The following is a 45862-nucleotide window of genomic DNA, read 5'->3' on the forward strand; positions in this document are numbered from 1 at the left end:
CCAACTGCTGAAAAGCATGTCCCAGGAATGGAACAAAATCAGCACCAAGGAATACAATCTCACGTTTCCGCAGTTTCAAGTCTTGTATACGCTCAACATGCGCGGCTCCTTGAAAGTATCGGAGCTGGCGGAGGCGCTGGGGTTAACGTCCCCGGCCATCACAAGCTTGACCGACAAGCTCATCGCAGCGGGTTACGTCAAGCGGGAGCGGGCGGAAGACGACCGCCGGGTGGTATACACGATGATCACGCAAGAAGGCTATGAGATCATAGACAAAATCAAAGATGACCAGAAGGAGGTCATTCAGGTATTTTTCGGCATGTTGTCCGAGGAAGATATTCAGCATTTGAGAAGAATCTTCTCTTCGATGCTTTTGAATATAGAACATAACAACGGTTAGAGGTGAAGGAGAGGGAATGGAGCATTTAACGCTTAAACGTAAAATAACGATCATGATCGCGATCATGGCCGCCATGTTTTTTGCCGCCATCAACCAGACGATCACAAGCACGGCGATGCCGCGCATTATCGCGATTCTGGATGGCATGGACTATTACACGTGGACCATCAACATTTATTTGCTGACGTCCACCATTGCCACCATACTGGTCGGTAAGCTGTCCGACATGTTTGGACGGAAGCCGTTCATACTGATCGGTATATTGTTTTTTATGGTCGGGGCCTTTTTGACGGGGACCTCCACCGATGTCTATCAGTTTATTATTTACCGCGGGATTCAGGGGATCGGCGCGGGGATCATCCAGTCTACTGCCTTTACGGCCGTCGGCGACTTGTTCCCGCCGCGCGAACGCGGCAAGTGGATGGGCTTGATGACCGCCGTATTCGGCTTCTCCAGCGTGTTGGGACCGACGCTCGGCGGCTATTTGGTCGACCATATCGATTGGCACTGGCTGTTCTGGATTTTCCTGCCGCTGGGCATCGTGGCATTTATCATGATTATGATGTTGTTCCCGAAAGTCGACAAAAAGAAAGGCCAGCATATCGACTACTGGGGTTCGTTGTTCCTGACGACGACGATCGTTCCGCTGCTGCTCGCGTTCTCTTGGGCAGGTACGGAATATCCGTGGGGATCTTGGCAAATTCTCAGTTTGATCGGAGGCGCGGTCGTTTCCGCCCTGATTTTCATTTTCGTCGAAACGCAAGTGAAGGAACCGATTCTTCCGCTGCATTTATTTAAAAACGGCGTCGTAACCATTTCGAACATTATCGGTTTTATTATGAACTTCGGATTGATGGGCGCGATGATCTACATTTCGTTCTACGTGCAGGGCGTTTTGGCCATTTCGCCGACGTATGCAGGTTATGTCACGCTGCCGATGTCCTTGTGCATGGTTATAACAAGCGCCATTACCGGTCAGCTGATCGCAAAATCCGGCAAATACAAACGGTTTGCGCTGATCGGCATGCCGATCATGATCATCGGGATGGGCATCATGATTTTCATGAACAGCTTGTGGATGACGATCGTCAGCTTGATCATTTTCGGCATAGGTTTGGGCCTTGGCATGCCGGTTTTCTCGCTGGCCACCCAAAACGCCGTTTCGCATAAAGAGCTTGGCGTCGTGACGGCTTCCACGCAGCTGTTCCGTAACCTCGGGGGTACGATCGGCATCGCGGTCATGGGTACCGTCATGTCCAATAGCTTGACCAAAAACCTGAAGGAAGCCCTGCAATCGGCCAGCGCTCCGGATTTCAGCAAATTGGATCCGAAGCTGGCACAGAACATGCTGTCTTTTGCCAACCCGCAAACGCTGATGAACAAGCCGCTGGTCGAAAAAACCGAAGCCGGCTTGCCGGATCAAGCCAAGCAGTTGTTTGCCCAGATGATCGACAGCATCCGCGATGCGCTGGGCAACACGCTTTCGACGGTTTTCCTGACAGGGACGCTGGTCCTCGTCGTCGCGCTCCTGCTCGTATTTTTCTTGAAGGAGCTGCCGCTTCGTTCGACCAACCAGGCGCAAGGGGAAGCCGGCGCCGCAAGCGAACCGGCAACGGGCAGACCCGGCAAAACGGTAACGGCAGAGTAACGACATATTTTCGCGGATATGCGATATGTGAGATAACGGTGCTTCAGGCAGCCATGTGCTGCTTGGGGCACTTTTTTTATTTTTGGATGCAAACGGGATTTTGGCCTATCCGATTGGCACATAATGGTTGACAAGGACATAAACTGAAGCTATAATAAAATTAACAAATCGTTAAATGTTAAATAATCATACAGAAGTGAGGCTGTCTTCATGTCCAACGAACAAGCGCTCAAGCAATACGACGTTAAAAAATACCGTACGCCGGACGGCTACACCTCGGACATTGCCGTATTCACCATCTTGAGCGACAAAACCGAAGCGTTCAAGCCGCCCGCCATGAAGCTGAACCTTATGCTGATCAAGCGAAGCATGACCGACAGCGAAGGGCGAACGAACATCGAAGCGGGCAAATGGGCTTTGCCCGGAGGATTCGTCGGCGAAACCGAAACCGCGTTTCAATCGGCGCAGCGGGAGTTAAAAGAAGAAACCGGGGTGGACCGGATTCATCTCGAGCATTTCGGGGTGTACGACAAGCCGGGGCGCGACCCCCGCGGCTGGATCATTTCCAACGCCCATTACGCCATCGTGCCCGAACACCGGCTTGCGGATCGCGTGGCGCAAGATGATGCGAGCGAGGTTGCGCTGTTTCCGGTGGAAGAAGTGTTTAAGCTCGATTTGGCTTTCGACCATGAGACGATCATTCGGGATGCGGTGGCCGTCATCCGCAAAAAGCTGCTTGAGACGACGGCGGCAAAAGCCTTCTTGCCCGAAGAGTTTACGTACTCCGAGCTGCAGGCGGTGCTGTTGACCGTCACCGACGATACGGCCATCGCGCTCGATGCCGCATTCGCCCGCAAAATCAAGACGCTGCCTTTCATCGAGGAAATCGCCGGAAAAAAGACGACCCGCACGTCCAAGAAACCGACGCAATTGTACCGTTTTAACGACGCACCGGTGAACAGTTCCATTTATTACGCCAAAAAGTAATATGAAGCTAACGGATCAGGAGGAATCGCGATGACGAAAACGAATCAAAAGGCACTGATTAACATCGATTACACCAACGACTTCGTGGCAGCCGACGGGGCGCTGACCTGCGGCGAGCCGGGACAAAACATCGAGCAGCGCATCGTGCAATTGACGAAGGAATTCGTGGACAATCAGGACTTCGTCGTATTCGCCGTCGATTTGCACAAGGCCGGGGATACGCTCCATCCCGAAACGAAGCTGTTCCCGCCGCATAACATCGACGGCACCGCAGGCCGCCATCTCTACGGAGCTCTGCAGGGCGTATTTGATGACCATAAACATTCGGAACACGTCTATTGGATGGATAAAACCAGATACAGCGCCTTCGCGGGCACCGACCTGGAGCTTCGGCTGCGGGCGAGAGGCATTACCGAACTTCATCTCGTGGGCGTCTGCACGGACATTTGCGTTTTGCATACGGCCGTGGATGCATACAACAAGGGATTCGATCTTGTGATCCATAAGGATGCGGTGGCGAGCTTCGATCCGGAAGGCCATGCTTGGGCTTTGCGGCATTTTGAAGGTTCGCTGGGCGCGAAGGTCGTCTGACTATTTTTCGAACTCTCACAAGGGAGGATGTTGGCCATGACAGATCAAACGGTTGGAACGCCCGAAGCGCTTTACCCGGATGACAGCCTGGCGCTGCATACGGACAAATACCAAATCAACATGACCCAGGTGTATTGGCAGGACGGAATTCACGACCGCAAGGCGGTATTCGAGGTGTATTTCCGGAAAATTCCGTTTCAAAACGGCTATGCGGTGTTTGCCGGGTTGGAGCGCCTTGTCCGTTATCTCCAGGATTTCCGCTTTTCGGACAGCGACTTGGCATTTTTGAAGGAAGACGGTTATCCGGACGAATACCTCGATTATTTGCGAACGCTCCGCTTCACGGGAACGGTCCGCTCGATGAGGGAAGGGGAGCTCGTGTTTGCCAACGAACCGATGCTGCGAATCGAAGCTCCGCTGGCGGAAGCCCAGCTGATCGAAACCGCGGTGCTGAACATCGTCAATTTTCAAACGTTGATTGCCACCAAAGCCTCCCGGATCAAGCAGGTCGTGGGGGACGAAACGACGATGGAATTCGGCACCCGCCGGGCGCAGGAGCTGGATGCGGCGATTTGGGGCACAAGGGCTGCCTTTCTTGCCGGCTTCGACGCGACGTCGAATGTCCGGGCAGGAAAGCTGTTCGACATCCCGACGGCGGGCACGCATGCCCATGCGATGGTCCAGGCCTACCGCGACGAGTACACCGCCTTCCGCAAATATGCCGAGTGCCATACCGACTGCGTGTTTCTGGTGGACACGTACGATACGCTGCGCTCCGGGGTCCCGACGGCGATCGAGGTTGCGAAGGAATTCGGCGATCGGATAAAATTTAAAGGAATCCGTTTGGACAGCGGCGACCTGGCGTATTTGTCGAAGGAAGCGCGCCGAATGCTGGACGAGGCGGGATTTACGGACACGAAAATATACGCGTCGAACGATCTTGACGAGCACACCATTTTGAACTTGAAGGCTCAAGGGGCCAAAATCGATGTATGGGGAATCGGCACGAAGCTGATCACGGCATACGATCAACCGGCATTGGGTGCCGTGTATAAGCTGATCGCCATCGAGGACGATAACGGGGACATGGTCGACACGATCAAAATCAGTTCGAATCCGGAAAAAATATCGACGCCCGGCCGCAAGCGGGTATTCCGCATCATCAATAAAGCAAGCGGCAAATCGGAAGGGGATTACATCGCGCTGGAGCACGAAGAACCGCAGCAGCAGGATCGCCTGAAAATGTTCCATCCGGTCCATACGTACATTGCGAAGTTCGTGACGAATTTCGAAGCGAAGGAGCTTCACCATACGATCGTCGAAAACGGCAAATTGGTTTATCGGCTGCCCGACCTGCGCGAGATCCAAGCCTTTGTGAAGGAAAACTTGAACGTGCTGTGGGATGAATACAAACGCCTGCTCAACCCGGCGGAATATCCGGTCAACTTGAGCCAGGAATGCTGGGACAACAAAATGAAACGGATCGAGGAAGTTCAGCAAAAAGTGAACCGGAGGGTTCAAGCTTAAGGAGGACCTATGGCTAAAATCGGAATTTACGGCTCGTCCTTTGATCCCATCACGAACGTGCACTTGTGGACGGCAAGCACGGTGGCGCAGCGCTGCAAGCTGGATCGCGTGATTTTTCTTCCCTGTTCGAGCAAAAGAACCGACAAGCAGCTTCATATCAGCGATGAACACCGCTGGAACATGGTCCTGATGGCGATCGAAGGCAATGACAAATTCATTGCGGACGATTACGAAATGAAGCAGGCCGGCTGGGAAATCGCGACGTATTTGACCTTGAAGCATTTTAAGGCCAAGTTTCCGGAGGACGAAATTTATTTTATTATGGGCGCGGACCTGCTGCTGGATATCGGGGAAGGCAAATGGAAGAAGTCCGAAGAGCTGATACAGGAAAACAAATTTATCGTCATGGCGAGAGACGGCATCAACATGCTAACGGCCATCAGCAAATCGCCGATTCTGCGCAATAGCGACGACGGGCAAACGTTTCATCTCATCGATAAAGGGCTGGCCATGGAGATCAGCTCGAGTTATATCCGGGACGAATTGAAAATGGGGGGAGAACCCCGGTATTTGGTGCCCGAAAAATGCTACAGCTACATCAAAGCCCATAAATTGTACACGTAAGCCTCTGAAAATCCATAATCCATAAAAGGGAGAATGCAAAAACGATGAACACACAAGAGCAGATCATGAAAGAGCTGAACGTAAAACCGACGATCGATGCGAAGGAGGAGGTCCGCAGACGGGTGGATTTTCTCAAAGCATATTGCAAAAAAGCCGGAGCGAAAGGTTTCGTTCTGGGCATCAGCGGCGGACAGGATTCCACGCTGGCCGGGCGTCTTTGCCAGTTGGCCGCCGAAGAGCTGCGCGCGGAGGGGTACGAAGCTTCGTTTTGCGCGGTCCGGCTTCCTTTCGGCACCCAGAAGGATGAGGACGACGCGCAGGCGGCGCTGGCGTTTATCAATCCGGATGAGTCTATCGTCTTTAACATCGAAAGTTCGGTGAATGCCCTGGCCCTGACCTACGCGGATGCGACGGGAAGCGGTTTGTCGGACTATCATAAAGGCAACGTGAAGGCCAGAATGCGCATGATCGCCCAATACGCGATTGCCGGAGAACGCCAGTGCCTCGTGGTGGGAACCGATCATGCGGCAGAGGCGTTGACCGGATTTTTCACCAAATTCGGGGACGGAGGAGCGGACGTGACGCCGCTGACGGGGCTGACCAAGGAACAAGGGCGCGAGCTGCTGAAAGAGCTCCGCGCCGACGAGCGGCTGTATTTGAAGGTGCCGACGGCCGATTTGCTCGACAATAAACCGCAGCAGGCGGATGAAACGGAGCTGGGCATGAAATATACGGTCATCGACGAATATCTCACCGGGCAGCAGGTCGATCCCGAAAATCGCGAAAAAATCGAAAAACGCTACAAAAATACGGAACATAAACGGCAGCTCCCGGTGACGCCGTTCGATGAATGGTGGAAATAGGAAAGCGGCATTTCGAACACGAAGCTCAGCGGATGCTGAGCTTTTTTTCATGCGTATTTTATCTTTCGCCAGCATAGGACTGTGAGGAGCAAATAATGATAGGCAGGAACTGATTTTGACCTAGTACCTTGCAAAGCAAAGTACTAGGTGATATTATAATACCGAAAGGAGCGAACGGAAGTATGGAAATGTCGGAATGGACATCGCAGGTTCGCAGGGGCATATTGGAATACTGCATTTTGCAGCTGATCGGCCATAAGCCCAGATACGGTTATGAACTGGTCACGCTGTTAGACCAATGGGAGCCGCTTGCCGTAACGGAAGGGACCTTATATCCCCTGCTGCGCAGGCTGCTGAAGGATCATTACATCGAATCGTTTTGGAAAGAATCCGAGTCCGGTCCGCCGCGGAAATACTATAACCTAACCGATTCCGGGCGCCAACTGATGCATATGATGGCTGCGGAATGGAATAAAATCAGCGGCGCGGTCGAACAAATACAACGATTTGGAGGAGAGAACATTGATTAGCCGGTATGGGAAGGAATATTTGGAGAAGTTGAACCGTTACTTGGAGAAGCTGCCGGATGACGAAAGGATGGACGCCGTCATGGAGATCGAAAGCCATATTGCGGAAGGCATTGCTAACGGCGTTCCGGAGGCGGTCATCTTATCGCGCCTTGGCGACCCGCGCAAACTGGCAAAGGCATATCGCAGCGAGCGCTTGAACGGGTTGAAGGGCATGAAGTCGCTTAAAGACGTGTTCGCGGTCATCGGATTTTACTGCACGGCAGGTTTGCTCAGCGTCATGATCGTTCCGGTGTTGGCCACCGTTGCTTACGGCTTCGGATTTTGCGCGGTTCTCATCGTGATCGCAGGCATCCTTCGTACCTTCGGAGCGGCTTGGATCAATATGAGCATCGGCCCCGGAATGGAAATCGCGACCGAATACAGCATGATTTACGCGCTTGTGGTTGGGGGAATCGTTGGAGGCATCGCCTTTGCGAGCTGGTTGGGGTTGAAAAAATACCTTGCGTTTTTATCCGAGCGTTACAGACGCGTGCTGCCCGGCAAACATACAGTTCATGGGTAATGCCTGGCAAGCATACAAGAAACCTCCTTCGTTGGAAGGAGGTTTCTTCATCCGCCTCAGGGGCAAGTTATTTCGCCAATCGGTAGCCGCCGTGGAATACCGGGCCAACATATTGGTTGAACTGGTAACCGCTGCGGATGGCCGCGGAGACGAAATCCTTCGCTTTGGCCACGGCCTCGCTTACAGGCAAGCCATTGGCCAATCCACCGGTGATGGCCGCGGCGAACGTGCAGCCCGCACCGTGGTTGAATGCAGGTTCGATCTTGTCCGATTCGAGCACGGCAAATTCCGCTCCGTCATAGAAAACGTCGATCGCTTTTTCGCCATCGAGCGCTTTGCCGCCTTTGACGACGACGTTTTTGGCGCCAAGCTCGTGAATCCGGCGGGCCGCTTCTTTCATCTCTTCGATCGACGTGAGCTTTCCAAGGCCGGAGAGCACGCCCGCTTCGAACAGGTTAGGGGTGACAACGGTTGCCAGCGGAAGGAGCAAATCGCGAATGGCCTCGGCGCTTTCCGGGTTCAGCACTTCGTCTTCGCCTTTGCAAACCATGACCGGATCGATGACGACGTTGGTTTGGCGGTGTTCCTTGATCGCTTGTTCGGCGACGCGGACGATTTCCACGCTGCCGAGCATTCCTGTTTTCATGGCGTCGACCGGGCCGCCGGCAAACACCGTTTTCAGCTGCTCCGCGACAAGCGCGGCGTCAACCGGATATACATTATGGTGCCAGCCATTGTCCGGATCCATCGTCACGATGGTGGTTAATGCGCTAAAGCCGTATGTTCCGTACTCCTCAAACGTTTTGAGGTCGGCTTGAATGCCTGCGCCCCCGCTGGAATCGCTGCCGGCAATCGTTAATGTCTTGATGATTTTGGACACGGTGAAAACCTCTTTTCCTGCATTAAAATATAAACCGCTTAAGTCGACATTGATTATATCAAAAAACGACAAGCAGGTGAATCATTAAGCTTCGTTATTCCGAATGAATGCGCTCCAGGACGGCATCCTCGATCCTCTCCCAGATCGACTTGCCGTTTTGGATCGCGGTTCCCGCCGACAGGCCTGCCTGCCCGCCGGCATCGTTACCAGGCACGTTCCCGGCGTTTTGCTGAAGAAATAAGGTTTCCGCCGCACCATCCGGTTTCTCCTCCAATTGCTGAAAAAAGTATACGTAAAGAGCAAGCACGCTCGCAGCCAAAAATGACATCACGCCGTACATGATCGTTTGAGTTCGTTTCACGTCGTTAAACCTCGCTTTGAAAAATGATGACAGGACTGATAGTATTAAATCATGTGATGTTGTTCGTGATCGATAGGTGTTGTTCTTACTATAAAATGAGCCCGTGTGGCAAACAATGGAGCAAATCTGATGAATTTATCATTTTTGGTTAGGGCCGCCCTTCGGTGCGCCTAACCGCGGTTAGAAAGTGGGAGATTGAACATGCCGGATATCGTAAAAATCATTCTGGATACAGCCGGGCAAAAAGGACATGGTTCGTTCCTGTATCTCGAGCAAGGGAGAAGCGTCACGATCGGCAGACACACGCATATGAACCGGGATGTGCTGGCGATCTATAATCAATTGGTATCGAAACGCCATTGCTGCTTGCACCGCGTTCACCAGGAAGTGTTCATCGAAGATCTGGGCAGCAAAAACGGCACCGAGCTGAACGGACAGCGTTTGATTCCGCACAGGAGATATCCTGTTTCCCCCGGAGACCGGCTGACGCTTGTGAACGGGCTTGTAAGGCTGCAGGTGGAATTCGACGGGGATCTGGAAGAAACGCGGGAGTATTCGGTTTCCGAATTGCTGGAGCGCGAAGTGCAGCTGTATGACCATTTGCAGAGCATTCAGATCGGCACCGAGCAGGTGACCTTATCGAAAAAAGAGTATCTGTTGTTTAAGCTGCTGCACAGCCACTTGAACCATTTCGTCACCAAAGAGGAAATCATGAAGCAGGTGTGGCCGGAACGCTGCGTCGAAAACGCCGAGCTGGTCGGCATCGATGAAGTGAATTCGCTTATTTACCGGACGAACAAAAAACTCGGTTCGAATTTCGTCATTAAATCGGTGTATAAAAAAGGCGTATACATGAAGCGCGAAGGCAGCTTCGCCGAGCTGGACGCGTCAAACGCATGAATTTAGAAAAAGGCCGCAATCGCTGCGGCTTTTTTTGTGCGCCCGAAATGGGCTGCAGAAGGGAATATTTTGCTCATGAATGGAGAAATTACCAAGTAACTCATCATAATCGGAAAGCCAGGCGATCATTCATGAACGAGTCATCCCAACATGCCTTTTTCAGTTTGGAGCAAAATACGAAGTATATTCAAAAGGCGCTGTTTGATACCCATGACCTCAAAATAAAACATCATCCGTACAAAGATACGCAGGGAGCGCTGATTTACCTTGAATCCCTCGTCGATCCGGCATTGATCGAACGCAATATTCTTGCGCCCATGAGTTTTGCGGAAGGAAAAAGCCTCTCGGAACTGTTTACGACCCTAAGGATGGAACGGAGCAACGACCTTGAAAAAGGCATTCAGGGCTTGATGCAGGGCAGCTGCCTGTATGTTTTGGACGGGGACGATGAATTTTATGCGCTTACGACGCCGGCCAAATACGAGCGGAGCATTACCGAACCGGAAAACGAAGCGATCGTTCGCGGCCCGCATAACGGCTTTATCGAAAATTTAACCGTCAATCTGCATCTGGTCCGTCAGCATATCGGCACTCCCGACCTCACGGTACGGTACCACACCGTCGGCAACACCGTGCCGAGAAAGGTTGCCATGCTGTACGTTCAAAACCTATGCGATAACGAGCTGGTCCAAAAAGTGGAACGACGATTATCGGAGATTTCGCTCGACACGGTGATGTCTACGGGGTTCATTCAGGAATTGATGGAGGACAATCCGTTTTCGATCTTCCCGCAGCATGTGAATACGGAGCGGCCCGATCATACGAGCGCGTATCTTGTCGACGGACATATCGCCTTGATTTTGGAGGGCGATCCGACGGCTTTGATCGTGCCCGCTTGCTTTTTTACTTTCTATCAAACGCCCGACGACTACAACAACCGGTGGATGATCGCGTCTTTTATCCGGTTCATCCGCCTCATCAGCTTTATTACCGCGTTCCAGCTGCCGGCGATCTACATTGCGACGGTATCTTTCCATTCCAACGTTTTGCCGATCCAATTGTTTTTTACGGTGCAAGGTTCGCTGACGCGCGTTCCTTATCCGCCGATCGTTGAAGCGATGATTCTCGAGCTTATATTCGAGCTTTTAAGGGAGGCCGGACTGCGGCTTCCAAGCCGCGTCGGCCAAACGATCGGTATCGTTGGAGGTTTGGTGATCGGAGACGCGATCGTCAAGGCCGGATTGGTTTCGTATACGATGACGATCGTCGTCGCATTGACGGCCATCTCTTCCTTCCTTATCCCGTCCAACGAAATGAGCTCGTCGCTAAGGATTCTAAGATTCCCGCTCATGATCGCGGCCGCCTTGTTCGGATATATCGGCATCGCTTTTGGATTGACGTTGTTGTTTGTTCACCTGTGCAAGCTCGAATCATTCGGCAAGCCGTATTTTTATCCGATCGCTCCTCTCAAATTTCAGGGGTTGAAGGATACATTCTCGAGGTTTCCGGTCTGGAACATCCGCAAAAAGGCGCAAGGGAACGACAATTGAATTTTAGGAAAAGAAGCAGGAAAGGGGGGACGATATGGCTCAGACCGAAAAAAAGATATCGGCCAGGCAGCTGTTCCTGTTTATCATACAGGCCCAAATCGGAGTCGGGGTTCTTTCCATTCCCTATAAACTCAACGAGACCGCCAGAGGCGGGGCGGGCATTACCGTTCTCATTACGGGAGCCATCACGCAGCTTATCATCCTGATGTTCTGGTTGCTGCTGCGCAAATTTCCGGGCCTTAATTTGTTCCAAATCTGCCTGCGCCTCGGGGGCCGCGTATTCGGCAAACTGCTCATTGCAGGATACATCGGATATTTCGTGCTGCTCGGCGCCAATATTATGCTCAGCGCGGTCGGCGTGCTGCAGAGATGGATGATGAATGCAACGCCGACATGGATATTGCTTGGGTTGTTTTCGATCATGACGTATTACTTGGCGAAGGAGAAGCTGACGGTGATGGCCCGTTTTTATACCTTGTCGTCCGCCTTGTTTATCCCGCTGATCATCTTCGTAAGTTATGGATTGACCCAAGCCCGCCTGGAATATATGTTTCCGCTGATGGAAGCGGGCATTTGGAACATTTTGAAGGCGACGAAGGACACGACGATCTCCATGTACGGATTCGAGGTGATTCTGGTCATATTTCCGTTTATCGATGCTTCGGACAAAAAGAAGCTGATGATCATAAGCATGTCGAATTTGTTCGTCACGTTGTTTTATGTTTTCGTGGTCTGCACCTGTCTCATGGTGTTCAGCTCCGAGCAGCTTCGCTTGATTCCCGAGCCCGTTCTTTATCTGGTCAAATCGCTGAATTTTTACATCGTCGACCGGGCGGACGTCTTGTTCCTTCCCATCTGGTCGATTACCCTCGTCTGCTCGATCACGAGTTATGCGTATGCCGCTTCCGTGGGGCTTGCGCAATTGTTCGAGCGAAAAAGCCATGGAGTGTTTACGCCCTACGTTAACGCCGTGATATTTTTCATTACGCTGCTTCCAGCAACGCCGTTAGCCACACGCCGGTTGGACGTTTCCGCGGAATATGCGGCGTATCTGTTTATATTCATTCTTCCGTTTGCCATGGTCTTCGGATCGAAATTGTTCAAAAAGAAGGTGGAACGATCTGCATGAAACGTTCAGTCGCCGTGCTTGGAGCGGTCCTGTCGACGGCAATGTTGGCGGGATGCTGGGACCGGGAGTATTTGAAAGATTTGAATCTTGCATACAGCGTCGGCTTTGATCTGACGAAAGACAAGAAGATAAAAGAAACGGTTGAGCTCATTATTCCGCCCGAATCGGAGCAATCCGGCACGAAAAACGAAATCCACAGCGCAGTAGGACCAACGACCCGCGGCTCGAGCAACGAGCTTCGGGCCCGGGTAAGAGGGAACATGCGGGTGCTCAAAAACGGCGTTCAAGTCATCGGCAAAGACTTGGCGCTAAACGGCTTGAAACCTCCGATGGATGTGAACTTCCGGGATCCCGACAATCCGAGCTCGAACGTAAGACTGATCATCACAGACGGGGAAGCGTCGGAAATCATCGGCCAAAAAGAGGTCGGGGAACTGAAAATCGGGGAATTCCTGATCCAAAAGATCGAAAGCCTGGAGAAAATGAGCCTTTTTTATCCGCCCGAAACGATGGATACGGTCTTCAAGGCTTTGAAGGATCCGGGCCAGGACTTTGCGCTGCCGTACATCGGGTTGGAAGGGAAAGAGATCGTTGCCAAAGGCGTCGCATTGTTTCATGATCAATATTTCACCGGGGAGCTGAATATCGAGGATTCGATTATGCTGGTCCTTCTCAAGGGACGTTCCGGAGATAATGCGCGTTTGACCAAAAAGATCGATGACGGACCGCTTCGCGGAAACATCAGTTTCAACGTCGGCAAAAAAAAGGTCAAACGAACATTCAAGGTGATGGTTGGAAAAAACGGGGAGGTTCACGTTCAGCTGAACATCAAGCTCAAGGGGCTGATCGAAGAATATACGGGAAGTCATCCCTTGACCGAGGAATCGCTCGTTCGGGTCAATCAAGAGTTGTCCGATATTTTGACGAGGCAAGCGCGGGACGTCGTGCGCAGCTTGCAAAAGGCTAATTGCGATATATTCGGCGTCGGCAGGGAGCTTATCGCATACCATAATAGCCTTTGGAAACAAAAGGACTGGAGCAAGGAATATCAAGAGGTGCAATTTCATACGGACGTCCAGGTTTCCATCATAAACACGGGGATCATCCAATAGCCGGATGATCCCCGTGTTTGCAGCTAAATACGTATAAGGACGTTTCTTGGATTTGACGAATCGATTACGCGCCTGTGATGGTCAGCTCGGAGCGCTTTGAGTCCCAAGTGACGGTGAATCCCATCTGCTTCAATAAGGAGGCGGGAATCATCGTCGCTCCGTTCTCTGCGGTGATCGGGCTGGGCAACAGCACTTTTTTGCCATTGATGTCCACTTCGTTATAACCAGGGCGGAAGTCAACCGAGGTATCCTTATATTTGAGCGTATACATGCCTCCGTCCGCCGTCGTCGGGGTCTTCAATTCGGCCCCCAGGGCCTTTGCCGTATCCTTTAAGGGCACGTTAATCAAGTTGCCGGACATCGTAGCGGGGAAGGAGGAAGAGAGCAGGCTTCCGTTGACCTTAACGGTGATCGGGATTTGCAGCCGCTTCGGCGCATATTCCATGCCGTCCTGCGAATTTCTGCGGCCCCCGACCTCGTTCCATTGATTGGCTCCCCAGCCCCAGACCTGGCCCTGAGCATCGATAGCCAAAGCATGCCTCGATCCGGGGGAGAGGGCAACGATCCCTTTCAAGCCATTCACTTTGCCTTCCTTGCCGTCAGGTCCTTTGCCGTAAGTCCAAACCTCGCCTTGTTCGGTGAGGAGCATCGTTAAGCCGCTGCTGGCCGCCTGTTTAAACTTGAGGCCGGGATAGAGCTTTATTGGTTTCCCGGAAAGTTTATACGACGCGGCAGAAGGCGTTAACGACCATTTCCAGGCTGTGCCTGATCGATCGATCCCGTACATACCGGAGGAGAAATCCCCTGTGACCTGCTTTAGGGCAGGGAGGCCTGAAACGCGAACCGGCGGGAGTACGTTCAATCGATGATCTTGCCGTTCCGCCCGAATCACCCATAACGACCCGGCATCGTCGAGTGTATATGCGGTATCTCCCGCAACGCTCAAACTGACGTATTTGCCGGTGTGCTTAATCTCGAAGGGCTGACCTATTTTCCCGGTATCAACATCCTTCGTCCAAGCCCAAAGCGATCCGTCCTGCTTAAGGGCAAAGTTGACGGCATGCTGCGTCGCGACCTGGGCAACGCGCGTTAGCAAGGGGAACTGCCGCGGCGGCAGCGTCTCGGTCGAATTTCTTAGATGGGATCCCCATTCCCAGACGGTTCCGTCATCTTTGACGGCAAGCTGATACCCGGAACCGCTCGTCGCGATCGAGCGGATTCCGGTGAGACCGACCAGCCGGACCGGCGAATTGACGCTTCCGACCGCGCTTGTGCCGGGCAGCCCCAATTCGCCGTATAAATTGCGGCCCCATGTCCACACCGATCCGTCCGCACGCAATCCGACGGAATAATAGGTACCTGCCAATACCTGCGTAAAGGCGGTTTCTGCTGCCGTTTTGGCGGGAGAAGAAGCTACCGGACCTGAAGAAACATGTGCAGCGGCATGAGCAGGCACGCTAACGCCGCGATGATTTTCGTCTGCCGCCAGGCTTGTACCGGCACCCGATGCCATTATTATTGCAGCGATGGCCAGAACGGCCGGCCGGCGAAGCGACGTTACGGGCTTTGCGCGGTTCATATACGACCCTCCTTGTTTTTTTACCGAACCGAACTAGTTCATACGGATGGCGATCCGTTCCTCGTTCGGCAGCCAGTTGACGGTGGCGCCCAGCTTTTCGCTGATCAGACGAAGCGGAAGGTATACCGTTCCGTCCACGGTAAACGGTTTGTTATCGAACCGGATCGGGTTGTTGTTCAGCGTGATGCTGCCCGTTTTGACGTTTACCGCGATTGAAATGGCAGGTTTTCCGGCTTCATTGCGCGTAACCTTAGCCGTCTTGCTTTTTTCGTCGTAGGAGACTTCGGCGCCCATTTTTTCGAACACGGAACGAAGCGGCACGAAATTTTGCTCATTGCGCGTGATGACGCCGCTGCCCAATGGCACGTTTTCCCCGTTCAAGGAAACGGAGATCGGTTTTTGCACGGGTACGGGCGTGTTATGCATGAACTCATAATCGCCATGGCCGAGTTCCGCCGCTTTATTGACGCCCCATCCCCAAAGGGTGCCGTCTTTTTTCTGCATGATGATGTGGCGGTCGCCGTTTTTGACCGAAACCACGTTCGAGGCGAGCAGCTTAAAGGAGACGTTGGACGGTACTTGATTCCGCTGGATCGAAGTCTCGTACACTTTGCCGTCGCCCGTGAAGGCCACAATCGAATTTTCTACGATATACGCCTCTTTCACGTTTTTTACGCCGGTTAACAGGACCGGTTTGGCATGGTCGGTATATACCGGGCCGTCCGAATATCCGGTTACGGTTGCACCCCAGAACCAAAGCCGGGATTGGTTGTCGATGGCCAGCGAGGATTTCTGGTTCTGCCAGATGCTTTTGATATGGCTTAAAGACTGGATTTTCGTCGCGCTCAGCGTGCCGGGAAGAGGGCCGGTGCCTTTTAAGGTTTTCGGCCAGGTCCATACGGTGCCGTCTTTTTTCAGCGCGATCGTGTCTTCGAGTTGAACGACGTTATCGAGATTTTTGACGGGGGTGAAGGTTTGGGCGGAATCCGAGTTCGTCCAGACCGTCCCGTCAGATTTCAAGAAAACGCGGCGTCCTTCGCCGGTTTTGTCGTTGCTGCGGTAAAAGCTTTCGACGTCCGTCACATGGTCGATGCCTTTAACGGGTTCGAAATGCGTCAGATCCCAGCCCTCATCCGTTTTTACCGAGCTGAAAACGTTCCCGTCCGCATCGATGGCGAGCATGGGCCCATAACCCTCGATTTTCGCAACGTTGCTGATCCCGCTGACAGGTTTGACGGTCACCGCTTTGCTCAGCACTTTGGTCTCCCAGAGCCATACCGTGTGGTCTTGTTTCTCGACCATTTTGTTGCCGAGCATGGACGTTACGCCGCTGAGTTCCGGGACTTGGGTCGGCACGGGCTGCTGAGGGCCCCAGATCCAGAACGTCCCGTCCGTTTTGACAAGGGAATCCGTTCCGTACGATGCGATGGTCGAAGCGGTATTCGTATTTGCTGCCGCTGCGGACGCCTGGGCCGAAACCGTTAGGCCGATTGCCAGCGACAAAAGTGTAATCGTTTTTTTCATGTTTGAAATTCTCCTTTCAAGATGTAACCAAAAAATGATGCAGATTGCCGCGAAAAAATGAGATCGGTAGGGAGCTTGGATCGGAAGATTCCAAATATTAGACGTGCATCATGATAAAATGTTACATTTTTGACCGCAAAAAAACACCCCTGGATGCATTCCGCAAATTTTGTCGCAAGTACTCGAAGTTTTTTTTATTTGAGAACATTCACCCTGGATTCGCGGCGCACATCGCGCATAATGTTGTCACATTTTCCAAGCCAAAGTTTCGATGAGAAAACAGGCCGGTCTGTGATACAATGAGTTGGTCCAATTTTAATAGAGAAGTTTCACATGCATGGGAGAAGGAGTCGGCTACATGGAAAAAAACACGCCTTTTATTGCCGTTGAGGGACCGATCGGGGCGGGCAAAACGACGTTGGCTGCGATGCTTGGAGAGCATTTCGCGCTTCCGGTCGTGAAGGAAATCGTCGAAGAAAACCCGTTTATCGATAAATTTTATCAAAATATGGACGATTGGAGCTTTCAGCTCGAAATGTTCTTTCTGTGCAACCGGTACAAGCAGTTGAAAGAAACGGTCCAAGAGTACGTCATGTCGGGAAAACCTGTGGTTTCGGACTACCATATTTTTAAGAACCTGATCTTCAGCCAGCGAACGTTAACCGGCGCGGAACGGGACAAATACGAGCAAATCTATCATATTCTGACGGATGATTTGCCTAAACCCAACATCATGATCTACATCAAAGCAAGTTTGGAAACCCTGCTGCACCGGATCGCCAAGAGGGGGCGGCCGTTCGAGCAGGACATGGATCCGGGATATCTCCAGCAGTTGATCGAGGATTACGAAGCGGCGATGTCGTCGCTTGCGGACCGCGAACCTTCAACGATCATCATGACCATCGACGCCAACCGGGTCGACTTCGTCCAAAACAAAAACCAATTCGAGGAAATTGCCTCTCAATTAAAGGAGAACTTGTCATGAATCCATACCAAATCCCGGAAAACGCGATCATCACGGTCGCGGGTACGGTCGGCGTGGGCAAATCCACGCTTACGAAAGCGTTGGCGGCGCAGCTCGGCTTTAAAACCTCCATGGAAAAGGTCGATCATAACCCTTATTTGGAAAAGTTCTATCACGATTTCGAACGATGGAGCTTCCATTTGCAGATCTATTTTTTGGCCGAGCGTTTTAAGGAACAAAAAAGAATGTTCGAAATAGGAGGAGGGTTCGTCCAGGACCGCTCCATTTATGAAGATACCGGCATTTTTGCCAAAATGCACGCCGACCAAGGAACGATGTCGAAAATCGACTACGAAACATACACCAGTCTATTTGAGGCGATGGTAATGACGCCGTATTTCCCGCATCCCGATGTCCTCATTTACCTTGAAGGCAGCTTGCCGTCCATCCTGGCCCGGATTAAGGAGCGGGGACGCGAGATGGAGATTCAGACCGACGTATCCTATTGGGAACACATGCACCAAAGATATTCGGATTGGATCCGTGAATTTCAGGCTTGCCCGGTGCTTCGCTTGAACATCGACGAATACGACGTGCATGATCCCGAATCGATGTCGGACATATTGAAGCAGGTGGGAGCCATCATTCGTTCTTCCTAATGAACAATCGCAAAATGAAAGCAGGCGGCATCAACAAATAACCATACCGATAACGAAAATGCCGGGAACGGACGACGGATCCGTTTTCGGTATTTTTTGTATGCAGGTTAATCGATGTTTACAACCTCTTTTAAGGGCTGTGTCATTTTTGATGAAAAAGTCCCGGATCCCCGCCAGGCAGGGTTCGATCCGGATACAAGAAACACATATTCCCTCATTTCCCGTTATGGATTATAATCATGCCTTGTGGAAAAAGAAGGATATGGAGGGAGGATTGGATAAATAGAAAACGCTTCCACGGAAAGCAATGACTTAAATCGTCAGAGAGGGATGGCATGATGAAAAAGGATGTATTTTTCCGGCTGTTAAAATATATGAAGAAGTATAAGCTTCTCTATGCCGGGTTAATCGCGACCATGCTGGCTGGAATCACCTTGGATCTGTCCGTGGCATGGTTTTTGTCCCAAATAACAAACGCGGCGGTGAAGTTCGACGTTGACCGTTGGCCGTTACTTGTCGCCATTGGGATCGCCATCATGCTTGGCTGCAGCTTGATTTCATTTTTCGATACATATTTGAAACAAAAAGCTTCAGTAAAAGTCAGGAACGACATCCGTCTGGACACGATGGACCATGCCTTGCGGCTGCATCAGGACTACAACGACCGGATCCATACCGGCGATTTGCTCGCGAGGTTCACGAGCGACAACCAAGCGGTGGGCGAGGCGGCCGGGAACGTGATCATGGGGTTGATCCGAAATCCGCTGCTTGCCACATGCGCCTTTATCTACCTGCTCAATATTCATTGGCCGCTTGCGTTGATCACGATTTGCGTCGGACCGGCGATGATCTTGACGGGTAAAATGTTCGGGGAATCGATGCGCAGGAAAGGGGTCCGCCTGCAGGAGACGATGGGACGAGGAACGTCGTATTTGCAGGATGTGCTGGGATCTGGCGTTTTGTACAAAATTTTCGGCCTGGAAAAAAAGATATCCAAGCAGTACCGGCAATTCAGCACGGAAATCGCGGAAATCGAGCAAAGCCAGGGCAAAACCCAAGGGGCTGCCGCGGCCATGTCGCAGGGGATTGCGCTTGTAACCTTCATGACGGCCATCCTGCTAGCCGGGTATTTCGTCGCCAAAGGCAGCCTGGAAGTCGGCGCGATGCTTGCTTTTATCCAGCTCATGAACTATCTGGTGAATCCGTTTGCTCTTTTGCCGGCTTTATGGTCCAGCATGCAGCAAGCATTGGCAGGGGCGGAGAGGATTTTTCAGGTGATCGACGCCCCCAAAGAGTACGCCGAGCTGCCGGCGGCGAGCCGGGCAAAAACGGCATTCAGCGAGCTTGTTGTGTCCTCTGTCGGATTTTCGTACAAGGAGGGGGCGGAAGAGGTACCGGCGCTGCGCCATATCGGATTTCGGGTGTTCGCGGGACAGACGGTGGCCGTCGTCGGCGGCAGCGGCGGAGGCAAGTCTACCTTGTTCAAACTGCTGCTTGGGTTATATCCTCCCGGATCGGGCAGCATTAGAATCGACGGGAAAGCGCTCGGGGACATCGGCCCCCGGGAATACAGGGATTATTTTTCGCTTGTGCCGCAGGAATCCATTCTGTTCACGGGGACGATCCGGGACAATATTCTGGATGGAAACCCGAATGCGAGCGAGGAGCAAATCATCGCAGCCGCCAAACAGGCCAACGCCTACGATTTCATCATGAAGCTGCCGGAAGGATTCGCTACGGAGATCGGGGAACGGGGCTCGCGGCTCTCCGGCGGACAAAAGCAGCGGATTGCGATCGCCAGGGCGATCTTGCGGGATGCGCCGATCCTGCTTCTCGATGAAGCGACGGCCGCACTGGACAACGAATCCGAAAGATTGGTCCAAGATGCGCTTTCGAAGCTGATGGTCGGCAAAACGACGCTGGTCATTGCCCACCGCTTGTCCACCGTGCAGCATGCGGACCTGATTCTGGTCATGGAAAACGGCGAAATCGTGGAAAACGGGACACATCGCTCCCTGCTGGCGGCAGGCGGAAGATACCAGGAGCTTTATCAAGCGCAGATGAAGAATGAGGCTATTGCAGCCTCTACGTGAACGGGGTCATGCAAACGGCCGATACTTCAACCGTAACGACGACAGCGATTACCATTCCCGGAGGGGATGCCCTGGGTCCCGGAACTCTGATAATCGTCCAGTTCGTCATATCCTGATCCTTTTGACCGCACTACAACATCAATGTATTTCATCGGCTTCTGCCCAACATGTTTTTCATCCTTGAGACCTGCTCCTGCTTTTGGGGCGGGTCTCTTTTTCGCGAAAGGGCACCCCGGGTGGAACAAAAAATTTTAATCGTTCCAGACCCCTATGACATATGGTACAATTTTCAAAAGGCAAGGGTATTTGGACCAAGCGGAATCTTTTGCCGATCGTGGTCATCGTTTGCGGAATGGAACCTATTCGGAACTGCAACGTAGGTATATGGAAAGATGAGGTAAGACGCAATGCAGGATCGGCGTCAAGGGTACATAAACAAAATGGAAGAGAATGGTTCGCAATCACGAAAACCTTCCGCCAAACGGAACAAGCAACTTAAAAATATATTGCCTTTAACAACGCAAAATCACATGGGATAGCCTGAATGTGTTTTCCCGCGTTTGGCGAGGTAGCAAAAGGAGGTAGACGTTGGATCGAATGAAGTACATAAAATTTTTTGGGCTTGTCGCAGGGCTCGTGGTCCTGAACATTCTCGTGCTCTCTCCCGGATTTTTGGGCATTTCGATCGGGGGAAGCGCTCTTTCGACGGCATGCGGGATTACGTTGCTGGTTGCAAGCGCCATCATCCTATTTTATGGATGTTATATGCTGCTGTTCAAGCCTCCGGCCGTCATTCCCGTCAAAAAGATCCGCACGCATGAAGACTATGTGGAGGCGCTCAATCGCTACCGTAACGTCAAATCGCTTCAGGAATTCGTTACGCTGGCCCTCGAGCAATTGGACCGCATCTTGAAAAAAAGAGCCACGCTGATGAATATCATCAACCAGCGGTTTGACGAAGGGGAATTGAGCCACAAAAAGTTTTCGTCCGTCGCCTACGAGGTCGAAAAGCTGTTCTACCTGAACGTCAAAAGCATTTTAAACAGGCTCAGCGTGTTTGACGAGTCGGAATACCTGAGCGTCATGAACCAGCGGCAGTCCAAGTTCTCGCGCGAAATTCTCGAGGAAAAAACGAAGGTGTACAACGAGTACCTGTCTTTCATGAAAAGCTCTTTGAGCACGAACGAGGAAATTTTGCTGAAGCTCGATAAGCTCATCATCGAAATCTCCCGCCTGGACAGTTTTGAACCCGGCGACATCGACAACATGCCGTGCATGCAGGAAATCGACTCGTTAATCAAGCAGACCAAATTATATAAACAGTGAGAGGTGCAATGAATGGCAAGAAGAGGCAAGTTTTTTCTTATTTCCGGTATCATCCTGGTCATCGTTTTTGTGCTGGTTTACGTCGGGGTCAACATGACTTCCAATCTCGGCAAAACCAAACTGCAGGTTTCGGCCGAAGATGCGGCCAAGCGGTTAAACAAGCTTTACTCCAATGTCGCGGTAAAAACCGATACGCCGGTCAAAGGGCAAATCGACCTGAACCCGATCGATATCGGGGATTCGCTTCCGGACATCTCCAAGTTTCCAATCACCGTTAAAAACACGACGGGGGACAACTTCGTCGAAATTTTCTCTTCGATCGAAAAATCGGGCACGGGCGTAGACGGCTGGTTGACCGAAGCGGCTACCGAATTCAACAAAGCCAAAGTCATGGTGAACGGGAAACCGGCCTCCGTCAAAATTCGCAACATCGCGTCGGGCACGGCCGTCGATTACATCAGGTCCAAAAAATACGTTCCGGACGCGTTCACCCCTTCCAACGAGCTATGGGGAGAAATGGTCAAGGCCAGCGGCATCAAGACGCAGCTCGTCTCCAAACGGCTTGTCGGCAACGTCCCGGGCATCGTTTTATCGAGAGCCAAACATGACGCCCTGGTCGAAAAATACGGAGCCGTCAACGTCAAGACCGTCACCGAAGCGATCGCAAACAACGAGTTTTCGATGGGATATACCGATCCGTTCGCCAGTTCGACGGGGTTGAACTTCCTGCTTACCGCGCTTTATACGTTCGACAACAAAAATCTTTTGGGAGAAAAGGCGGTCCAAGGCTTCGAGAGCTTCCAGGCCAACGTGCCGTTTACCGCCTCGACGACGATCCAAATGCGCGACGCGGCCAAATCGGGCATGCTGGACGGCTTCGTTTTGGAAAACCAGACGTTTGTGAATGCCTCCGACCTGAAAGGCGGATACGTATTCACCCCGTTCGGCGTAAGACATGACAGCCCGTTGTACGCCATTGGCGACGTGCCTCAAAACAAACTGAATATCATTAAGAAGTTCGCCGAATTCGTCACGCAGGAAAAATATCAAAAAGAAGCGGAGAAAAAAGGCTTCAACGGCCTCGAAGATTACAAATCCGAGCTTCCCGTGGTCAGCGGCGACGTCCTGATCGCAGCCCAAAAGCTGTGGAAGGAAAAGAAAAACGGCAACAAGCCGATTGCGGCCGTGTTCGTCACCGACGTTTCCGGCAGCATGGCGGGCGAACCTTTGAACCGTTTGAAAGAATCGCTTTTGAAGGGTCAGAAATATTTGGGGAAAGACAACAGCATCGGCCTCGTGTCCTATTCCAGCGACGTCACCATCAATTTGCCGATCGGCAAATACAATACGAATCAGCAGTCGATGTTCGTCGGCGCGGTCCAAGGCCTGCAGGCGAACGGCGGCACGGCAACCTTTGACGGAATCGTCGTCGCGATCAAAATGCTGCAGGATTATTTGGCGGAAAATCCGTCGAGCAAACCGCTCATTTTTGTCCTGAGCGACGGGGAAACGAATGAAGGCCATACGCTGAAAGACGTTAAGGGATTGATCGAAGCCTATAAAATCCCGATCTACACGATCGGATACAACGCCAACATCAAAGCGCTCCAAAGCATCTCGAGCATCAACGAGGCGGCAAGCATCAATGCGGACACCGACGATGTCGTCTACAAAATCGGAAACCTGTTCAACGTTCAAATGTAACGTCATTTAAAGGAGGATTACGATGTCATTTTCGATGGAAGTCGCAAGCCCGGAAGAAATCAAAGCCCTCATTGAGGAAGAGGTCAAACCCGTTCCGGAAGAAGTCGCCAAGCTGAAGGAATTGGCCGATTCCAACGTCGCGGCGATTATGGACCTGGATCTGGATTCGCTCGAGAAGCGGAAGGAGATTTTGCAATCGATCGATACGTTCGGTTTGAATACGATGAGAATGTCTTCGGACAAAAATACGATGCTGCAAGTTTCGGTGGGGAAACTTTCCCAGACGGGAGACGAAGGAGGGCAAGTCGCCAAAGGCTTGGCCGAACTCCACACCCAGCTGAAGGATTTGGACCCGAGCGCGATCGATTTTGCAAAAACGGGTTTTCTCGGCAAGCTGTTCAACCCGCTCCGCGCCTATTTCTTGAAATTCGAAAAAGCGGACAGCGTCATCGGCGATATCGTGGTTTCGCTCGATAAAGGAAAGCAGACCCTCAAAAACGACAATACGACGCTCGAAATCGAGCAGCAGAGCCTGCGGGATTTAACGAAAAAGCTGCAAAAGGAAATCCAGCTCGGCGAAATGATGGATGCTTCCATCGAAGCCCAGATTGAAGCGGCCAAAGCGCGCAATGAAGACCCGGATAAAATCCGTTTCATTACCGAAGAGGTGCTGTTCCCGCTCCGCCAGCGGATCATGGACCTGCAGCAGATGCTGGTCGTGAACCAGCAGGGGATTATGGCGATCGAAGTCGTCATCCGAAACAACAAAGAATTGATCCGCGGGGTAGATCGGGCGAAAACGGTCACGATTTCGGCGCTCAAAATCTCCGTCACCGTTGCCGCAGCGTTATATAACCAGAAAATCGTGCTGAAAAAGATCGAGCTTTTGAACCAAACGACCAACGAGCTGATCGCAAGCACGTCCCGAATGCTTAAAAACCAAGGAGCGGCGATTCAAAAGCAAGCGCTGGAGGCCAGCATTTCGGTTGACACGTTAAAGCAGGCGTTTACGGACGTGTTGTCCGCCTTGGATTCGATCAGCACGTATAAGCAGGAGGCTCTGCCTAAAATGCGCGAAACGATCAATCAATTCCGGGAAATGGCCGATACCGGGGAAAAGCAGATTTCCCGAATGGAGCGGGGCCACAAGCTGGACTTATAATTGAACTGAACTGATCCGACCATAGCCGCTGCATAAAGCGTCTCTAACGCAGTCACCCAAAAAAAAGGATATAAGTCCTCGCCTGGTCGTCCAGGGGAAGGCTTATATCCTTTGCTTTTGCCGCGATCTGCAACCGAAAATTTAACCGGTAAATTCCTGCACCCACTCGTTATTGTAAAAAGCGATGCCGATTTTCGTGAAGCTTTTGTTGAGAATATTGGCTTTATGCCCCGGGCTGTTCATCCAGTCATTCATCACTTGCGTGGGAGTGGTTTGTCCCTTGGCGATGTTTTCCCCGGCCGATTGATAGGTAATCCCGTATTCCTTCATCATGTCGAACGGGGAACCGTGCGTCGGGGAGTTATGATCGAAATAATTGTTATTGTACATGTCCTGCGCTTTGGCCATGGCCATTTTGGAAAGCTCATCGTCCATGCTCAAGGAGCCGAGCCCTGCTTTGGATCTCTCTTTGTTCACCAAATCGAGCACCTGCTGCGCGAACTGGGCGGAATCCTTGCCGCTTGCAGGCGTTTGTGCGCCGGTTCCGGCGGTTCCGTTTCCGGCAGCGCTTCTTCCGGCTTGTCCGTTCGTGCCGTCGATCGGCTCCTGATCCGCCGGTGTGCCGGCAGGCGGCTTGTTCGTTGGTGCGTTAGTCGGTCCCTGATTGACCGGTGCGCCGGCAGGCCCCCGATTTGCGGGCGTACCTCCGGGGGCTTGGTTAGCCGGGCTGCCTGCCGGAGCTTGAATCAAGTCCAGCAGTTCGGAAGTAATCCCGTCCTGCGTTCCTTTTGCAGACAGTTTCCCGATCCGGTCCGTTGACGTCGACGATGCTTGGGTTTTGATTGAAGCAGGGTCCGTCGAACGGGATTGGGAATGGGAATGGGTTGTTATTTTGGCCGGTTGCGGGGTGGCCTGCTTCGTCGAGACGTTGTTGTTCGATGCGCAGCCTGCAGCCAAAATGAGCGCGGCGAGCGCGATGTACTTTACCATAATATGGCCTGAGCCCTATTTTACGAAAGGCGGTCTCGTATTCGGTTTTCGGTTTAAGGGATTTGCATGAACGATTTATAAACGGTAACCAATTTTTCTTTAGGCAAGTCGCTGCTGATCTGAATGATCAGCGTCTGGTGGATGCCTAAGAGCTGGTTGTACACGCCCGGACTATAAAATACTTCCTGACCGCCGAGCGCGATTTTCTCCGTTTCCTTCGGAACGGTGGAAATCGTCGATTGGTACGTTTTTAGATTCATCAGATGGATCCATAACGCGTGCTGCTCCGAATCGGTGTACTTTAACGAAACCTTATCGTATCCTTTTCCCTCTACGGAAGGATTGGATAACGTATAGTTTTCAAAATGATATTTCGAAGGGATTTGGTTCAATTCCGGCAGCGAAAATGATAATTTGGATTTGAGTTCGTCCAAATTAAGGGGTGGACCGATGCTTTCCCGGACTTCGGACCATTCCAAACGGGAGAAGTTGTCCCCGTCGCTGTTTTGTTCGACGTACGTATCCGGTTTTTCGGTTTTTGGCGTCACGAGGCTTGGCGGCACATCGCCGTTTTTGATCACGATTCCGATCATGCCGTTGCCCAAATCCACGACGGATTGAACGATCGGAGACAGAGCTTTGGTGACGCCCGAAGGGCTGAAAAACACGACCCCCGCGATAAACGATGCGGCTACGATGCCGCTAAGCTGCAAACGCCGTCTCTGTTTGCGCTTGCGTTTGACCTGATCGAGTTGCGCTTGAACCTTCTTCCAGGATGCTCGCTTGCTTTCGTCGGACGTTAAGGAAGATGAAGACACTGCGCGGTCAAAGGCAACATCAAACCACTCTTCAAATTTTTCGCTTTTCATCCTTAATCCCCCACTCTTTAAACAGCATTTTCTTAATATTTTCCCGAGCCCTGAATAGACGTTGCTTGACGACATCTTCACTCAGCTCCAGCATACTTGAAATTTCTTTGTAACTCAGTCCCTGTTTCCACCTGTATTCGATCAACACTCTGTATTCGGGCTTCAATTGTTGAAGGTATTCCATGATCGATTCTTCGATCAATTTGGTTTCAACGGTGTTTTCGACCGACATGGGCGACTGGGGAACGTCTTCTTTATACATAAAAACACCTTCAACATCCACTTGGTTACGGTAATTTTTATTTTTTCGCAAATAATTTATCGTCGTATTTTTGGTCACGACCTTGAGCCAGGCTCGAAGTTTGGCTTCGTTTTCGAATACGGGCTTGTTTTTGACCACTTTAATAAAGGCTTCCTGAATGATGTCTTCGGTAGCAGCGTGATCCTTGACAATGTAATATATCATGCCGTATGCAAAATCGTAATACTCGTAATAGATCTCTTCCTGTAAATCCTCACTGATATCGCTGAAGTCCGTCATCGTGAGGAGCCGAATCATTGTGGACATGGTTATCCCCTTCCCGAAAGCCCGTGTTTCAATTTTGAATCCCGTCTTACAATTCCATATATTCATCGGCTATCGGAAACATCCGATCGGCAAGTCTGCCGAAAAGCCGGTTCGCTTGCTGGCAATTCCCCTTCGTGGAGGTTTTTCTTCTATCTATTTTACAATATTTATGTATGCTTAGCCTAATATTTGGCATTGAAATTTTTTGGGAAACAAAAATACAAATATAGGATAATCGTCGTACATAAGCGTTAATGTTTCAAATATATGCGCATTTTCTGGTAAACAGCCTCACATTCCGTTTTTCGGAGGATCGTCGGTGCAGGAGGGGCGTTCGGCATTTTACAGCAGTGCCCTCGCAGACTTACGATTTACGTGCAAACCGTTCATGGTGGGGAGAGAACGCGATGGATGAATACAAAAGAAAAACGCCGGAACAAGTTTTGGAAGAAATCCGAAAGGTTCGGCGAGGCGCATTAAAAATCATGATCGGCGCCGTTAGCGGGAGCGGTAAAACCTACCATATGCTGCGTGAAGGCCAACTATTGAAGGAGCGGGGGATCGATGTCGTCCTATGCGCCGTATCCGCCTTAAACAGGCCGGAAATTGAAAAGCAGTTGGCCGGTTTTGAACGGGTACCCAGCATCCATTGGCTGGACCGCGGCAAGGAGACCAAGGATTTAAATCTTGAAGGATTGCTTGCGCGAAATCCCGAGGTCGTACTGGTGGACGAATTGGCGCATCGGAACCGCAAAGGGGCGCGATTTCCGAACCGGTTAAAGGATATCGAATTTTTGCTTGATCATGGCATCGGCGTGGTCACGACGTTAAACGCATACGAGATCGAAGGCGTCCATGACCTGGCCCGAAAGTGGGCCGGCGTGGAATCCAGGGAAACCGTTCCGATGGGAACGTTGGGGCAGGCGGATGAAATTCGATTGATCGATGTTTCGCCCGAAACGCTGATCGCAAGAATCAAGGAAGGTCAACTGGGGGCGAACGACGATGCCGGTTCGTTGACCCGCAAGGATTTGACCGTGCTGCGCGAATTGTCATTGCGCCTTGTGGCCGAGGGCGTTCAAGCCGAACTCGAGGAACACCGCGAGCAAATGGGGTTGCAGGGGCCGTCGGGCGCGTCGGAAAGGATTTTGGTGTCGGCGCAGTATCACTCGAACGGTTCTCTTTACATCCGCAGGGGGCAACAGATCGCCAAACGTTTAAACGGGGACCTGCTCGTCGTTGTTTTTATGCCTGAAAAACGCAAGTTGACGAAGGAAGCGGCGGCTTTCAAACGTTCCCTGCACAAGATGGCGAAAAAAACGGACGCCGCCGTCGAGGAACGGACGCTGCCTTCATCCAGGCATTTTCCCAAGGCGCTCATTCAATATGCCCTCGAAAAAAACGTGACGCGAATCGTTCTTGGACATTCTAAGAAAAGCCGTTGGCAGGAATTTTGGCACGGCTCCGTCACGGGCGGCATACTGAAGCACGCAAGGGGGATCGATCTGTTTTGGGTGGCCGACCGGACGGCGCATGGAGACTCGCGCATACTTCCTGCCCTCCGTTTTCAGCCGCATCAACAAGAGCGATTTCATAGACTGAGCAATGAAGAGATGGAACGGAAAGTGAACCGCATCCAACGCGGACGGTTGAAAATTTATATCGGAGCAGCCCCGGGCGTCGGCAAAACGTACACGATGCTGCGTGAAGGCAACGAAAGCTTAAGCAGGGGGACGGATGTCCTCATCGGCTGGCTGGAGACCCACGGACGGGCGGCAACGGCGGCCCAAATCGGATTGTTGGAATCGGTGCCCGCATCGGAAATTGCGTATAAAGGCAGGGTGTTAAAGGAAATGGACTTGGATGCCATCCTTGCCCGCAATCCGGAGCTGGCCCTTGTCGACGAGCTCCCGCACACGAACATGCCGGGCAGCCGCAATAAAAAAAGGTACGAGGACGTTCTGATGCTGCTTGAGCATGGCATTTCAGTGATCACGACGATGAACGTGCAGCATTTGGAAAGCCTGAATGATGCGGTGCAGCAGATCACGGGAGTTCGGGTAAGGGAGACCGTTCCGGATTCCATTCTGTCGATGGCCGATGAAGTGGAGCTCATCGACGTCGCTCCCCGGGCGCTGCGCCGGCGGATGAGGGAGGGGAAAATTTACGCAGCGGGCAAGGTTGAACAGGCGCTGGACTCCTTTTTCAAAACCGGGAATCTGATCGCCTTAAGGGAGCTTGCCCTGCGGGAAATCGCCGATGACGTGGACGAACGGCTTGAATCCAGGGAACGCAGCTTTTCCATCCGCGGTCCATGGCGAAAAGAAGAAACGATCTACGTATGCGTTTTTCCCGGAACAAACGGGGAGCGGCTCATTCGGCGCGGTTTTAGAATTGCGTATCGTTTGAAGGCGGCACTTTATGTTGACACCATCCGTATGGGTACCGCTGAAGTCATAACCCCCATGATGGACGACTGCCGCAAGCTCACGGAGCGTTTGGGAGGAACATATGGCGTGTTGGAAGCCGAAGCATGGCGGGTTATTCCCCGGATCGCGATGGAAAAAGCATCCGGCCTCCAAGCGACGCAAATCATCGCCGGACAGGACGGATCGCCCGGATCCAAGCAACGCAGGCGCAAAGCCGTCCGGGAACTGCTCCGTTTGGCCAGGGACATTGACGTGCTTCTGGTAGGAAGCCCGGAGCCTCCGGCTTGATTCAACGATTTATCGCAGCTAGCGTTTCCGAAGGCCTCTGAAGCATGGTATATTAAGTAAAGGATGAAATCTATCCTTAGTATGCTAAATATCTTTTCATGGATGAAGAGGAGGCAATCATGGAGACACAACATTCGGCCTATGTAGGCGATTTTCAAGGCGAACGGGCGGTTTGGCTGAAACATGGACCGTACGAAGCGGCGCTGCTCCCGGAGCTTGGGGGCAATCTGATTTTGTTCCGCGACGTCGAAAAGGGATTCAAGTATCTGCGAGAGCCTGAAGAAGGCGAAATGGAAGATTTCAAGGCTAATCCGGGCATTTACGGCATTCCGGTCCTGATTCCGCCAAACCGGTATGACGGCGGTAAATTTGCCTGGGAAGGCAAGGAGTACCGGCTGCCGGTCAACGAAACCGACCGCGGCAACCATCTGCATGGTTATATGCATACGATCCCTTGGAGGGTTGAATACATAAAGGGCGACGAGTACGAAAGCGTGGTGGTCATCTCGCAGAAAGTGGGCGAAGGCCATCTTTACAAGCAGTATTTCCCGTTCGATTTTACGGTGACGCTTCGATATACCTTAAATGCCGAGGGTTTGCACCAGAAGGTGACGATCGTCAACGACGGCAAGGAAAACATGCCGAATTTGCTGGCGTTCCATACGGCGATCAACGCGCCTTTCGTGCCGGGAAGCAAAGCTTCGGATTATACGTTCAAAGTGACGATCGGGGAGCGCCGGGAAATGGACGAGCGGATGCTGCCGACGGGACGGTTCCAGCCGCTTAGCGCCGAGGAAGAGTTAATGAAGACCGAAGGCGTCAGCCCTTACTTTGCCGAGATGGACAACCATTACACGGCTAGCCCGCAAAACGGCCGCAACCGCATGGAGCTGACCGACAACAGGACCGGGGACGTTTTGGTATACGATGTCGGAACTTCTTACAAGCATTGGATGATTTGGAACAACGGCGCCTCCGGCAAGTTTTTCTGTCCGGAACCGCAAACCAATCTGGTCAATGCGCCGAATATCACGGGGTTGCCTGCGGAGGAAATCGGACTTTTCGGACTCCAGCCGGGCGAACGATGGGAAGAAACCAGCTCGTTTTATGCTTTGAAACGTTAAAACTTAAGCCTGAATACCGTAACGTGGCATAAAAAACCGCCTTTCCGTCATCGGAAAGGCGGTCATGCAATCGTTAATATATAGCGGACGTCACTCGGCTAAATGAAACCCGCAGCTCCGGCAAAATTTATCCGTCGAACCTGCCGCCTCCCCGCATCTTGGGCAATAGGAAGTTTTTTCGGCCTGAACGGCGGACGGTTGGAGCACGATGGTTTGGAACTGCTGACCGCAAAACGGACAATAGGACGCGTCGGCCGGCAGCATCTTTCCGCATCCGCATTCCTTCAGGTTTTGGAGCTGCTGGATTTTGCGGTTGAGCTCTTCGATTTCCTGCTCGAGGTTCACGATGGCCTCGCGATATTTTTGGTATTCCGCATTGGGAACGAAGCTGGTTTGATCTTCAAGGGAACGGTAGACGATCCGTCCGATCTCCGTATAGTTTTTTTCGATTTCCTTTTCTTTGGATGCTACCTGAAACTTCAATGTCGTGGATTCCACGGTTTGCTGAGCTTTTTTGCCTGCATCCGATACACCCTGTTTGAGTTTGTTTAAAAAGTTGGACATAACGGGGTTTCTCCTCCTTCATCCGCTTGGCGTATCCATATGGATCGTCATCTCATAGACTCCGGCTTCATATCTTTACCGACCTCTCGCTTATGGATACCTTGGTAGTATAGTTTATGGCTTTGCTTTGGATTATAGAATGCATTCGTATGCCTAGGGACTTTCTTATGGCATTATACCCGAGACCCGTGAAATAGGGAAATAAAAAATGGAAGGGAATGGGACTGGGCTGTCGGAATGTTTTTTTCGCTAGGCAGGGAAGCAAGGGTGATCGGCCCGGAAAAACTTCGGGCGGACATCCGTCAACGGGCGGAAGATCTTCGAAAATATTATGATGACCAGGAAGAAGGAGAGCTGACCCATGGATGAGAAGATGCAGACCGGTACGATGGTGAATAACTACGATGAAGCCGTAAAATTAATCGAGGAACTTGGGATATTGCCGCTCGCGTCCTTGATACCGGACTATCCGTCGCTCGAGAGCGTGACGCCGCAAACGAGCTGGCACAGCGACACGGAGCAGGATCCGTGGAAATGGCGGGTTCGTTTTCCCGCGGAAGGAAAAGCAGCCTACGGCAAGTTCATGAAGAAAAAAGCGGTTTTGGTCTCGCCCGACTGGTTTCCGCTCGTGTTTAACGCTTTGCGTTTAGGTCCAAGCGCCGAAGCTTGCTATCGAGACGGATTGCTGTCCCAAGCGGCGTGGGAGCTGTACCGGCTCATCGAAATCGAGCAGGGGATCGATACCCGGGCGCTGCGCGAGCGGGCGTTCATGAAGGCGAAGGAAGACAAAAAAGCTTTCGACCGGGCGGTCGTGGAGCTGCAGGACGCCTTGTTCATCGTCATCTCCGGCGTACAAGCGAAAGTGAATGCGGACGGGGAGAAAAACGGGTGGAACAGCACCGCCTATGAAACGACGACGCATTGGATGAACCAAAACGGGATCGCAGAAAGCAGGTTATCGCAAAAGGAATCCCGTGCCGAGCTTATCCGCAGGTTGCAGGTGAGATGCAGCGGCAAAGCGCTGGCGTTTTTCGAAAAAATATTCCGTGCATGAGCAAAGCCGGGAATAGCTTCCCGGCTTTGTTTTTGCCGATTAGGCCCAATTGCCGTTGACGAAAATCGGCTCTTCTTTCCCGTCGCGGGTGATGCCGGTAATGTTCATCTCCGGAGAACCCATCATAAAGTCGACGTGCGTGATGCTAGCGTTCATGCCGTGAGCCGCAAGCTCTTCGGCCGACATCGTTTTGCCGCCTTCCAGGTTGAAGGCGTAGGAGCTGCCGATCGCGAGGTGGCAGGACGCGTTTTCGTCGAACAAGGTCGTCAAAAACAAAATATTGCTTTGCGAAATCGGAGACTGGTACGGCACGAGCGCTACTTCGCCGAGATAATGGGATCCTTCGTCCATATTGATCAGACGCGCAAGCGTATCCTGTCCTTCTTCCGCCGTGAAATCCACGATTCTGCCGTTTTCGAACGTCAGCTTGAAGCGGTCAATGATGTTTCCTCCGTAGCTGAGCGGTTTGGTGCTGCTGACATATCCGTTTACGCCGGTTTTTAACGGAGCCGTGAATACTTCTTCGGTCGGAATGTTCGCGACGAACGGAGTCCCTTGTTCGTTTTCGCTGCCGGCTTGCGCCCAAATATGTCCTTCGGGAAGTTCGATCGTTAAATCGGTGCCCGGCGCGACGAAATGGAGCTTATGATATTTTTTGCCGTTGAGCTCATCCGATTTGGTTTGAAGCGTATCGATATGTTTCTGCCATGCGGCGACCGGATCTTCCTGGTCTGCCCGTACGGCATGGAATATGGCGTCCCACAGCTTTGCGACCGCTTCGTCGCCGGGGAGATCGGGGAACACTTTCGCGGCCCAGTCCGGAGAAGGGAAAGCGATGCCCGTCCAGCTCATTTTATCGGCCTGCTGGTACTGGCGGTATTTGGCCATGGCTTGGCCGAAGGTTCGCTGGTTGTTCGCGATGCGCTCCGGATCCACGCCTTTCAGCAGATCGGGATTGGCGGAAATGACGGTCAAAAATGCCGCGTTTTGCTCCGCCAGCTCAACCCATTCGCGCGCTTGCGCGGCAGGAGGGAGCAGGAAGGATTCATCCGGCGCCAGGTCGTATCTCAGCCGGGTGACCGCTTCGTCGGTATAATTGACTCTTACGAAATTGGCCCCCGCTTCATAAGCTTTTTTGACGATCAATCGGACAAGCTCGCGTGCCTCGATGTCGGCGCTGACGACCAAGGTCTGCCCAGGCTGCACGTTGGCCCCGATTTTGACCGCTAGTTCGGCATAGTTGTTCAGTTTTTGTTCAAACGTTAACATGGCGGAATCCTCCTTAAAGAACACAATCAGTGTGTTTGGGTTATTTTTCTATTGTAAATCAACCACAGGTCAAATAAAACCGAAACTTTGCCGCAGACGGAAGCATATACGCAAAATGGAGCCTTTCCCGCTTCTGCAGGAAAGACTCCAGCTGGCTCCAAGGTTGACATCGTATGCGTTTGGCATTGATGCGTTTTGGAGACAAGTATTAAAATGCCCAGTTTCCGTTTTTAAATACGGGTTCTTCTTTCCCGTCCGCCGTAATGCCGAAAATGTCCATTTCGCCCGAGCCGATCATAAAATCGACATGCGTCACGCTGGTGTTCAGCCCGCGTTCGCTAAGCTGCTCCTGCGTCATGTCTTTGCCGCCTTCGAGACAGAACGCGTACGCGCTGCCGATCGCCAAATGGTTGGATGCATTTTCGTCGAACAGCGTGTTGAAGTACAAAATGTTGGACTCGGAAATCGGAGACTGATGCGGCACGAGGGCAACCTCGCCCAAATAGTGCGAGCCTTCGTCCATTTCCACCAAGTGCTCGAGCACCTGTTGGCCTTCTTCGGCCTCCACCTTGACGATTCTTCCGTTTTCGAACGAAATGGTGAACTTATCGATGATGTTGCCGCCGTAGCTGAGCGGTTTCGTGCTGCTGACGTATCCGTTGACGCCGGTTTTCAGCGGAGCGGTAAACACTTCTTCGGTCGGCATGTTGGCCACGAAGCTGTGTCCCTTTTCGTTGAAGCTTTCTCCGGCGGCCCAAATATGGCCTTCCGGGAGCTCGATCGTCAGGTCGGTGCCCGGCGCTATGTAATGCAGTTTTTTATATTTCTTTTCGTTCAGGATTTTCGATTTTTCATCCAATGTTTTCAGATGTTCGGTCCATGCTTCCACGGGGTTGTCCTGGTCGACGCGAACCGTATGGAAAATGGCATCCCACAGCTTTTGCACGCGTTCTTCCTTCGGGGCGTCCGGGAACACTTTGTCGGCCCATTCCGGCGACGGAACCGCGATCAGGCACCAGCTGAATTTATCGGCTTGCTGGTAAGCGCGGTATTTGGTCATCGCTTGGCCTCTCGCTTTTTGGTTCGCCGCAATCCGCTCCTGTTTGATGCCCTTGAGCAAATCCGGATTTTCAGCGAGCACGTGCAGGATGGCTGCGCCTCTTTCCGCCAGTTCGGTCATTTCGCCCGCATACCATTTCGGCGCTTCGGAGAATACCTCATCAGCGGCATGCTCGTATTTGAGCCGCGTGATTTTTTCGTCGTTCCAGTTGACGCGGACTTCGCTGGCTCCCGCCTGATAAGCTTTTTCGGTGATCATGCGCACGAACTCCGCCGATTCGACCGGCGCATTTACCACGAGAATTTGTCCTTGCTGGACGTTGACGCCGACTCTGACGGCCAGATCGGCATATTTGTTCAAATTTTCTTGAAAGCTGGCCATATTTTGTCCCTCCAATATTGATCGTCTTCTCCCGCGATGCAGTCTGAACACCACTTTTTCGCTCCACCGGCTCAAGACGTCACCGACTCAAGCGATGGTTTTTCTATTGTACTAAATCGGATGACATATTGAAAATATGTTCGCGTTGGATGGAAAGAATACCGGACATGGTATACTATAGATACATGGAAAAGCAAAAAAGGAGAACAGATCTATGGAATACCAAATCATAAAAGCAGACATGGCGCAGGACGAAGAAAAACATTACCTCGGTCATGTGACGTTTACCCTCGCAGGTCACCAGTCGCAATACGAAATCACGCTGTTCAGCAAAAACGGCAAGGATTGGGATTACAGTCTGAACTTTGCGGGAGAGTCCGGGATCGAAGAGGAGTTTCTCAAGGCGGACGAGCTTCTTGAAGAAGATGACGACATGTTCGACGCGTTGGTCGATGCAGCGATGGAATCCATGGCGAAATAAGGAGTCGCTGCCTGCGCTCTTTCAAATTAGTCAAGGAAAGGATGGTTCGGCATGAATTACGATGATAACGTGGTCCGGCGCTTAAAGCGGCTCGAAGGTCAGATTCGCGGAGTGCTCGGCATGATGGAAGAAGGAAAAGACTGCAAGGATGTCGTCGCGCAGTTGTCCGCCGTCCGCAGCGCAACCGACAAAGCGATGGCATATATCGTTGCGACCAATCTGGAGCAGTGCATCCTCGAGGAGCGCGCCAAAGGTAACGACACCGGCGGGCTGGTTAAGGAAGCGGTGGAGCTTTTAATCAAAAGCCGATAGGAGAGGCGGCCTTACAAAGCAAAAACAAGGAGGGGTTCTATGGCTTTCTACATCTTGGCGCTTGTTGTTTTGCTCGTGGATCAAGGCTCAAAATGGTGGGTGCGCACCCATATGTTTGTCGGGGAACAGCGGAATGTCTTTATTCCGTACCTTCATTTTGAATATTATCAAAATAGCGGGGCCGCCTTCAGTTCGTTCCAAGGGTACGGCAAATGGTTTGCGTACCTGGCGATCGTGGTGGTGGGAGCCCTTATCTATTACCGCATTAAGGGAGCCATCCGCGGCATGGTGCTGGAACTGGCGGCCGGTTTTCTCGCCGGGGGAGCGCTCGGCAATGCCCTGGACCGTCTCATGTACGGCAAGGTGACCGATTTTCTCGTGTGGGGATCCCGTTCGGGCATCATGAACATCGCCGATCTGGCCATCAATGCCGGCGTGGTGTTGCTGATCTTCGGCATGCTGCTGCGCGGCTGGCAGGAGAAACGGAGCTATTCTTTCAAATAACGCAATATACGAATGGAAGAGGAAGAGACGAATGGAACAGGTCAAAAAATCGCAACTTGCCCAAATCATCAGGGAAAGACGATCGGTAAAAACCGGGTATAAGGACGATCCCGTTCCGCAGGAGCTGGTGCTCGAATTGCTGAACGACGCGGTCTATGCGCCGACCCACAAGCTTCGCGAGCCGTGGAGGTTCATCTTCGTACCGACCGATGCAAAGCCGTTTTTCGCGATCGAAATGGCTCAGCATTACCCGGACGAGATGTTCGAATACCGCGTCAAATATTTCAACGAACCTGCTGCTTATCTGATCGTCGTCATGACGGATGCCGAAAATGAAAAACAGCGGGACGAGGATTACGGGGCCGTCTGTTCGATGATCCAAAATTTTCAGCTTCTTGCCTGGGAGCGCGGGCTCGGATCGGTCTGGAAAACGAATCCGCACATTTACGATCCGAACGTCAAGGAAGCACTCGGGTTACAACCGGACGAAAAAATTGCCGGATTTCTGCATCTCGGATTTTTTCACGAGGCGCCGGAGGGACAACCGAGAACGCCTGCGGAAGAGAAATTCACGGTGTACAAGCCGAGGTTATGAGGTTGGCGGAGCTCCCGTTTCATCGGGAGTTTTTCTGTTTGCCGGTTAGCTGCCGAAGCGCTTCGGGCCATATGTGGGTACAATAGGATTAGATCATGGATACATAGAGCGGAGGGATTAAACTTGAAATCGAGATATTTGGCAGGGACCTCCCTGGCCGTCATGGGGGCGGGGTTTCTGATCACCTTGTTTTTGCCTCAAAATATAGCGGTTCGCTTATTGCAGGGAGGTTTTGAAGCCGGATTGGTCGGCGGTTTTGCCGACTGGTTTGCGGTCACGGCCTTATTCCGCCATCCGATGGGCATCCCGATTCCGCATACGTCCCTGCTGCTGAAAAACCGCAATAAAATCGTCAATTCGCTGATTTCGGCCCTTGAAACGGAACTGCTGAACAAGGAAAGCATTACGGGACGATTGCGGCAGATGAAGCTGTTTAAAGGGATTTCGTCGGGCCTATTGAAGCTGATCGCCAAAAAGGAAATCCGGCTGAAGGTCATTGATTCACTGAGCGAGGCCGTCCGGCAGCTGCCGGTGGACAAAATGACGCCTTCCGCGCAAAAGCTGCTGATCGATTTGGTGGGTAAGCAGGATTTATCGCCGATGCTTGAAGCGGCATCCAAGCAGGCTTTCCGCAGTCAGCTGGACGAAAAGGCTTTTAATTTCGTGTTGAATTTTGCAGGACGCTGGGTAAGCCGCCCCGAAAACGAATATATGCTGGGACAGCTGGCGCTAAGCAAGCTGCAGGAAGTCCAGTTGAGCGGGATGAAGGGATTTGCGCTGCAGGCGATGCTGGGATTCATGAGCGAAGAGAAGCTTGGCAACATTCTGAAAAACCTGATTCAGTCCACGTTGCATGAATTGGCGCACGAAAGCAGCCCGGTCCGCCAGCGCATTTTGACGGAGGTGCGGCAGCAGGTGACCGGTTTTGCGGAAAATCCGGAAGTCGCCGAGCGCCTTAAAATATTGATCAGCGATAAAATTGCGGCTCCCGGCACCGAGGAATGGATGCTGCGAAAGCTCGAAGAAATCCGGGATCGCGTGCTTGCGGCTTTGGAGCAGGAACGTGAAAACGGAGGACGCGGCATCGTTAAGCTCTATCGCTGGACAGCGAACATGCTCCGGGACAAGGAAGACATGATGGCCCGCTGGGAGCAAGGGACGTTATCCCTGATCGTGAAGGCGGTCGAAGCCAACTATTACCGGATCGGTCTGCTGGTGCGCGAAAACCTCGATCAGCTCGACGATCAGTCGCTGGTGAAGATGCTTGAAGAGAAAGTAGGCAGCGATTTGCAGTGGATTCGGGTCAACGGGGCGATTTGCGGCTTTTTGATCGGTCTCGTATTAACGGTCGTTCACATGCTGATTGCCTGACCATGGGAAAAAGCGATATACGGAGAGGAGTATGAATGATGAAAAAAAATCGCCTGGGATCATCGGATTTGTACGTTAGCGAAATCGGACTGGGCTGCATGTCGCTTGGGACGGAGGAAAAACCGGCGGAACGCCTGATCCACGCGGCGCTGGAACGGGGAATCAATTTTTTGGACACGGCGGATTTGTATGATGCGGGCCGGAACGAGGAAATCGTGGGCAAAGCATTAAAAGGCCGCCGGGGCGACGTCGTGCTCGCGACCAAAGTGGGCAACCGGCGCATTCCCGGCAAGGAAGGCTGGAGCTGGGATCCTTCGAAAGCTTACATCAAAACGGCGGTAAAGGACAGCTTGCGCCGGCTGCAGACCGATTACATCGACCTGTATCAGCTGCACGGCGGCACGTTGGACGACCCGATCGATGAGACGATCGAGGCGTTCGAAGAATTGAAGCAGGAAGGCGTCATCCGTTATTACGGCATTTCCTCGATCCGTCCGAACGTGATCCGCGAATACGTCCAACGTTCGAACATCGTGTCGGTTATGAGCCAGTACAGCATCTTGGACCGCAGACCGGAGGAAGAAGTGCTGCCGCTGCTTGCGGAGCACGGCATCAGCGTCGTTGCCCGCGGCCCCGTAGCCTCCGGCGTGCTGGCGGAAACGGGCGAAGGAAAAGCCGGCAAAGGATATCTGGATTACGGGCCGGAAGAACTGCTGGACATCCGCCGCAAGCTGGAGGCGTTCATCCGTCCGGATCGCACCATGTCGCAGACCGCCATCCGTTATTCGCTAGGCCATCCGGCGGTAGCCGCGGCCATTCCGGGAGCCAGCTCGCTGGACCAGCTCATTCACAATGCGGATTCGGCCGCTGCGCCGGTATTAAGTCCGGAGGAGTTGGAGCAAATCCGCGGGATCAGCCGCCCGAACGTATATACGGCACATCGTTAACCCGGGATATGAATAAGAAACCGTTCCTGTATTCGCTGGAGAACAGGGACGGTTTCTTTTGTTGCCGGGAGTCCCAATAGCGCTTATTTTTGCGCAAGCTTGAGGACGCGCAGCAGGTCGGCTTTTTGTTTGGTCAACTCGTCGTAAAACTGTCCGTCCACGATGCGGTCGATAAATAACACGCCGTCCAGATGATCGATTTCATGCTGTATGCAGCGGGCGAGATAACCATGACCCTCGATCACAACCGATTCGCCCGTCCGGGTCAGCGTTTTGACTTTGACGTAATCGGCCCGTTTTACGATCCCGGCATAACCGGGGTAAGAGAGGCAGGCCTCCGGACCGATTTGCTCACCGCTTGATTCGAGGATCTCCGGATTGATCAATTCGACCAGCCCTTCCCCGCAATCCATGACGACCATTCGGCGCAAAACGCCGATTTGCGGAGCGGCCAGGCCAGCGCGTCCGTCTTCCGCGTACAGCGTATCCACCAAATCATCCAGGATCCGCAGCATTTTCGGGGTCAGCTGTTCGACCGGCTTGGCTTTTTTCCGGAGCACCGGATCTCCAAAAGGAAGTATTTCTCTTTCTGCCACTTTGATGAACCTCCCGATGTTAAATTAAGCTCCTTGCATGTTCGTAGGCGTATGAACCCATAAATCACCGGTCGTACACTCCAAAGCCGTGCAGAGCGCATCCAACGTTTCGGCTTTCATTTGTTTGGGCTGTCCGCGCAGCAATGCGCTGATGGAAGGAGGGGAGAGCTCATATCCGGCTTTTTCCTTCAGCAATCTTGCCAATTCGGCGCCCGACCAAATGCCCTTTTGGGCCATAACCTGCCGAAGCATCCACACAAGCATCCATGTCATCCCCTTTCACAAAGCGATTTTTTAGGTGCTGCCTAAATAAATGATCTGCCACCTAATTTACCACGATAGAATCCAACAAGCAACCATCTGAAATCATTTGACGTCAAGGAACAATAGGCTTTTAATGTTAACACGTTGTGAACACGAACCTATGTCAGGAAACGGCGCGTTTTGTGTGCAGCGGGCGGTTTGTGCGGTGAGGGAGGACAAGCCATCTGGATCGATAAGCTGGTCCGAAAGAGGCCGGCTTATCTCCTTCTGGATTTTGAGTGTGTTATGTTATACTGTTGGTAACACGAAATTAAGCGCTCCAGTATGACAGAAGAAACGATTATGACAGGAGTGAAATGATATCGAAAAACAGCGATCGATTCAAGCTGATGTTGAAGCCAATCCGGAGATCCAATCCCTGATTGAGCAGAGCAGAATGGAATATAAATCCGGCAAAGCCCAGAATACGTCGGAAATACGGAAATATTTTGCAAATCTTAAATCGGAAGGTTGGTGTTTTAACCATGTCTTTGCCCAAAAAGATGGATCAAAAAACGGCTAATGAACTTCGTTCCATCTTGACGAAGATGAATATTACGCAAAGCAAAGTGAAAATCAATTTGGATAACCAAACGATTGAAGTCGAGGATGACTATTCCATTGATGACATACTTGAGTCGGCCGGGGTTTTAACACCGGAACAAGCTAAACAGTTGGCTGATGAAGTCAAGAAAATGCGCGAGGAAGAGTGGAATTAAATGGATGGTTATTTACTCGATACCAATATCGCCATTGCACTGCTGGCTGGTGAGCATGCCGCGTTGGATTTTGTTCGGCAAGCCAGTGACGATCGGATGTCGATTTATTTCTCCGTCATTACGGAGTGCGAAGTGTTTAGCGGGCTGGAATCCGCTTATCGTTTGCAAGGAATCAAGCTGTTTAATTCACGAAGATGTATTGAGGTAAGTTCCAGTGTTGCCCGACTTGCCGGGGACATACGCAGGGAACAAAAGTCGAAAGGACGGAAGCTTAAAACTCCGGACGCAATTATTATTGCAACTTCTATTGAGCACCAGCTTGGTCTTGTATCAAGGGACCACGATATGAGCTTTGTTCGGGAAGCATTCGGTTTGCCGCTGTTTACCATTTAGCCTACCCATTGTAATTCCAACCGAGATACAGTGGGTTTGTTTATATACTCGGAATACTTAAAAGGAGAACAGACGATCATGCTTTATAGATGCAGAATCGAACTGAATGAGATTGCCCCGAAGATTTGGCGGGAGTTTCAATTTCATCCGGACGTGACGTTTCATCAGCTTCACAAAATCATCCAATCGGTCATGGGTTGGGAAAATTACCATTTATACGAGTTTCATGTGAAAGAAAAGGTGATCGGTCTGCCCGATCCGACATTCGAGCATATAGAAGACCGCGAGGTGCTGAATGCACGGAGGGAAATCGTTCAGAAGCATGTTCACGAAGAAAACACCGTATTTACATACGTGTATGATTTTGGAGATGATTGGCAGCACACGGTTACGTTGATCAAAATCGACGCATCGACATCCGACCCGGCACCCTTGTGTCTAGATGGTGCCCGCGGCTGTCCGCAGGAAGATGTGGGAGGCGTGTGGGGGCATCAGCATATGCTGGAAGTACTGCTTACTCCCAATCATCCGGAGCGGGATCATTTTATAGGCTGGGTTCGAGAAGGATATGATCCCGAACATTTCTCCTGCGAAGAAGTGAATCAGGAGCTTGAGCGGCAGAAGGACAAGCTGATCCCCAAGTCACTGGTTAAGCGGCCGGTAGGGAAAAAGCCTGTGAAGCTGACGAAGTCTGCTCTGAATAAGCATCTGAAGCAGCTAAATAGCGACCAGCTTATCGATTTGGTGAAGGCTTGTTATGGCGCCAGCAAAGATATGGAGAAGTTTCTTGCTGTAAGAATACTGGGCGATGAAGCAGTAGAGTCTCTCTTTCAAGAGTATTGCAAGAAGGTTGAGAAAGAGTTTTTCCCTGAGCGGGGATTTGGCAAGCTGAGACTCCAGGAAGCGAAACATGCGATTTCGGAATTCGAGAGATTGACTGGAAATTCCAGGTACGCCCTGGAATTGAAGCTGGTCTACGTTGAAAATGGAGTTGATTTCACCCTAAGCTACGGGGATATTGATGAACGCTTCTACTACAGCATGGTGTCCATGTATGCCGATATCATTGATCAAGTAAATGAAGATGAAACAGCCGAGTTGTTCGACGAATTCGAGGAACGTCTCGAAGCCGTTGTTTCGAAAACAGAAGGGATCGGCTGGGGTTTTCATGACAATTTGGCTAATCTGCACGCTCAAATAAGATGGATTTAGGTGGGGAACTTAATGCGCGGCAGGAAGAAAAATAAGCGGACCGGTCAGAAAGCGGAATTCACGGGGCTGTTGGAGCAAGACGAGAATTTCTATTTTATCGCCGGATATACGGATGGAGGCTTCCCGTATGGAATCACGTGGGAGGAATATGAGGCGGAACAACGCGGCGAGTTGATCAAAGCGACAGTAGCTGAGGGAGAACCTATGAAAGAATTGAAATTGACCAAGCAGCAGTTTCAGGAGATTGTGGATGCATACGACATGTACGTAGAAGGAATAGAGTCCTTCCTGAATATCGAAACTGGAGATGTTGTCATGTTGCGAACGTTTGACCGGGATGAAGAGGACGAAGAATTAAGCGAGGTCATTGAAGAAGGCTTTAATGAAATTTATTTTCGGATACCGAAACGGGAGTCGGATGAAGGATATACCGACATGGTTGATTTTGCGGAAACGGTTGAAGATAAAAAGCTGCAATCCACTTTGATGCACATATTAAGCGGCGGCAAGAGAATATTCCGAAGATTCAAGGATGCGTTATCTTCCGACAGCGAGCAGTTAGAGCGGTATTACCAGTTTGTTGAAGAGCAGAATCGCAAACGTGTTTCTGATTGGTTCGAATCCATTGAAGTGAAGTTGATTCTCGAGTAATAAAGAAATGTTTGGGCAGGGGATACCGGTGAAACGTTCTTCAAGACAGACGATGATTAAGCTGTATGCTCAAGCGGTCATTTCGGAACTTCAACAATTAGGTTATCCCAATGATCAAGCTAAAGCAGTCTTTTTTCGACACTATCGAGACATGAAACGCTTATTTGGTCTTGAGCAGAATGTATGCGATTTTGCAAAGATGATTGATGAATTTGAACGTGCCATGCAGAAGAAGCATGACCCGAGTGATCCCAATTCAATTGCTGTTGGCCATCTAAACCACTTGGCTAAAACATACATCCTTAAGCATAAAAGCAACAAATGAGCAGGATTATTTTCCAAATGGCAACCGATATACGACCTGTGTCGCTGTCACCATTTCTAAAAGATGAATATGTAGACGCTGCGGCAGACCAACATATTCCCTTCTTTACCACGGTGCGATCTTATCAGGTGTTCATCGACTATTGGAATTCCAAGATGGAAAGAAGCATCCAAAGGGGGTGGTCCTCTTGAATTTATCCGATTTTTCCAGATACATAGATCCTGCAGTTGTACACAGAGGGAAGGAATACGCGTCCGAAGGACGGGTAATTTCCTTGAAGTCCATTGCCGATGAAAAGTACACTGCGGTTGTGCGCGGGTACGAGGATTATGAGGTTTATGTAAGGCTAGACAACGAGAACAACATAATGGAATCGGAATGCGATTGTCCGTACGATTTCGGGCCGGTATGCAAGCATCAAGTCGCCGTATTCCTCGAGCTTAAGAATAGAGAAGCAGACGGGGCATCTTCACCGGAGCCTTCTCTCCGGCAACTGTTGGAAGCAGAGAGCAAGGAGAAATTAATCGAATTGCTGCTCTCGATTGCATCGGATTCATATACCGCGGAAGAGCGCATTAGAATTCATTTGTCGAAAAGGGGCGCGGATCAGGAGTTGGACGCCTGCCGACGGTTGATTCGATCCTACATTGACACATATTCGGATGATCATGGCTTTGTGTCTTGGCGGAACGTAAGCCGCGCGGTGGAAGGTGCGAAGATCGTCGCTGAAAAGGCTCTCGCCGCCTTCGATGAAGGGGGATGGTTGCACGGGCTGGCGATTCTGTTTTGCATCATCGAAGAGATGATTGAATTATTGCAGTCCGCCGACGATTCGGACGGTGGAGTCGGGATCGTGATCGAAAGCTGTCTGGAATCGATCTTCAAGCTGGTTCAGGATCGCCATCATATTCCGGCGGAAGAACGCATGAAGATTTTCCGTCGGTTGTTGGAGGAGATACATCAACCTTATTATGACGGGTGGCCGGATTGGCAGCTCGCGCTCCTCGAGGCGGCGGGCGCGCTGATCGAGTCGGAAGAGATGCAACATCAATGGGATGATGCGGCGGATTCGCTCCTGGGTCATATGTCCGGGAGCAATTGGTCGAAGAGGTACGCAGACGAGCGGGTGGCTGTGCTCCGATATGGTCAAATATTGGAACGTTCAGATGAAGAACAGGCGAAAGCTTATTTGTATAGACATCTGCATTTCCCGGAAATCCGGGAGATTGCGATTCGTGCGGCGCTTGAGCAAGGCGATGCCGAGGAAGCGATCCGATTGGCGGAGGCCGGGGAAGCTCAAGATCAGGAGCTGCTGGGGCTCGTCTATCGCTGGAAGAAATATCGGTATGAGGCATACCATCGCACAGGACAAGTCGAACAGCAGCGGAAACTCGGGATGGAGCTGATCATGAACGGAGAATATGATTATTACCGGTCTGTGAAGGATACATTTTCGGATGAGGGAGAATGGTCCTTGTATCTGCAAGATATGTTAGATCAATTGGAGCAGAGCCCGAGGGGAGAGCATACGTATACCCAAATCCTGGTGGAAGAGGAGATGTTCGCACGGCTTTTGGAACATGTCCGCAAGGCACCTTACCGAATTGAATCGTTCTATGAGCAATTGCTTCCGCATTACCCGGAGGAGGTGAAGGCGCTTTTCGTGGCATATATCGAATTCCGGGCGGATCAATCCAGAGACAGGCGAGATTACGCCGATGTTTGCCGGATCATTCGAATGCTTCAACAGGTTGGCGGACGGAAAGAAGCGTTCACCGTCACACAAAAATTGTTAACCAGGTTTCCGCGAAGACCGGCTTTCCGGGAGGAGCTGGGGAAGATCCGTTTTTGAACTTTATAATGGAATAAGAAGTCACGCGGTTTGTGCACAGCGGATTTTTTTGTGATGAGGGTGGACAAACCGGTATGCGAAACCTGTAATTTTGATCATAATCGAATATGTTATAATAATCCTGAATTTCGAAAGCCCATAATGGTGGCCAGTTTGTAGCAGGATTAGTAGGCAACAACTGTAATAAACAGGGAAATACCCAGTGGATTACGCGACGATTCTGAAAAGAGGGTAGTCTTTCCCCCTCCCCATAAGACAGGGCTAAACGGTTTCCATGTTAATTTGTGGTAAACGTCATTCTAAGGCAGCGACTTTGGCGGCGATACGTTG

The 45862-nt window shown here is 51.6% G+C and carries 47 protein-coding genes and 3 pseudogenes (1 of these 50 running past the window's edge); 38 read left to right on the forward strand and 12 right to left on the reverse strand.

From position 1 onward, the window contains the following. The 9 genes from KI367_RS16775 to KI367_RS16815 all read left to right on the forward strand — a co-directional run. Positions 1–400: the 3' portion of a MarR family winged helix-turn-helix transcriptional regulator gene (locus KI367_RS16775; RefSeq protein WP_036712055.1), read on the forward strand. The gene continues 44 nt to the left of window position 1, outside the view; only the last 400 of its 444 coding nucleotides appear in the window; its start codon lies off the left edge, out of view; the stop codon is at positions 398–400. Between the two features lie 16 nt (positions 401–416). Continuing rightward, positions 417–2048 (forward strand): DHA2 family efflux MFS transporter permease subunit, encoded by a 1632-nt coding sequence (locus tag KI367_RS16780; protein ID WP_052147111.1) that lies wholly within the window; start codon positions 417–419, stop codon positions 2046–2048. A gap of 210 nt (positions 2049–2258) precedes the next feature. After that, positions 2259–3035, forward strand: a complete 777-nt coding sequence (locus tag KI367_RS16785; protein ID WP_036712057.1) for an NUDIX hydrolase — start codon at positions 2259–2261, stop codon at positions 3033–3035. 30 nt (positions 3036–3065) lie between these two features. Then, positions 3066–3626 carry a cysteine hydrolase family protein gene (locus KI367_RS16790; RefSeq protein WP_212951052.1) on the forward strand — a complete coding sequence of 187 codons (561 nt, stop codon included), beginning with the start codon at positions 3066–3068 and terminating at the stop codon, positions 3624–3626. Between the two features lie 36 nt (positions 3627–3662). Next, complete coding sequence (locus KI367_RS16795; protein WP_212951054.1) at positions 3663–5153, forward strand: nicotinate phosphoribosyltransferase; 1491 nt, start codon at positions 3663–3665, stop codon at positions 5151–5153. Between the two features lie 9 nt (positions 5154–5162). After that, entirely contained in the window at positions 5163–5777 is a 615-nt protein-coding gene (nadD, locus tag KI367_RS16800) for a nicotinate (nicotinamide) nucleotide adenylyltransferase (RefSeq protein WP_036712059.1), read from the forward strand. A gap of 44 nt (positions 5778–5821) precedes the next feature. Beyond that, positions 5822–6640: an NAD(+) synthase gene (nadE, locus tag KI367_RS16805; protein ID WP_036712061.1), complete on the forward strand. Its 819-nt coding sequence runs from the start codon at positions 5822–5824 to the stop codon at positions 6638–6640. Positions 6641–6822: 182 nt separating this feature from the next. Further along, positions 6823–7170, forward strand: a complete 348-nt coding sequence (locus KI367_RS16810; RefSeq protein ID WP_036712064.1) for a PadR family transcriptional regulator — start codon at positions 6823–6825, stop codon at positions 7168–7170. After that, entirely contained in the window at positions 7163–7732 is a 570-nt protein-coding gene (locus tag KI367_RS16815) for a DUF1700 domain-containing protein (RefSeq protein WP_246537024.1), read from the forward strand. The genes KI367_RS16810 and KI367_RS16815 overlap by 8 nt, the downstream gene beginning before the upstream one ends. Positions 7733–7799: 67 nt before the next feature. On the opposite strand, the gene pdxK is transcribed toward KI367_RS16815, so the two are convergent. Both pdxK and KI367_RS16825 read right to left on the reverse strand, forming a co-directional pair. Continuing rightward, positions 7800–8612 (reverse strand): pyridoxine/pyridoxal/pyridoxamine kinase, encoded by an 813-nt coding sequence (gene pdxK / locus KI367_RS16820; RefSeq protein WP_036712067.1) that lies wholly within the window; start codon positions 8610–8612, stop codon positions 7800–7802. Positions 8613–8706: 94 nt separating this feature from the next. Continuing rightward, on the reverse strand, positions 8707–8973 hold the full coding sequence (locus KI367_RS16825; RefSeq protein ID WP_036712069.1) for a hypothetical protein: 267 nt from the start codon (positions 8971–8973) through the stop codon (positions 8707–8709). A 201-nt stretch (positions 8974–9174) separates the two neighbouring features. Between KI367_RS16825 and KI367_RS16830 the strand changes: the two genes are divergently transcribed. From KI367_RS16830 to KI367_RS16845, 4 genes are all read left to right on the forward strand, one after another. Further along, on the forward strand, positions 9175–9873 hold the full coding sequence (locus KI367_RS16830; protein WP_036712072.1) for an FHA domain-containing protein: 699 nt from the start codon (positions 9175–9177) through the stop codon (positions 9871–9873). A gap of 131 nt (positions 9874–10004) precedes the next feature. Beyond that, positions 10005–11423 carry a spore germination protein gene (locus tag KI367_RS16835; RefSeq protein WP_212951056.1) on the forward strand — a complete coding sequence of 473 codons (1419 nt, stop codon included), beginning with the start codon at positions 10005–10007 and terminating at the stop codon, positions 11421–11423. A gap of 34 nt (positions 11424–11457) precedes the next feature. Beyond that, positions 11458–12552, forward strand: a complete 1095-nt coding sequence (locus KI367_RS16840; protein WP_036712074.1) for a GerAB/ArcD/ProY family transporter — start codon at positions 11458–11460, stop codon at positions 12550–12552. After that, positions 12549–13664 carry a Ger(x)C family spore germination protein gene (locus tag KI367_RS16845; protein WP_212951058.1) on the forward strand — a complete coding sequence of 372 codons (1116 nt, stop codon included), beginning with the start codon at positions 12549–12551 and terminating at the stop codon, positions 13662–13664. The genes KI367_RS16840 and KI367_RS16845 overlap by 4 nt, the downstream gene beginning before the upstream one ends. A 64-nt stretch (positions 13665–13728) precedes the next feature. Here KI367_RS16845 and KI367_RS16850 read toward each other — a convergent pair whose 3' ends face one another. Then, complete coding sequence (locus KI367_RS16850) at positions 13729–15243, reverse strand: stalk domain-containing protein (protein ID WP_212951059.1); 1515 nt, start codon at positions 15241–15243, stop codon at positions 13729–13731. A gap of 33 nt (positions 15244–15276) precedes the next feature. Further along, on the reverse strand, positions 15277–16767 hold the full coding sequence (locus tag KI367_RS16855) for a stalk domain-containing protein (protein WP_212951061.1): 1491 nt from the start codon (positions 16765–16767) through the stop codon (positions 15277–15279). A 358-nt stretch (positions 16768–17125) separates the two neighbouring features. Between KI367_RS16855 and KI367_RS16860 the strand changes: the two genes are divergently transcribed. The 7 genes and pseudogenes from KI367_RS16860 (at position 17126) to KI367_RS16890 (ending at position 24675) form a co-directional block, all read left to right on the forward strand. Beyond that, positions 17126–17752: a deoxynucleoside kinase gene (locus KI367_RS16860; protein WP_036712077.1), complete on the forward strand. Its 627-nt coding sequence runs from the start codon at positions 17126–17128 to the stop codon at positions 17750–17752. Continuing rightward, positions 17749–18390, forward strand: coding sequence for a deoxynucleoside kinase (locus KI367_RS16865; RefSeq protein ID WP_036712082.1), 642 nt, complete (start codon positions 17749–17751; stop codon positions 18388–18390). Before KI367_RS16860 ends, KI367_RS16865 begins: the two co-directional genes overlap by 4 nt. A gap of 335 nt (positions 18391–18725) precedes the next feature. Next, the gene (locus KI367_RS16870) at positions 18726–20483 is read left to right on the forward strand and encodes an ABC transporter ATP-binding protein (RefSeq protein WP_212951062.1); all 1758 of its coding nucleotides are present in this window, start codon (positions 18726–18728) and stop codon (positions 20481–20483) included. Continuing rightward, positions 20465–20599, forward strand: a pseudogene (locus KI367_RS16875) (DUF4183 domain-containing protein); the annotation flags it as partial. The gene KI367_RS16870 and the pseudogene KI367_RS16875, both read left to right, overlap by 19 nt. Before the next feature lie 481 nt (positions 20600–21080). Next, positions 21081–21809 carry a PDDEXK family nuclease gene (locus KI367_RS16880; protein ID WP_212951090.1) on the forward strand — a complete coding sequence of 243 codons (729 nt, stop codon included), beginning with the start codon at positions 21081–21083 and terminating at the stop codon, positions 21807–21809. Between the two features lie 12 nt (positions 21810–21821). Continuing rightward, the gene (locus KI367_RS16885) at positions 21822–23513 is read left to right on the forward strand and encodes a vWA domain-containing protein (RefSeq protein WP_212951064.1); all 1692 of its coding nucleotides are present in this window, start codon (positions 21822–21824) and stop codon (positions 23511–23513) included. 22 nt (positions 23514–23535) lie between these two features. After that, entirely contained in the window at positions 23536–24675 is a 1140-nt protein-coding gene (locus tag KI367_RS16890) for a toxic anion resistance protein (protein WP_212951066.1), read from the forward strand. A gap of 141 nt (positions 24676–24816) precedes the next feature. Here KI367_RS16890 and KI367_RS16895 read toward each other — a convergent pair whose 3' ends face one another. The 3 genes from KI367_RS16895 to KI367_RS16905 are packed head-to-tail and all read right to left on the reverse strand — an operon-like array spanning position 24817 to position 27102. After that, the gene (locus KI367_RS16895) at positions 24817–25665 is read right to left on the reverse strand and encodes a CAP domain-containing protein (protein ID WP_212951068.1); all 849 of its coding nucleotides are present in this window, start codon (positions 25663–25665) and stop codon (positions 24817–24819) included. Between the two features lie 53 nt (positions 25666–25718). Next, positions 25719–26534 (reverse strand): hypothetical protein, encoded by an 816-nt coding sequence (locus tag KI367_RS16900; RefSeq protein ID WP_212951069.1) that lies wholly within the window; start codon positions 26532–26534, stop codon positions 25719–25721. Then, complete coding sequence (locus KI367_RS16905; protein ID WP_036712100.1) at positions 26515–27102, reverse strand: RNA polymerase sigma factor; 588 nt, start codon at positions 27100–27102, stop codon at positions 26515–26517. The genes KI367_RS16900 and KI367_RS16905 overlap by 20 nt, the downstream gene beginning before the upstream one ends. Here KI367_RS16905 and KI367_RS16910 point away from each other — a divergent pair. From KI367_RS16910 to KI367_RS16920, 3 genes are all read left to right on the forward strand, one after another. Continuing rightward, the gene (locus tag KI367_RS16910) at positions 27095–27283 is read left to right on the forward strand and encodes a hypothetical protein (protein ID WP_036712103.1); all 189 of its coding nucleotides are present in this window, start codon (positions 27095–27097) and stop codon (positions 27281–27283) included. The two genes, KI367_RS16905 and KI367_RS16910, sit on opposite strands and share 8 nt — an antisense overlap. 226 nt (positions 27284–27509) lie before the next feature. Then, positions 27510–29819, forward strand: coding sequence for a histidine kinase (locus KI367_RS16915; protein ID WP_212951071.1), 2310 nt, complete (start codon positions 27510–27512; stop codon positions 29817–29819). A gap of 119 nt (positions 29820–29938) precedes the next feature. Next, positions 29939–30943 (forward strand): aldose 1-epimerase, encoded by a 1005-nt coding sequence (locus tag KI367_RS16920; protein ID WP_212951072.1) that lies wholly within the window; start codon positions 29939–29941, stop codon positions 30941–30943. A 90-nt stretch (positions 30944–31033) separates the two neighbouring features. Here KI367_RS16920 and KI367_RS16925 read toward each other — a convergent pair whose 3' ends face one another. Then, on the reverse strand, positions 31034–31507 hold the full coding sequence (locus tag KI367_RS16925; RefSeq protein ID WP_052147119.1) for a zinc ribbon domain-containing protein: 474 nt from the start codon (positions 31505–31507) through the stop codon (positions 31034–31036). A 201-nt stretch (positions 31508–31708) separates the two neighbouring features. On the opposite strand from KI367_RS16925, the gene KI367_RS27645 reads away from it, so the two are divergent. Next, positions 31709–31876 (forward strand): WCX domain-containing protein, encoded by a 168-nt coding sequence (locus KI367_RS27645; protein WP_373316240.1) that lies wholly within the window; start codon positions 31709–31711, stop codon positions 31874–31876. Next, the gene (locus KI367_RS16930) at positions 31869–32561 is read left to right on the forward strand and encodes an AlkZ-related protein (RefSeq protein ID WP_246537026.1); all 693 of its coding nucleotides are present in this window, start codon (positions 31869–31871) and stop codon (positions 32559–32561) included. Before KI367_RS27645 ends, KI367_RS16930 begins: the two co-directional genes overlap by 8 nt. Positions 32562–32600: 39 nt before the next feature. On the opposite strand, the gene KI367_RS16935 is transcribed toward KI367_RS16930, so the two are convergent. Both KI367_RS16935 and KI367_RS16940 read right to left on the reverse strand, forming a co-directional pair. Then, complete coding sequence (locus KI367_RS16935) at positions 32601–33830, reverse strand: aminopeptidase (protein WP_212951074.1); 1230 nt, start codon at positions 33828–33830, stop codon at positions 32601–32603. 208 nt (positions 33831–34038) lie between these two features. After that, positions 34039–35271 (reverse strand): aminopeptidase, encoded by a 1233-nt coding sequence (locus tag KI367_RS16940; RefSeq protein WP_212951076.1) that lies wholly within the window; start codon positions 35269–35271, stop codon positions 34039–34041. A 214-nt stretch (positions 35272–35485) separates the two neighbouring features. On the opposite strand from KI367_RS16940, the gene KI367_RS16945 reads away from it, so the two are divergent. The 6 genes and pseudogenes from KI367_RS16945 to KI367_RS16970 all read left to right on the forward strand — a co-directional run bounded on the left by KI367_RS16945 (position 35486) and on the right by KI367_RS16970 (position 39481). Continuing rightward, positions 35486–35752 (forward strand): hypothetical protein, encoded by a 267-nt coding sequence (locus KI367_RS16945; protein WP_036712111.1) that lies wholly within the window; start codon positions 35486–35488, stop codon positions 35750–35752. 51 nt (positions 35753–35803) lie between these two features. Beyond that, the gene (locus KI367_RS16950) at positions 35804–36064 is read left to right on the forward strand and encodes a metal-sensitive transcriptional regulator (RefSeq protein ID WP_036712113.1); all 261 of its coding nucleotides are present in this window, start codon (positions 35804–35806) and stop codon (positions 36062–36064) included. 36 nt (positions 36065–36100) lie between these two features. Further along, positions 36101–36568, forward strand: a pseudogene (lspA, locus tag KI367_RS16955) (signal peptidase II); the annotation flags it as partial. A gap of 31 nt (positions 36569–36599) precedes the next feature. Continuing rightward, on the forward strand, positions 36600–37163 hold the full coding sequence (locus tag KI367_RS16960) for a nitroreductase family protein (protein ID WP_036712114.1): 564 nt from the start codon (positions 36600–36602) through the stop codon (positions 37161–37163). Positions 37164–37286: 123 nt separating this feature from the next. Further along, complete coding sequence (locus KI367_RS16965) at positions 37287–38534, forward strand: DUF445 domain-containing protein (protein WP_036712117.1); 1248 nt, start codon at positions 37287–37289, stop codon at positions 38532–38534. Between the two features lie 38 nt (positions 38535–38572). Continuing rightward, positions 38573–39481 (forward strand): aldo/keto reductase, encoded by a 909-nt coding sequence (locus KI367_RS16970; RefSeq protein WP_212951079.1) that lies wholly within the window; start codon positions 38573–38575, stop codon positions 39479–39481. Between the two features lie 83 nt (positions 39482–39564). Here KI367_RS16970 and def read toward each other — a convergent pair whose 3' ends face one another. Next, complete coding sequence (gene def / locus KI367_RS16975) at positions 39565–40077, reverse strand: peptide deformylase (RefSeq protein ID WP_036712120.1); 513 nt, start codon at positions 40075–40077, stop codon at positions 39565–39567. Positions 40078–40101: 24 nt separating this feature from the next. Next, a complete protein-coding gene (locus KI367_RS16980; protein WP_036712122.1) occupies positions 40102–40341 on the reverse strand; it encodes a helix-turn-helix domain-containing protein in 240 nt (79 codons plus the stop codon). Between the two features lie 422 nt (positions 40342–40763). On the opposite strand from KI367_RS16980, the gene KI367_RS16985 reads away from it, so the two are divergent. The 7 genes and pseudogenes from KI367_RS16985 to KI367_RS17010 all read left to right on the forward strand — a co-directional run bounded on the left by KI367_RS16985 (position 40764) and on the right by KI367_RS17010 (position 45532). Beyond that, entirely contained in the window at positions 40764–41099 is a 336-nt protein-coding gene (locus KI367_RS16985; protein ID WP_230191323.1) for a hypothetical protein, read from the forward strand. Beyond that, positions 41100–41492 (forward strand): type II toxin-antitoxin system VapC family toxin, encoded by a 393-nt coding sequence (locus KI367_RS16990; protein ID WP_036712124.1) that lies wholly within the window; start codon positions 41100–41102, stop codon positions 41490–41492. It abuts the gene before it with no gap. Positions 41493–41570: 78 nt separating this feature from the next. Next, positions 41571–42704, forward strand: a complete 1134-nt coding sequence (locus tag KI367_RS16995; RefSeq protein ID WP_019537554.1) for a DUF6155 family protein — start codon at positions 41571–41573, stop codon at positions 42702–42704. 12 nt (positions 42705–42716) lie between these two features. Next, entirely contained in the window at positions 42717–43355 is a 639-nt protein-coding gene (locus tag KI367_RS17000) for a UPF0158 family protein (RefSeq protein ID WP_212951081.1), read from the forward strand. Positions 43356–43383: 28 nt separating this feature from the next. Then, positions 43384–43680, forward strand: a complete 297-nt coding sequence (locus KI367_RS17005) for a nucleotide exchange factor GrpE (protein WP_157179516.1) — start codon at positions 43384–43386, stop codon at positions 43678–43680. A 310-nt stretch (positions 43681–43990) separates the two neighbouring features. Continuing rightward, positions 43991–44110: pseudogene (locus KI367_RS27465) on the forward strand (SWIM zinc finger family protein); the annotation flags it as partial. Positions 44111–44356: 246 nt separating this feature from the next. After that, positions 44357–45532: a hypothetical protein gene (locus KI367_RS17010; protein ID WP_246537033.1), complete on the forward strand. Its 1176-nt coding sequence runs from the start codon at positions 44357–44359 to the stop codon at positions 45530–45532. Positions 45533–45862: the final 330 nt, after the last annotated feature.

It is taken from the genome of Paenibacillus cookii (genome assembly GCF_018333375.1).
In the GTDB taxonomy this organism is placed as follows: domain Bacteria; phylum Bacillota; class Bacilli; order Paenibacillales; family Paenibacillaceae; genus Paenibacillus_AQ; species Paenibacillus_AQ cookii.

Bases quoted from the DNA above. Each gene is read 5' to 3' on its own strand.
- KI367_RS16780 (WP_052147111.1), top strand. From the start codon at position 417: ATGGAGCATTTAACGCTTAAACGTAAAATAACGATCATGATCGCGATC.
- KI367_RS16785 (WP_036712057.1), top strand. From the start codon at position 2,259: ATGTCCAACGAACAAGCGCTCAAGCAATACGACGTTAAAAAATACCGT.
- KI367_RS16790 (WP_212951052.1), top strand. From the start codon at position 3,066: ATGACGAAAACGAATCAAAAGGCACTGATTAACATCGATTACACCAAC.
- KI367_RS16795 (WP_212951054.1), top strand. From the start codon at position 3,663: ATGACAGATCAAACGGTTGGAACGCCCGAAGCGCTTTACCCGGATGAC.
- nadD (WP_036712059.1), top strand. From the start codon at position 5,163: ATGGCTAAAATCGGAATTTACGGCTCGTCCTTTGATCCCATCACGAAC.
- nadE (WP_036712061.1), top strand. From the start codon at position 5,822: ATGAACACACAAGAGCAGATCATGAAAGAGCTGAACGTAAAACCGACG.
- KI367_RS16810 (WP_036712064.1), top strand. From the start codon at position 6,823: ATGGAAATGTCGGAATGGACATCGCAGGTTCGCAGGGGCATATTGGAA.
- KI367_RS16830 (WP_036712072.1), top strand. From the start codon at position 9,175: ATGCCGGATATCGTAAAAATCATTCTGGATACAGCCGGGCAAAAAGGA.
- KI367_RS16835 (WP_212951056.1), top strand. From the start codon at position 10,005: ATGAACGAGTCATCCCAACATGCCTTTTTCAGTTTGGAGCAAAATACG.
- KI367_RS16840 (WP_036712074.1), top strand. From the start codon at position 11,458: ATGGCTCAGACCGAAAAAAAGATATCGGCCAGGCAGCTGTTCCTGTTT.
- KI367_RS16845 (WP_212951058.1), top strand. From the start codon at position 12,549: ATGAAACGTTCAGTCGCCGTGCTTGGAGCGGTCCTGTCGACGGCAATG.
- KI367_RS16850 (WP_212951059.1), bottom strand. From the start codon at position 15,243: ATGAACCGCGCAAAGCCCGTAACGTCGCTTCGCCGGCCGGCCGTTCTG.
- KI367_RS16855 (WP_212951061.1), bottom strand. From the start codon at position 16,767: ATGAAAAAAACGATTACACTTTTGTCGCTGGCAATCGGCCTAACGGTT.
- KI367_RS16860 (WP_036712077.1), top strand. From the start codon at position 17,126: ATGGAAAAAAACACGCCTTTTATTGCCGTTGAGGGACCGATCGGGGCG.
- KI367_RS16865 (WP_036712082.1), top strand. From the start codon at position 17,749: ATGAATCCATACCAAATCCCGGAAAACGCGATCATCACGGTCGCGGGT.
- KI367_RS16870 (WP_212951062.1), top strand. From the start codon at position 18,726: ATGATGAAAAAGGATGTATTTTTCCGGCTGTTAAAATATATGAAGAAG.
- KI367_RS16880 (WP_212951090.1), top strand. From the start codon at position 21,081: ATGAAGTACATAAAATTTTTTGGGCTTGTCGCAGGGCTCGTGGTCCTG.
- KI367_RS16885 (WP_212951064.1), top strand. From the start codon at position 21,822: ATGGCAAGAAGAGGCAAGTTTTTTCTTATTTCCGGTATCATCCTGGTC.
- KI367_RS16890 (WP_212951066.1), top strand. From the start codon at position 23,536: ATGTCATTTTCGATGGAAGTCGCAAGCCCGGAAGAAATCAAAGCCCTC.
- KI367_RS16895 (WP_212951068.1), bottom strand. From the start codon at position 25,665: ATGGTAAAGTACATCGCGCTCGCCGCGCTCATTTTGGCTGCAGGCTGC.
- KI367_RS16900 (WP_212951069.1), bottom strand. From the start codon at position 26,534: ATGAAAAGCGAAAAATTTGAAGAGTGGTTTGATGTTGCCTTTGACCGC.
- KI367_RS16905 (WP_036712100.1), bottom strand. From the start codon at position 27,102: ATGTCCACAATGATTCGGCTCCTCACGATGACGGACTTCAGCGATATC.
- KI367_RS16915 (WP_212951071.1), top strand. From the start codon at position 27,510: ATGGATGAATACAAAAGAAAAACGCCGGAACAAGTTTTGGAAGAAATC.
- KI367_RS16920 (WP_212951072.1), top strand. From the start codon at position 29,939: ATGGAGACACAACATTCGGCCTATGTAGGCGATTTTCAAGGCGAACGG.
- KI367_RS16925 (WP_052147119.1), bottom strand. From the start codon at position 31,507: ATGTCCAACTTTTTAAACAAACTCAAACAGGGTGTATCGGATGCAGGC.
- KI367_RS16930 (WP_246537026.1), top strand. From the start codon at position 31,869: ATGGATGAGAAGATGCAGACCGGTACGATGGTGAATAACTACGATGAA.
- KI367_RS16935 (WP_212951074.1), bottom strand. From the start codon at position 33,830: ATGTTAACGTTTGAACAAAAACTGAACAACTATGCCGAACTAGCGGTC.
- KI367_RS16940 (WP_212951076.1), bottom strand. From the start codon at position 35,271: ATGGCCAGCTTTCAAGAAAATTTGAACAAATATGCCGATCTGGCCGTC.
- KI367_RS16945 (WP_036712111.1), top strand. From the start codon at position 35,486: ATGGAATACCAAATCATAAAAGCAGACATGGCGCAGGACGAAGAAAAA.
- KI367_RS16950 (WP_036712113.1), top strand. From the start codon at position 35,804: ATGAATTACGATGATAACGTGGTCCGGCGCTTAAAGCGGCTCGAAGGT.
- KI367_RS16960 (WP_036712114.1), top strand. From the start codon at position 36,600: ATGGAACAGGTCAAAAAATCGCAACTTGCCCAAATCATCAGGGAAAGA.
- KI367_RS16970 (WP_212951079.1), top strand. From the start codon at position 38,573: ATGAAAAAAAATCGCCTGGGATCATCGGATTTGTACGTTAGCGAAATC.
- KI367_RS16980 (WP_036712122.1), bottom strand. From the start codon at position 40,341: ATGCTTGTGTGGATGCTTCGGCAGGTTATGGCCCAAAAGGGCATTTGG.
- KI367_RS16990 (WP_036712124.1), top strand. From the start codon at position 41,100: ATGGATGGTTATTTACTCGATACCAATATCGCCATTGCACTGCTGGCT.
- KI367_RS16995 (WP_019537554.1), top strand. From the start codon at position 41,571: ATGCTTTATAGATGCAGAATCGAACTGAATGAGATTGCCCCGAAGATT.
- KI367_RS17000 (WP_212951081.1), top strand. From the start codon at position 42,717: ATGCGCGGCAGGAAGAAAAATAAGCGGACCGGTCAGAAAGCGGAATTC.